Source organism: Hydrocarboniphaga sp. (genome assembly GCF_028291725.1).
Classification (GTDB): Bacteria; Pseudomonadota; Gammaproteobacteria; order Nevskiales; family Nevskiaceae; genus Hydrocarboniphaga.
Genome location: NZ_JAQGNT010000078.1, coordinates 1 through 48,997 on the forward strand (window position 1 = coordinate 1; position 48,997 = coordinate 48,997).

The window sequence follows — 48,997 nt, forward strand, 5'->3', positions numbered from 1 at the left end:
AGGTGGCTTCGAGCGGCGACCTGGCCAACTGGATGGTGCCGGGCAAGATGATCAAGGGCATGGGCGGGGCGATGGACCTGGTTGCCGGCGTCAAGCGCGTGGTGGTGGTGATGGAGCACAACGAGAAAACCGGCGCGCCGAAGTTCAAGCGCGAGTGCTCGCTGCCGCTGACCGGCAAGGGCGTGGTCGATCTGCTGATCACCGAACTCGGCGTGTTCGAGATCGATCGCAAGGGTGGCGGCGCCAGGCTGATCGAGCTGGCCAAGGACGTTACGCTGGCCGAGCTGCGCAGCAAGACCGAAGCGCAGTTCGCGGTTGCCGAGGGCCTGGCATGAGCCTGCTCAAATCGCTGTTCGGCGCCAAGCAGCCGAAGCTCGTCGAGGTTGCGCCTTTCGGAATCAGCTTCGAAATGGAGACCAATCAGACCCTGCTGGAGGCGGCGCTGAAAGCCGGCATCCCGTTCCCGCACAATTGCACGGTCGGCACCTGCGGCTCCTGCAAAAGCAAGCTCAAGGAAGGCCGCGTCAACGCGCTCAGCGATTTCGGCTATACGTTGTCGCAGCAGGAGATCGCGGCGGGCTATATCCTGGCCTGTCAGGCGATCCCGAAAGACCCAATGACGCGCATCACGGTGGAGCCTCTGGTCAGCGACGCGCCGCCGCCGGAAAAGTACACGGCCAAACTCACCGGCACCGAAGCGCTGACGCACGACATCCTGCGCGTAACGCTGGAGCTCGATCGCCCGATCCGCTTCGTCGCCGGCCAATACGCGAATCTGCGCCTGCCCGGCCTGGATCGCGAACGCAATTATTCCTACGCCGACGCGCCCGAACGCGAAGGCCGCAAGACGATCAACTTCTTCATCCGCAAGATTCCTGGCGGCGCTTTTACCGAGGCACTGTTCAGCGGCCAGCTTGTGAACGCAGCGCTCGAAGTCGAAGGCCCCCACGGCCATTTCTATCTGCGCCCGAACGCAAGTCCGATGGTCTGCATCGCTGGCGGCAGCGGCCTGGCGCCGCTGCTGAGCCTGCTCGAACACGCCAAGCACACGCGCGTGAAGCGCCCTTGCGCGATGCTGTTCGGGGCACGCACCCAGGCCGATCTGTACATGGTCGAGCAGATCCAGGCGATTGCCGACGGCTGGGCCGACAAGTTCGTGTTCCTGCCGGTGCTGTCGCACGAGCCGGCCGACAGCTCGTGGAAAGGCGCACGTGGCCTGGTCACGCAGTTCATCACCGATGCGCTGCCCGGCATCGACTGGAACAGCGCCGAGGGTTACATGTGTGGCCCGCCGGGCATGATCGACGCCGGCATCTCGTCGATGACCGAACAGGGCATGAGCCTGGAATCGATCTACTACGACAAGTTCACCGACGCGAGTCATTCGTCGAAGATGCCTTAGACGAGCAGCGACGGCGCCGTAGGTCGGCATGCCTTTGCCGACGTGCTCGGACTAACGAGGCCTCATGTCGGCAAGGGATTGCCGACATGCATCCATACAAAACAAGAACCCGGCTACCCCTGATCGATCAGCACAGCCGCCCGGTTCGCGGCACTGTAGGAGCGGACCTTGTCCGCGATGGACGCTGCACCGGCACAATCGCGGGTATGACCCGCTCCTACAGTTCCAGCCGGCAACGGCGGTTTGATTTGCGAAAACCCTGCACCCACAAAAAAAGGCCCGACTGAGTCGGGCCTTTTTTACATCACGTCGAAGCCTAGGGCGTCGCGTTCGAGAGCGGATTCTCCGCTTCCGGCGCCGGAGCATCAGCCGGCGCCGGGTCGGCCGGTGCCTTCACCGGGACCGCCATCGAACCATCCGCACTGGCACCGACGATCTTCAGCTCGACGCGCCGGTTCAACTCGCGACCTTCGTCGGTGTCATTGTCCGCAACCGGCTGAGTCTCGCCATAACCCACTGCCGTCATGCGGCTGCTGTCGACACCACGGCCAACCAGGTACTGCACCACCGAGTTCGCACGCTTGTCCGACAACACCTGGTTGTACTCGTCGGATCCCTTCGAATCGGTGTGACCACCGAGTTCGACGTTGATCTGCGGATTGGCAACCAGCTCGTCACCGACACTGTCCAGAATGAGCTTCGCGTTCGGCGTCAGGCGCGCCTTGTCGAACTCGAAGTTCACGCCACGCAACACAATCACGTCACCGGTACCGCAACCGGCAAGCGACACGCGCTCACCCGCCTGTGGCGCCTTGCACGGCGGCGGCGGCGGCGGCAAGGGGCAGCCCTTGTCGTCGACTGGCGTACCCAGCGGCGTGCCCGGGCATTTGTCGAGATCGTCGATCACGCCGTCGCCGTCGGTATCCGGCGGTGGCGGCGCAACCGCGACCACGGCCGGAGCCGGCGGTGCAACCGGGGCGGGTTTCTTGTGGAAGTACCAATCCACCGACAGGAACACCGACTGCGCCTGGTAGTCAGCGTCGAAATGCGTTTCCGGCTGCAGGCGATAGACGTAGAACTGGCCGGTACCGCCCTTGACGTAGCGATAGTCGAGGCCGATGGTCAGCTGCTCGTTGAAGTCGTAGCGAATGCCGGCGCCGCCCTGATACGCAAACGTCGCATCATCCGAGCGGCGCGTGTCTTCGAGCACCGGCGTGATGACCGAGATCACCGTTCCGTCGGTGTGGCGTCCGGTGGCCACTACGTTCTCGCGGAAATGGTTCATCGTGTAGCGAATCACACCACCGCCGCCACCCAGGTAGGGATGGAAGCTGGACGACGGAAAGAAGTCGTACCAGAGGTTGATGAATGCCGAAGTGCTGTCCAGCGCAACGTGCTGGGTGCTGTCGTTGTTGCTGTTGATCGCGCCGGCTGTCAGGAAGTCGATGCTCTTGGGTTTGTCCTGGCGGAAGTCGATCTCGAATTCCGGGCGCAGGCCGTTGGCAAACGAATAGCCGCCGACGTAGCCGAATACGAGACCCGTCTTGTACTTGTAGTCGGCGATGGATTCGCCGGTGTTGTCCATCAGCTGATCTTCTACCGGGATCGGTTGCTGCGGAACCGGCAGGATGGTCTGACGACCATTCCAGTCGTATGTCTGGGTGCCGGCCTTGTTGGCGCCCACGCGAGCGCCGATGTACGGGCCTTCGGTCGCGAACACCGGCACAGAAACCAGCCCCCCCACGATCGCAGCCAGCGCTGCGGTGTAATAAGCTTTCTTGCGATTCATTGTCTCTCCCACAACTCGATTTATATCGTCGACACGGACCGATTGGCTTTTCATGTGAGCTTTAGGATCCGTAGTTCCACGTGACGGTCAGGCCATAGGTGCGGGCCGCGCCGTAGATGCCGGTGTCGCCAAAGTCCTGCCGATACTTCTGCGTAAAGAACACTTCGTCGGTCAGGTTCTTGCCGAACAGACTCACGCGGACGTTATGCGCCGGATCGTTGACGCCGAGACGGGCGTTGAGGATGTAGTAGGACTTCTGGGTCAGGGTATTGAGCGGGTCGTAATAGAAGCCGTCGTTGTAGTACACATCGCTGCCGACGTCGCCCTCGAGACCCCAGAAACCGAGCGGGAAGCTGTAGCTGCCGGCCAGGGTACCGGACCATTTCGGCGTTCTGACCGTATCGTTGCCCTTGAAATCATGCTGCGTGTACAGATACAGCGTGTCGTCGAAGCCCTTGCCGATGAACTCGTCGTAACGGCCATGCAGGTAGACGCCGGTCGCCGAGAACACCAGCGACTCGGTCGCGAACCAGTTCAGTTCGACTTCCGTGCCGCGGACGGTGTACTTGCCGGCGTTGACCAGGTTGGTCACGCCGCCGCTGGTCAGAGCCAGCGTCTGCACCTGCGCGTTCTCGACCTGAGTCTGAAAGAACGCGCCGTTGAACTTCAACGAGCGGTCGTCGAACAACTCGGTCTTGTAGCCGATTTCGTGAGACTTGGCCGTTTCCGGCTCGACGCGAGTCGGCGGATTATTGATGTTCAGGCCATTGTAGTTGCCCGACTTGAAGGCTTCCGAGTACTTGTAGTACAGCAGGATGTCGTCGGTGAGCTTGTAATTCACGCCCAGGTTCGGCGTCAGGCTGTTCCAGGTGTGCTGCTGCGGGTTGTAGACGATGGCATCAATCGTCCCGATATCGATCGGTGCATCGTCGATCTGCGCCTGCACGCCCGAGTACTTCAGGTCGCGCTCTTCGGTGGTGATACGCGTACCGGCAATGGCCGACAGGTCATCGTTCAGCTTGAACGTCAGCTGGCCGTAGGCCGAGTACGAGTAGGTCTGGATGCCGCTGATGATCGGCAGTACCACCAGCGGATTCTGGTTGGTGTTCGGATTGGCGTTGCAATCCAGGCCCAGACCTTCCAGGAAGCCGCACAGCGGCGACTTGCCGCCGAACTGCGCGGAGCCGATCAGGCCCAATGTCGTCGCCAGCGGATCGACCGTCGCGGGGTAGCGGCCGGTCTTGTACGAGTTCTCGTAGTACAGGCCGCCCACCCACTCCAGCCAGTCCGGTGCCGTTGCCGGGTTGGAGGTAAAGATCAACTCGGCGGAATCGGCGCGAGCAGTGTTCGGCAGCGCGCTGATATCGAGCACAGGCTCCGGAGCGGAGTCGTAGTCGAACGCGATGTTGCTGAGCGCGTTGGTGTGGCCGTAGACCAGCTTCATGTCGAACCAGTCGATCAGGTGCGACTCGGCCGACAGCGTCGCGACGCGGGTCAGCGCATGCACGCCGACGTTGGGTTCGTTGCCGGACTTGTGCGCTTCGGTGTTGTCGGTCAGCAGCGCGGCGAACAGCGGGGCGGTCTTCAGCAGCGTCGTCGCCACCGAGTCCGCATCCTGGTTCTTCAGCCAGTAGTAGGATGCCGTCACCTTCAGGTCATCCATCGGCTCCCACTTGATTGCGCCACGAAACCCGATGTTGCGATACGGCAGGTAGTTGCTCGACGGTGTGACGAAGTTGCTGGTGAACGCGTCGCGGTTCTCGTAGAGGCCGGACAGGCTGTAGGTCAACGACTCGACGCCGGGGACCGGGCCGGAAACCGCGGCCTTGGTCTTGAAGTCGCCGTAGTTGCCGAACTGCTCCAGCACATCCGCACGGAAGGTGTTGCTCGGCTCCTTGAGCTTGATCAGGATCGCGCCGGCGATGGCGTTGCGGCCGTACAGCGTACCCTGCGGGCCCTTCAGCACTTCGACCTGAGCGACGTCGCCAAGGGCCTGGGCGGCCGAGAACGTGAACGGCAGATAGAGGCCGTCGATGTACGTCGCGACGCTGGAATCGACGGCGGCCTGGAAGGCGTCGCCGCCGATACCGCGGATGAAGATGATCGAGTAGCTCGCCATCGAGTCGTAGGTCAGCCCGGGCGTGACCAGCTGCATGTCCTTGATGTCGGAAATGCCCTGCGCTTCGAGCTGAGTGCCGCTGAATGCGGTCACCGAGCTCGCCACTTCCTGCAGGTTCTGCTCACGCTTCTGCGCGGTGACGACCACTTCTTCGATCATGCGGTTTTTGACGCCGCTGCCGCCGGCCGTCGCTTCAGCTTCGGGCTCCGCTTCGGTGGGTGCCGCCGCATCGACGGCCGCTTCGCTGCTCGCCTCGGGCACCGTGGCGGGCACGCCGTCAGCGCTGCCTTCCTGGGCGCCGCCCGCAGCCGTCGAAGTCTCTAGCTGCTGCGTATCCGACGGCGTGGGCGCCGCGGCACCCACTGCGGTTGGGTCGGATGTTTGCGCCGGAGCATCGCTGCTGGAAGACTCCATTTGTGCAAGACCCGGAGGTGAAAATGCAAGCACCAGCCAGCCGAGCCCATTCCGCCATATCTTCTTGTTCACTACTCTCCCTCCAGTTACCGATGTCAAAGTCGCTGAACACGCACGTGGCGCCGTGGCGCCTGTTCTAAGATTCTTGCTGTACCTGATCGCGTGCGCCCTATGTTGTGTTTGCGCTACGCGGCCGCTATTTTGCGGCGCTCTTCGTATGCAACCATATCATCTGGTTTCGGCCCATGCAACACGATTCACGTATCGGGATTGAACCGATGGAAACTGATATTCCTGACCAGGCGACCAGCGACGTGAGCACCACCAAAAACTTACTGTTGTGCACTATTAAGTGCGATCGGGCCCCGTCATTACTGCGTTTTGCTTTCCTTCCATCCAGCGCTCGCATCGCTGCCCGGCGGCAAATGCGGCGCGCCTTTCATGTCCGCGATTGCCGCCTTTCCGGCGATAGTATGGACTGATACGATATAACAATGCATCATTTGCCAGATACCGCTTTTTGATGCGCCGCAACAGGCGCGCTGCCGTTCCAGTGAACGGAAAGCAGACACCCTATCAATGAGCTGCAGCCACGCGATCAACCGGAGGGGAGAACCATGAGCAGCCAAACGGCAGATGCCACGCGGCCCGCGAATCTGTTGAGGCCGGCGCTGAACTCGGCCGCGGATATAGCCGGCGCCGAACAGTCGACACCGGACGATGTACTGAGCAGCAATACCATCTACGAGTGCATCGCGGCATCCGCCGCCGCCGCGCCGGGCAAGATCGCACTGAGCCATCTGTTGTCAGCCGACCCGGAGGTTGCACCGCGCAACATCACCTACTCGGATTTGCTCATCCAGATCCAGCGTGCGGCGAACCTGTTCAAACAGCTTGCAGGCAACGCCCACAGCTCGGTGTCGATCATCCTGCCGATGCTGCCGGAGGCGCTGATTGCCTCATGGGCCGGCTCGACCGCCGGTATTTCGAATCCGATCAATCCGTATCTCGAAGTCAAGCAGATCGTATCGATCCTGAACGCGTCGAAAGCGACGGTGCTGGTCACGACAACGCGCCGCCATGGCGCCGGCGCATGGGACAAGCTCGATCAGATCACGGGCGCCGTGCCGACACTGCAGCGCGTATTGATCGTCGACTCCGAGAATCCGGAAGACGACTTCGCCGCTGCGGTCGGCGCCAGTCCGGCCGGATTGACGTTCGAGCCGGGTAGAGATCCGCATGCCGAGGCGGTCTACCTGCCGACCGGCGGCACCACCGCTGCGCCGAAGCTGGTCCGCATGTCGCACCGCGGGCAACTGTTGAACGCCTGGACCATGGGTGGACTCGCCGGCTCCGAACCGGAGTGCGTGGTCGGCCATGCGATGCCGAACTTCCACGTCGGCGGCTCGGTATTGCTGGCCCTGCGGGCGATGCTGTTCGGCCAGACGCTGCTGACACTGACCACCGACGGCTTCCGCAACGCTGGCGTGGTGAGGAATTTCTGGGACCTTGCGCGTCGCCACAAGATGAGTTCGCTGATCGCGACTCCCGCAACGGCTTCCGCGATTCTCGCACTGCCCGACACCTCTTCCGAGGGCCACAGCATCCGCTGCTTTCAGTGCGGAGGCAGCACCATACCGGTGGAGTTGCTGCGCGGTTTCCACAGCCGCTTCGGTATCTGGCTGCGCGAGCTCTGGGGCATGTCCGAGATCCACGGCGCGGTTTCCAGCCACCCTGACGACAGTACCCAGCCGGTGTCGGGTTCGGTCGGCGTGCACCTGCCCTGGCATCCGGTCAAGGTGGTCGAAGTCGACGGCGATAATCGCCTCGTCCGCGAATGCGCGCCGGGCGAACGCGGCTTGCTGGCGGTCGGCGGTCCGGGCGTCACGATGGGCTATGTCGACAGCCGCCTCGACAAGGAATTCTTCATCACCGGCATGCAGGATGATTGGCGCTGGGCCAACACCGGCGATCTCGGCACCATCGACGAAAACGGCTATATCTGGATGTTCGGCCGCGCCAAGGACGTGATCGTCCGCGGTGGCCACAACATCGATCCGAAGATGATCGAAGAAGTGCTGGTCTGCCATCCGTCGGTGCAGGTCGCCGCCGCGATCGGCCGCCCCGACGCTGCCAAAGGCGAGATGCCGATCGCCTACGTGCAGTTCAAGGAGGGCGCGGTCCCGCCGTCGATGCAGGAGCTGCTCGAACTGTGCAAGCGCGACGTGCAGGAACGCGCCGCGGTTCCGGTCGAAATCATCGCGATCAACGCGATGCCGATGACCGCCGTCGGCAAGATCAACAAGCCGGCCCTGCGCTTTGATTCGATGCGCCGCGTCGCCACTGGCGTCGCCGCTGCGCTGCTCGGCGATAGTGGCAGCTGCGAAGTGGTGGTTGATGAAACCGGCCTGCGTCCGCGCGTGACGGTGCGGACGCAGCTCAGCAAGGGCGACGCCAACGCGATCAGGGAACAGTTGACGGAGGCGTTCCGGACCTACGAGTTCCTGACGGTCATTGAAGTCAACGAAGCTCCGTAAAGTACCCTGGCCTGTAGGAGCGGTCCTTGACCGCGATTGTGCTCTTGAAGGCTTCAATCGCGGTCAAGGACCGCTCCTACAGTTCGGGTATCCGAATCGTCATCCGCGACGAGAGGCCAGCCGATCCAGAATCGCCGCCGCTTCCGCCGCCATCTCCGGAACGAACTCGGCTACGCGGATCAGGCTGTTGATCGCCGATGCGACCTGCCCGGTCAGCACCAGGCCGTTGACGACATCTCCGTCGCTCTGCGCCCGCTGCATCGACTCGATTTTCTTTCGCGTGGTTTCGACCACATCATCCGACTCGCGCTGTGATCCGAGCAGTTCCAGCGAGGCCGCATTCCTGAGCCCGCGACACGGACCATAGACGCCGTCGAATGCGACATCGTCGCCCTCCTGCGCATTCAGCAGCGCCTGCAGATACGCAGGATGCCAGTCGCTGTTGTCCTGGCTCAGGATAAATCGCGTCCCCATCTCGAAACCCGCGGCGATCACCACGTCGACACCGGCCTGCTCGGCCTTGATCGCCTGGCGAGTGAGGAATCCTCGCGCCGCATCGCCAGTACCAGGCGGATATAGGTATCGGTAAACGGTAGTACCTCGCCACTGCCGTCGACACCGACCGGGATGTTGACCGCGAACGGCTGCGAAGTCAGCGCGGCGCATTCTTCGATATGCGCACGGAAGGTTCGCGCTCCGGCCGCAAGATCCACCGGCATGCCGGGCATGCTGACCGTGCCGAGTCCGCCGGCGTTGGAAACCGCGGCGGCGAGCCGCCGCGTCTTGAACGGGCCGAGCCCCTCCTGAATGATCGGATGCGCGATACCAACAAGACGCGTGTAGCGATTGCCCAGAGGATGGTTCGGCAGCGCCATGTCGGCTCCTGTTCAACAGCCAAAAAAAAGCCCCTCTGACGGCGAGGGGCCGAATGACTCTCGAACGGAAGGGTAACCGTCACGAGAGAGCGGAGAAGAAGAAAGAAATCAGGTCGAGACGGCGTATGGCGCTCGGCTTGCAGCCACCCGGCGATTCAGCCGCCGGGCAGGTAGATCGACTTGAGCTGCTGGTAAGCGGCAAGGGCCTCGGGGCCGAACTCCCGCCCGAGGCCGCTGGATTTGACGCCGCCGAAGGGCGCGTTCAGATCGATCACGTAGCCGTTGACGCCGATGGTGCCGGTCGCGACACGGCGCGCGAGCTTGATCGCCCGCTCGCTGTCGGTAGACCAGACCGTGCCACCGAGGCCGAACTCGGAATCGTTGGCGATCTTCACCGCGTCGTCCTCGTCGCCGTAAGCAATCACGGCCAGCACCGGCCCGAAGATTTCCTGCTGCGCGATCGCCGCGTTGTTGTCGACGTCGGCGAAGATCGTCGGCTCGACGAACCAGCCGCGCGTCGCGTGATTCTTGGGGCGGCCGCCGCCGGCGACCACGCGAGCTTCGCTCTTGCCCTTGGCGATGTAGCCCTCGACACGGGCGCGATGCTCGGACGAGGCCAGCGGGCCGACCTGGGTCGCCAGATCCAGCGGATCGCCGACGACCAGGCTTGATGCCATCGCCGCGAGCGCGTCGACGACTTCCTGGTAGCGGCTCTTCGGCGCCAGGATGCGCGTGCAGGCCGCGCAGGTCTGGCCGTTGTTGGCCAGCGCCGCAAAATGCAGGCCCTGCATCACCGCATCGAGTTGGGCGTCGTCGAGGATGATCGCGGCCGACTTGCCGCCGAGTTCCAGGCTGACCGGGCGCAGCAGGCTGCCGCAGACCTGGGCGATTGAGCGGCCTGCGGCGGTCGATCCGGTGAACGCGACCTTGGTGATGCCCGGGTGCGAAACCAGATAGGCGCCGAGTTCACGGCCGCCCGGCACCCAGTTGATGACACCGGCCGGCAATCCGGCTTCCGCCGCGCATTCGGCCAGGATGAAGCTGTCGAGCACGGTGCCGGGGGAAGGCTTGATCACCAGCGTGCAACCTGCGGCCAGCGCCGGCGCGATCTTGGTCAGCGCCAGCACCACCGGGTAGTTCCACGGCACGATCGCGCCGACGACGCCGATCGGATCGTGCCGCACCAGCGTGTCGAAGCCCAGCGGCGACGCGCGGCGCTCTTCCTGCTTCATGCCGCTCGCCAGGCCGGCGTAGTAGCGCGCCAGCGCAACGCCGTAGCCGCCCTCGAACTGCTGGCTCAGCGCCAGCGGCATGCCGTTCTGCATGCTCACCGCGCGGGTGATGCGCTCGGCGCGCTTTTCCATCGCGTCGGCGAAACGGTTGATTACCGCGGCGCGATCGGCCGGAGGTGTCTGCGACCAGCCGCCGTCGAAAGCACGGCGCGCGGCGGCGACGGCGCTGTCGACATCGGCTTGGCTGGCTTCCGGGACGCTGCCGATGACTTCTTCGGTGGTCGCGCTGATCACCTCGATGCGCTGCGTCGAGATGGGCTTCGCCCACCGGCCATCGATGTAGAGGGATTCGTGGTGAGATTCGTGATGCTGAGTCATGTCCCGGCTCCTCCGCCGTTGATACTTATATGGAGATCGTATGGAGATCGACGTCCCGCTCAAGCGGCGCTTCGCGGTGCCGTCCCTATAATGTATTGTGCCATACTAGTTAGCATGATCCACTACGGTCAACACCTGCGCATCATTCGGCGGCGGACCGCAGGATCCGAAGCCGCGACTAGCCGCGACGGCCGAGCCCATTCCGAGGAGAGAAAACAGCATGTCCGACAAGTCGAAAACCGTCCGCCCTTATAGCGACAGCTCGGTGCTCATCACCGGCGGCACTTCAGGCGTCGGCCTTGCCACCGCGCTGCAGCTGGTCGATGCCGGCGTTACCCGGATCGCGCTGCTCGGCCGCAACCAGGATCGCGGCGAGATCGCGCGCAAAACGGTGCTGGCGCGCGCATCGGAAGCGAACATCCCGGAAGCAAACATCGTTTTCATCAGCGCAGACGCCAGCAAGATCGACCAGGCCGCGCGCGCGGTGCACGAGGCCAAGAGCCGGCTCGGCAGCATCGACGTGCTGATCAACTCGACGATCGGCCTCTACACTCCGGAGCCGCTGCAGAAAATCGCGCTGGAAGACATCGAGCCGATCCTGCTGGCGACGATGCTCGCCCCGATGCTGATGAGCCGCCTGGTGCTGGAATCGATGCGCGAACGCGGCGGCGGCGTGATCCTGAACATGGCCTCCGACGCGGCCAAGGTGCCGACACCGGGCGAGACCATTCTCGGCGCCGGCATGGCGGGAATTGTAGTGTTTTCACGCACGCTGGCGATGGAGGCCAAGCGCTTCGGCATCCGCGTCAATGCGATCACGCCGTCGCTGATCGAAGGCACGCCGACCGCAGCGCGCGTGCAGAAGGAAGGCTTCAGCGCGAAGCTGTTCGAGCGCGTCGCCGCGCTGGCCGATCTGGGCGTCGCGACACCGGAAGACCTGGCCGCGCTGCTGGTGTTCCTGTGCGGCCCCGGTGCCGCCAGGCTCACCGGCCAGACCATCAGCGTCAATGGCGGCATTTCGGCTGCCTAGTCTGCGCGCGCGGATGTTGGGGTTCGCTGCGCTCACCCCAACCTACCAGAGCCAGTCGTAGGTCGGCAATCCCTTGCCGACGTGAAAGCCCGATACGCAATCGAGGCCTCACGTCGGCAAGGGATTGCCGACCTACGTTTTCTTCAGCAGCGCCTGGGTGACCTGCTCGAGTCTCCCGGTGATTTCATCGAGCCTGTCGGCACTCGAGGCGGCAGCCGGGGCCGCCAGCATGCCGCGATAAATCACCTTGGCGACGCCGTCGGCGACTTCGTCGATCGAGAATTCGCCCTCGCCGCGCAGGAACGCCCAGGTGCGGTGCTCGATGCAGCCGAACAGCATGTCGCGCAGCATCGGCGCCGACACGTCGTCGTGGAATTCACCACTGGCGATGGCCTGCTTGCAGACGCGCAGCGCATCCGACGTGAAGCGCTGGTTCAGATCGAAGAACGGCGATCCGCGGTAACTCGGATCGGGCCGCAATTCCATCAGCATGAAGCGCGCAAGCACCGGCTCGCGACGGATGATCGACAAGGTGCGCCAGGCCAGATGGCGCAGCTTGTTCATCGTGCCGTCGATCGAATCGATCCTGGAATCCTCGGACAAGGCCCCGCCAAACCAGGCTTCGGCGACCTTCACCAGCAGGTCGCGCTTGTTCTCGAAGTAGCGGTAGATCGTGCCCTCGACCACGCCGGCGCGCTCGGCGATATCCGAAATCAAGACTTTCTCGTAGCCCTTTTCGGTCACGGCGGCGCGGGCCGCGGCCATGATGTCGCTGATGCGGTCATCCGATGAAAGCCGGTTCACCGTCCTGCGCGTCGCCACGCGTTCCACTTTACGCATTCAATACCCCTTCAAGGCGATTTGATAAATGTTACTCATTAGTAAGTTTTATTCTCAACGTCATGATTTCATTATTTTAATAAAAAGAACTCGTCCGGCCATCGAGATACGTCTCTTGACTTTAATGAAATAGCTTCATTAGTATTCGTCCATTAGAGGAGAACCCTACACCATGAGCATCGAAAGCATTCTGGGCACGCTGGAATGGACCGCGGAAAATTCGCTCGCGGCAGCCAGCCAGTGGAAGCAAGCCAGCGGCCGCCGCATCGTCGGCTCGTTCCCGATGCACTTTCCCGGCGAGATGGCGCACGCCGCCGGCTGCACGCCGGTGATCCTGCAGGAAAGCCACGAGCCGATCACCGTCGGCCACGGCATGATCTACCCGTTCTACTGCGGTTTCACCCGCAGCATCGTCGACCAGGCCTGCAAGGGCGACTACGACTTTCTCGACGCGATCATGTTCGGCGATCACTGCGTGCAGGTACTCGGTGCCGCCGACGTGGTCCGCGCCAAGCTGCCGAATACGCGCGTGCATTTCTACCAGCTGATCTCGTCGATGAGCGATCCCTGGAGCCTGGGCCGCGCTCGCGAGACGTTCCTGAATCTGAAGGAAGGCCTCGAGGAAATGATCGGCCATAGCATCGACGACGAGGCGATGCGCGCCAGCATCCGCCTGTTCAACCGGAACCGTCAGATGCTGCGCAAGCTCTACGAAATGCGCCGCGCCGGCGATGCGCGGCTGACCGCCAGGCAGATGCAGATCCTGGTCAAGAGCAGCATGATCATGGACAAGGCCGAGCACAATCGCCTGCTCGAAGAACTGCTCGCCGAGTTCGACAAGACCCGGGCGACCGCGCAGCGCGGTGTGCGCGTGTACCTGTCCGGGCACTTCTGCCAGGCACCGAAAACCGGCGTGCTCGACATGATCGAGGAGTGCGGCGGCATCGTCGTCGATGACGATCTGTACCACGGCCAGCGCTTCATATCGACCGACGTCGACGACAGCATCGACCCGCTCGACGCGCTCGCCAAGTGGTATCTGGAGCGCAATCTGAAAGTGCCCTGCCCGACTCGCGTCGACCAGAACGCCGACTGGGAAAATTACCTGCTCGATGCGATGGAACGCTCGCGCGCCGACGGCATGATCGTGCTGATGGCCAAGTTCTGCGAACCGCACATGTACTACTACCCCGAAATCAAAGAAGCCTTCGAGAAGCGCGGCGTACCGCATCTGCTGATCGAGACCGAGCACGAACTGAACTCGTTCGAGGCCTTAAGAACCCGCGTCGAAACTTTCCTCGAAGTCGTCAAACGCCAGACCGCCGCCCGGAGAATCGCAGCATGAACGACCTGATCCTGCCGCAGGGAAAGAAGGCCAATCGACTGAAGACCTCGTCGATGAACAACAAGATGGTCAACGACTATTGGACAGACGTGTTCAATGCGAAAGCCGAAGGCAAGCTGGTCTGCTGGTATGAAGGCGTCGCGATCAATCCGCTGATGCAGGCCGCCGACATCCGCTGGGTGCATGGCGAAGCCTGGTCGGCGCTGCTGGCCGCCCGCAACAACGAACAACCCGCGCAAACCGCCGCCGAACATCGCGGCTACATGAAGGAGCTATGCTCTTACGCGCGCACCCACATCGGCTGCGGCGTGCTCGCGCAGAACCGCGGCGTCGAGGCCAGCGGATCAAGCTTCTCCGACGCGCTCGGCGCCGGCCTGCTCGGCGAGCGCATCCCGGCGCCGGACATGTTCATCAGCGCCTACCCGTATTGCAGCACCGGCCAGCAGTGGGACGAGATGCTGTTCCGGCTGTTCGGCAAGAAGATCCCGATCTTCAACATCTCGGTGCCCTGGGTCTGGGGCAACAAGCCCGACGCGATGTACCTGGGCGGCTCCGAATTCAACGAGGCCAAGCAGTACATGGTCAAGCAGATCCGCGCCTGCACCGACTGGATCGCGCAGCAGACCGGCAAGAAGTACAACTGGGACAAGCTGTCCGAGATCATGAGCTACACCAAGACCGCCGGCCGCCTGCGCGTCGAGGCGATGGAACTCTGCAAGGCCAAGCCGGCACCGGCGAGCTTCTTCGACTGGACCACGAGCCTGGCGCCGGTGAACTTCATCCCGGGCGGCCCGGCGATCGTCGACTACTTCGAGAAGACCAAGGCCGAAATCGTGCAGCGCATCGCCGACAACGAAGGCGGCATTCCCCAGGAGAAATACCGTCTGTTCTGGGACGGCATCATGAACTGGAACAAGATCGGCTGGCTTGCGAACAAGTTCGCCGCCTACGACGCCAACATGGTCGCCGGCCGTTATACACACATGGGTTTCTGGCACGAGTTCGAGTCGATCGACGTCGAGAATCCGCTGGAAGGCATGGCGGTGAATTACCTGGTGTGCCCGATCAACCTGTCGGCACCGTTGATGATCGAGCAGATCATCAAGCTGTGTAAGCACTACGAAATCGAGGGCGTGGTGCTACATGCGGCGCGCACCTGCCGCGCGTTCAGCAACCCGCAGTTCCTGATCGCCGACGCGGTGCAGAAGCGCCTCGGCCTGCCGGTGGCGATGATCGAGGGCGATATGGTCGACGAGTCGTTCTACAAGGACGAAATCGTCAATAGTCGTGTCGAAGCGATGCTGGAATCGATCGAAGCGCGCAAGCGCGTCGGCATCGCCGCGTAGGCGTGCAATCAAGGCGATGCAAGAGACTCCGGCAAGGAGAAACGCGATGAAGTCCTATGTGATGGGTATCGACTTCGGCTCCACGACCACCAAGACGGTGATTCTGGATCTGAAGGGCAAGATGGTGGCGTCCTGCGTGGCGAGCAAGGGCTCGATCAGCGCCGAAGGCGTGCAGGTGTCAATGGACGGCGCGTTCGCGCAGGCCGGCATCGCGCAGAAAGACATCGCGCGCACCGTCAGCACCGGCTACGGCCGGCGCATGATCGACGTCGCCGACCAGAGCTATACCGAGATCACCTGCCACGCGCGCGGCGCGATCGCGATGTTCCCGGAAGCGCGGCTGGTGATCGACATCGGCGGCCAGGACAGCAAGGTGATCGCGGTCAGCGGCGACGGCCTGGTGCAGCAGTTCGCGATGAATGATCGCTGCGCGGCCGGCACCGGCAAGTTCCTGGAAGCGCTGGCTCGCGCGGTGCAGGTGCCGGTGGAAGCAATGGGCGCGCTGGCGATGTCGTCGACCGAGAAGCTGACGGTCTCCAACATGTGCGCGACTTTTGCCGAGACCGAAGTGATCTCCCTGCTGGCCGAAGGCAAGTCCAAGCCCGACGTGCTCGGCGCCGTACATGCCGCGATCGCCAGCCGCACCGCGGGCTTGGTCGCGCGCGTCGGCAATCGCAACCCGATCGTGATGACCGGCGGCGTCGCCAAGAACCACGCGGCGGTGCATTACATCGAACAGGCTTTGAGCGCGAAGATGCTGATCGCGCCGGACCCGCAGATTGCCGGTGCGCTCGGCGCGGCCCTGTTCGCACTCGACGAAGTCGCCAAGCCCAGCGCTGCCATGATGGACGAGGAAGATGGGGCCGACGAGGCGATGTCGAGCGCTCGCGGCTGCGCGACCCAGCCATGCAAGACAGCCGCCAAACTGCCGGCCAACGAACGCCCGCTGCTCGGGCCGATGTGATGCGGATGCAGAAGCTACCGCAGCACGGCAAGCTTGACAGGCCGCAACCAGATCGTATGATCCCATACAATCTAAAGCGACCTGGATCAACCTCACCTGGCTTCCGTCGCCCAATAGTTGTGCTTAAGTCCGACCAAAATATACCGTTTGTTTAATTTAAAGAATGTCGCAGCAGCGAGGAGCAGGTCCATGATTGATTATCTGAAATATTACACAGCGACTTTATTGCTGGCGGCCGGTTTCGCCGGCTTTGCGCTCGGCGGCGATTGGGTGTGGCTGGGTTTCAGCACCTTCTTCGTCGTCACCTTCCTGGATTTCGTTCTGCCGCGCGATTTCAGCATGCGCAAAATGAACTCCTCATTCTGGGCCGCAATCCCGGTGTGGATCGGCTCGCTGGGCCCGGTCGCGATGTTCCTGGCCTTTGGCTGGCGCATGCATGTCGAAGAACTCAGCGGCCTGCAACTGCTCGGCGGCACCTTGAGCTGCGGCTGGCTCGCGCTGGTGCCCGGCATCGCGGCGCAGCACGAGATGTTCCATGCGCGCGGCACCATCACCCGCACCGTCGGCCGCTATGCGCAGTTCACGCTGCTCGACGGCATGCGCGACATCGAACACGTGGTCTATCACCACATCGACGTGTCGACACCTCACGATCTGAGTACCGCGCCGCGCGGCACCTCGATCTACAAGTTCACGCCGCGCGCCGTCTGGGGCACGATCAGCTACGCGCTGAAGGCCGAGAGCGAGGCGCTGCGCAAGCGCGGCCTGTCGGGCTGGAACTGGCGCCACCGCGTCTGGAAGATCGTCGCGCTTCAAATCATTTTCCAGAGCCTCATCTTCGCGATGGCCGGCTGGACGGGTGTGTTCTGCGTGATGTCGGCCATGGCGATCGCGAAAGTCTGGACCGAGTCCTTCAGCTACTTCCAGCACTATGGTCAGACCCGCGTGCCGGGCACCTCGGTCGGCCGCCGCCATGTCTGGAATCACCTGGGTGCGATCACGCGCCTGGTCGGCTTCGAGCTGACCAATCACGCCGACCACCACATGAACTCCTACCAGCCCTACTACAAGCTGGTGCCGCATCGCGAAGGCATCGAAATGCCGAGCGTGTTCGTGTGCTTCCTGGCCGCTTTGATTCCGCCGGTCTGGAACGAGTTCATCATCAAGCCGGCGCTGAAGCGCTGGGACATGGAATACGCAACGCCGGGCGAGCGCAAGCTGGCCCGGGAACAGAACATCGCAGCCGGTTGGGACGACTGGTTCGATACCGCAGAGTCCTGGCCCAAGCAGGGCGCGCGTATCGGCATCTGAGTTGTCGCAAGAGTTAGCCTTGTAGCTGTGAGCACGAAGGCCCCGGAAACGGGGCCTTTTTTATGGTTTGGCAAAGTGGTCAATTCCGGAACTGCGGGAGCGGGTCATACCCCGCGGCTGAGACCTTGCAGTGCACGGTCGCGGGCATGAGCCGCTCCTACAGCTTGGCTTCGTCTGCCGCCAACTGATCCCGTAGCACTCGCTTCAGAAGCTTGCCGGCCGGCGACATCGGCAGCGCGTCGCGGAACACGATGGTCTTCGGCAGCTTGTAACCGGCGATGCGCTCACGGCAGTGCGCGACCAGATCGGCAGCGGCGATATCCATGCCGGAAGCAAGCACGACCACCGCAGTCACCTTCTCGCCCCAGCGCAGATCGGGCAGCCCGATCACCGCGCACTGCAGCACCGCCGGATGCGTTTGCAGCGCCTGCTCGACTTCGGTCGAATACACATTCTCGCCGCCGGTGACGATCATGTCCTTCACCCGGTCGACGATGTAGATCAGGCCCTCGTCGTCCCGATAGGCGACGTCGCCGCTGCGATACCAGCCGTTCTGAAAAGCGGCCGCGGACGCTTCCGGCTGATTCCAGTAGCCCATGGCGGAGCCCGGCGTGCGCACCAGCATTTCGCCGATGCGGCCGGTCGGCAGATCCGCACCCGACTCGTCGACGATGCGCACGTCGATCAGCGGCAGTGGCGTGCCGCAGGATTTGAGCTTCTGCGGATCGTCGATGCGATGCTGCTCGGGCCGCAGCAGGGTCGCCGCACCGCCGGTTTCGGTAGCGCCGTAGAACTGCATGAAGCGGCACTTCATTTCGGTGATCGCGCGCTGCAGCAGGCGGGCGCTGATCGGCGATCCGGCATACATCACCAGCCGTAACGAAGACAGATCGGTATTCGCACAATCCGGATGATCGAGCAGCATCTGGATCGCAGTCGGCACCATCGCGCAAACCGTCGGCCGGTCGCGCGCGATGCAGCGCAGCAGTTCGCCGATCTCCAGCATCGGCAGTACCGACAAAGTCGAGCCGTTGTACAGGCACTGCAGCGACAGCCCGGTGCCGACCAGATGGAAGTTCGGCATCACCGTCAGCATCACGTCGGCGGCCGTCCACAGCAGCGCCGGCTCCAGGTGCTCGCTGAGGCGCATCAGGTTCAACGCCTGGTGCTGGATCTGCGCGCCCTTGGGTCTCCCGGTCGTGCCCGAGGTGTACATCAGCAGCGCGGTCTGGCGCGGATCGATCTCGACTTGCGGATCGCCGGCATCGAAGGCCGAGAACCAGACATCGAAAGGACTGCCGTCGCGCTTGCCCGGATCGAGCTCGATGAAGTTGACGGTGTTGGCGCAGCGCGGCGTGACCTGCCCGATCAGGGCTGCGAACTCGCGGTCATAGAACACCAGCGGCGCCTGCGAATCGTCGATGACCTGCGCCAGTTCCGACGGCGCCAGGCGCCAGTTCAGCGGCGACAGCGCATGGCCGCTCTTGCTGACGCCGAACAGGATTTCGAAATAGCGCGCGGAATTCTTGCCGAGAAATCCAACGTGTGAGCGCAGCGGCAGATCCAGATCGAGCAGGCCGTTGGCGATACGGTTGCTGTTCTCGTCCAGAACCTTGAACGAGATCGACACCGAGGCGTCGTTGATCGCGATCTTGTCAGGCAAGGCGCGCGCCTGATAGCGCGGTATGTCGCCAAGCGCCTTGATATCAGCGTAGAGCCACATGCTGCCCCCTGCTATTGGACAACCGCCAGGTGACCGCGGCGAACGACGCGGAAGCCCGCGCCGCCCGCCGATGAAGCATCAGCTATTGACCTGCAGCTTGCCTTCCGGAAGTTTGGCGACGACCAGCGACTCGGTCTTGTTGCGGCTGTTCACGTCGCGAAACAGCGAGCGGCCGATGATGTGCTTCATGATCTCGATCGAACCGCCAGCGATCTTGACGATACGGGCATCCGCGAACGCGCGCGCGATCGGGTATTCCCACATGTAGCCCCAGCCGCCGAACAGCTGCAGGCACTCATCGGTGACCTTGCAGTGCAGGTTCGACAGCCACATCTTCGCCATCGCGGCGTCGACTTCGTCGAGCTTCCCTTCCATGAATTTCTTGATGCAGTGATCGGTGAAGACGCGGCCGATCACCGCCTCGGTCGCAAGCTCGGCGAGCTTGAACTGGGTATTCTGGAATTCACCGATGGTGCGGCCGAAAGCCTTGCGATTACCGGTGTATTCGACGGTCAGATCGACCAGATGCTCAGACACCGTCGCCGACCGGATCGCCTGCGCGAGACGCTCCTGCGCCAGCTTGGTCATCATCAGCTGGAAGCCTTCGCCTTCCTTGCCGAGCATGCAGTTGGCGGGCACGCGCATGTTGTCGAAGAACAGCTCCGAGGTGTCCTGCGCCTTCAGGCCGAGCTTCGCCAGGTTCTTGCCGCGCTTGAAGCCCGGCGTCGAGGTGTCGACCAGGAACAGGGTGATGCCCTTGCCGCCGGTGACGCTGTCGGTCTTGGTTGCCAGCACCAGCACGTCGCAGAGCTGGCCGTTGGATATGAAGACCTTCTGGCCGCTGATGACGTAGTCGTCACCGTCGCGTACCGCGCGCGTGCGGATGTTGCGCAGATCCGAGCCGGCATGCGGCTCGGTCATGCCGAGCGAGCCGATCGCGGTGCCGTCGACCATCTTCGGCAACCAGTGCTTTTTCTGCTCTTCGGTGCCGAAGGACTTCACGTACGTGGACACCAGATCGCAATGGATCAGGAAACCCGGGCCGGTGAAGCCGCTGCGCGCCATCTCCTCGAACACGACGACGTCAAACAGGTAGTCGAGACCCAGACCGCCGTATTCCTCGGGAATCGTGCAGCACAGCAATCCCGCTGCGCCGGCTTTCAGCCACAGCTCGCGCGGCACGATGCCGTCTTCTTCCCACTGCGCGTGATAAGGGGCGATTTCCTTATCGATGAACTTGCGCACGGAATCACGAAACATCTCGTGATCTTCCTGAAACAAATTGCGTTCGAACATCAGCGACTCCAGCTGCTGGGCGGCTGTTCGCCACCATTTATTTTGTATGAAGCCATATTACTTTAATCACGCCGCTTCAATGGACTTTTCCCCATCCAGCCACGCTTTCCGGCGCAGCTGCACTACAAGACTCAGTACGACTTCGGCTGGTCCAGTACCTTCTCCGCGATAAAACTCATGATCATCTGCTCGGTCACCGGCGCGATCCGGGTAACGGTGACTTCGCGCAGCAGGCGTTCGACGTGATACTCCTTGGCGTAACCAAAACCGCCCAGGGTCAGCACCGCCTGCAGGCAGGCGTCGTAACCGGCACGCGCGCCGAGGAACTTGCCGGCGTTGGCTTCGGCGCCGCAGGGCTGATGCTGGTCGTACAGCCAGGCCGCCTTCGACACCATCAGATAAGCCGCCTCCAGATTCATCCACTTCTCCGCGAGCGGATGCTGGATGCCCTGATTCATGCCGATCGGGCGATCGAATACGATGCGCTCACGCGCGTACTTGGAGGCACGGCGCAAGGCATCCTGGCCGATGCCGACGGCCTCGACGCCGATCAGCACCCGCTCGGGATTCAGGCTGTGCAGGATGTAGCTGAAACCCTTGCCCTCTTCGCCGATCAGGTCCGAGTCGGGGATGAACAGGCCGTCGATGAAGATCGAATTCGAATCGACCGCCTTGCGGCCCATCTTCGGAATCTTCTTGACCTCGATCTTGGAGCGATCCAGATCCGTATAGAAAATGCTGATGCCGTCGGTGGGCTTCTTGCAGTCTTCGATCTTGGTAGTGCGCGTCAGCAACATGATCTTGTTGGCGACCTGCGCGGTGGACGTCCACACCTTCTGGCCGTGCACGATGTAGCCGCCTGGCACTTTCTGCGCGAATGTCTTGATCGCGGTCGTGTTCAGACCGGCGTTGGGCTCGGTGACGCCGAAGCAGCACTGGTCCTGTCCGGCGACCAGGCGCGGAATCCAGCGCGCCTTCTGATCGGGTGTGCCGAACACCACGATCGGATGCGGGCCGAACAGGTTGATGTGCACGGTCGAGGTGGCGGCCATGCCGCCGCCGTGGCTGGCGACCTCGTGCATCATCACCATCGCCTCGGTCACGCCGAGGCCGGAGCCGCCGTATTCCTCGGGCATGGTCAGGCCGAGCCAGCCTCCATCGGCCATCGCACGATGGAACTCTCGTGGGAATACGCCGTCGTCGTCACGTGCCAGCCAGTAATCGTCGGTAAACGAGCGCACCACGCTGCCGACACCTTCGCGAATCGCCTGGTGATCGGGATTAACTGAAAAGTCCATCAATGACTCCAAGCACGCACAAAAAAGACAATCGGTCCGGAGCTTTTCCATCTCTCCGCGGCTCTGGCCGCGACTCTGGCCATGCACGGTCGCCGCGTCAGCCTGTGTGTTGTCCGGCAGCTGATCGCGGCGCCCCGCTCCTCCCAGAACAGCAGGTCTTTAGTAAGTTACCATACTTTATGTTGGCGTCACACTCCGTTTTGCGACTTTCTGCCTGCGGATCGGGATATGCGTTTCCAGCCATTCCCGCAGGTCTTGCAGCACACGTGCACGGTCGGCCGGCAGTTCGTTGAAGATCTCGTGGTAGAGGCCTTCGTAGATCAGCAGGGTTTTGTCCGCCGAGCCGAGTTTGGCGATCACCTTGCGGCTGCCGGACAGACCGGCCAGCTTGTCGGCGCTGCCGTGCTGGATCAGCAGTGGCAGCTTCAGTTTCTTCAGGTGCCTGGGCAGGTACTCGACGAGTCGAACGATCTCGGCGAGCGTGCCAGCCGGCACCTTGCCGTGTGCCGTCAGCGGATCGGCCTCGTAAGCGGCGGCGGCCTGCGGATCGCGGCTGACGATACTCGGATCGATGGCGAACAGGCCGAGGCGCGGCGCCACGCGCGCCAGCAGCTTGGCGATCGGCCCGATCAGCGGTGGCGCACCGTCGAGCGCGACTGCCGGCGCCGACAGCATCAGGCCGTCGAGCTTGTTCTGGTGGCCGAGCGCATACGCCAGCGACAGCGTGCCGCCCATGCTGTGGCCGAGCAGGAACAGTGGCTTGCCGCGCTGCTGGCTACGTGCGAGTTCGACGACGGAATCCATGTCGGCGACCGCGTTCTGCCAGCGGTCGACCAAGGCGCGAGATCCGCCGGAGCGGCCGTGCCCGCGATGATCCAGCGCGTAGACCGCGCAACCGGCCTTGACCAGCATCGCGGCGACATGCTCATAGCGGCCGCTGTGTTCACCGAGCCCGTGCACCATCACCACGGCCGCATTCGCAGCCCCGGCCGGCAGCCAGCTTTGCTGAAAGATTTCGACACGGCCGCGGCCGACGAACATGCCCTCGCGGTGCTTCATGCTACGGCCTTCCTGCGGCTTTTTTTCGCGGCGACTTTCTTCACTGTGGCGGCGGCGGCGGGCTCGGTGACGCCGGCCAGCGCGACCATTTCTAGCAGACCCTCGCGCAGGCACTGGGTCAGCAACTCCGGCTCCGTCACCGCGGCGCGGTCGCTGTTGATGCCGATGCAGGCGCGGCCGCTATGGGTAATCATCGTGATCATCATTCCGCAGCCCGGGACTGGCGCGAACGGCCAGAAATGCGTGACCTGGGCGCCGGCCATGTATACCGGCTCGGCGATGCCGGGGATGTTGCTGATCTGCGCGTCCTGCGCCATGAACATGTCGGCGGTGAGCTTGACCAGGGTGCCGATCGGCAGCCGCACCAGCACCGGCATCAAGCGCACCATGATGTCGAGCGCCGGCTCCTTGCGAATCTCGCCGACGAAGGCCTGGATGTGGCGCACTCGCGCGATCGGATCGAGTTCGCCGACCGGCGCCGCATATTGCGAGCCGGCAAATTTATTGCCGCCGGGCGGATCGCCCTCTTTGCGCAGGCTGATCGGAAAGCCGATCGGAACCTGCCGCAGGTTCACGCCCATGGCTTCGTGATACCGGCGGAAGCCACCGATCAGGCCGGCCAGGAACACGTCGTTGATCGAGCCGGCGGCGGCGCGCGCGGCCCGCTTCAGATCCTGAACCGGCAGTTCGATCGCGTCGAAACGCCACGACAGGCTGCGGCGCTTGAACAGCGGCGAGCCGGCGACCGGGCGCGCGGTCAACATGCGTCTGGCCGAGTCCGCATATTCGGCCGCCTTCTGCGACGCGCCCGGTGCGCGCGCCCAGCGGCTCAGCGACTGCAGCACCGAACCGACGCCGCCGGCGGCCTCCTGCGGCAACGCCAGCACGCGATTGCGCGCGAGTTCGCCGGCGGTCAACGCGTGGCGGCGACGTCCGGTCGGCGCGCGCTCCGCGGCCGGCGGCGGCGCGCGATCACGCCGCAATACGCGGCTCAGCAACTGGATCACGCCCATGCCATCGGAGGTCGCGTGATGCAGCTTCAGCACATAGGCGGCGCGGCCGCCGTCCATGCCTTCGATCAAGGTGCCTTCCCAGGGCGAGCGAGCGCGATCGAACGGCGTCATCGCCAGTGTCTGCGCCAGATCGAACATCTGCCGCTCGCTGCCCGGCTCGGGCAGACGCACGCGGCGCAGGTGATAGTCGAGATGGAAATCGGCATCGTCGACCCAGGTCGGAGCGCCGAGACCGAAGGCCGGCTCGACCACACGCTGACGGAAACGCGGCACCGTATTGATCAGCCATTGATGGCCCTGGTAGAAACGATCCCAGTCCGGCGCATGATCCAGAAAGAACACCGACGTCGTCGTCGAGCGCAGCCGCGGATCGACTTCGGCACGCCACATCAGCGACTCGAAGGCGCTCATCTGATTCGGGCCGCCCCAGCGACTCAGTTCATCCAGGACTTCGGGTTCTAGATCCAGACGATTCATCTGACGGCCTCGGGTAACTTCGATAAAGGGAGATGGATACTGCCGCTCATGCGGCTTCGCCTTCGGAGCCCGGCGAGATGCGCCGCAGCCCGGCGAAGGCTTCGATAGCCGTATGCCGTCCACGAATCACCGCGTCGACTTCTTCGGCGATCGGCATCGACACGCGGTACTGCGCGGCCAGTTCCATGACCACGGCGCTGGTCTTGATGCCTTCGGCGACCATGCGCATCGACGCGACGATGTCGGCCGTGCTCTCGCCGCGCGCGAGCCGCTCGCCGACCTGACGATTGCGCGACAGCGGGCTGGTGCAAGTGGTCAGCAGGTCGCCGAGCCCGGTGAGGCCGGCGAAAGTCTCGGGCCGACCGCCGAGCGCAGTGCCCAGCCGCATCATTTCGGCAAGGCCGCGCGTGATCACCAGCGAGCGGGTGTTGTGGCCGACGCCGAGTCCGTCGGCCATGCCGGCGGAAATCGCGATCACGTTCTTCAGCGGCCCGCCGAGTTCGCAGCCGATCACGTCGGTATTGGTATAGGCACGGAATACACGCGCGCCGAACAAGGGCTGCAGCGAGCGCGCGATCTGCTCGTCGGGCATCGCGATCACCGCCGCGGCCGCCAGGCCCTGCAGCACTTCTTTCGCGATGTTCGGGCCGGCGAGCAGGCCGGCCGGATGGCCGGGCATTTCTTCGTGGATGATCTGCGTCATCCGCCGATGGGTGTTCTGCTCCAGGCCTTTTGCGAGGCTGATGACCGGCACCCAGGGACGAATGTCTGGCACCGCGTCGCGCAAGGTCTGGCGGAAACAATGCGAGGGCACGCCCATCACCAGCACATCGCAGTTGGCGACCGCTTCGGCCAGCGAACTGGTCGCGCGCAGGGCCGGATGCAGCGGCAGGTCGCCGAGATACCGATGGCAGCGATGCTCGCGATTGATCTCGTCGGCAACGTCCTCGCGCCGCGCCCAGATCAGCGCCTGGGTGTTCGCCGCCGCCAGCGACGCCACCGTCGTGCCCCAGGAACCGGCACCGAGCACGCAGACCCGCACCGGCCGGCTCACGCCGCGGTCTCCGGCCAATGTTCCAGGGTGTCCACGAACTGCTGTCGCACCTCCGCGATCTTCTGCTCCATCTCGGCCGGCTTCCAGCCGCTGACGTCGATCGCCGGCAGCACCGCGACCTGGATCTTGCCGGGGCGGAAAGCCTGCGCACTGCGCGCCATCAGCTCACCGGCGTTGCGTATCACCACCGGCACCACCGGTACGCCGGCCTGTATGGCGATATGGAATGCACCTTTCTTGAACGCGCCGACTTTCGGCGAATAGGAACGTGTGCCTTCGGGCGCGATCGCCAGACACAGGCCGCCGCGGATTTTCGCGATCACCGGCGCCAGCGACTCGCGGGCGCGGCGGCTGTTGCTGCGGTCGATGAAGGCCATGTCGGCCATGCGCATGAACGCGCCGAAGCCCGGCGTATTCGCTGCTTCCATCTTGGCGACGCCGGTGAAACCGCGGCGCACGATGTACATCATCACGAAGAAATCGAGCTTGCTCTGGTGATTGAGGATGAACACCGCCGGCCGATGCGACCACAGGTTGTGCTCGCCGATCACCTCGACATCGATGCCGGCGACGGCGAGCCCCCACTCGCTGGCGACCGAGGCGATCATGTCGACCGCACGGCGTGTTTCGCCAGTGGCTTTGGCGTAACCGAGGCCGGCCGCGAAGCTCAGCGCCATCGCGCCGTAGGCGCCTACGGTGCGCGCGATCGCGGCTTTGGGTGCGCGCTTGCGCGGCACGAAGTTGACGATCGGCCAGGCACTTTCGCGGGCGAGCACTTCCAGTTGCGCCTTCGGATTCACCGCAGTCGCAATTCCGACAGCTTTCAGGAACGCGATGTCCTCGCTGCCGTTGGCGTAGCCATAACTCTCGGCCAGTTTCAGTCGGCGCTCCTTGGCGAACTGTCGCACCGCCGCCGCTTTCCCCTCGCCCCAGGCGGGCTCGCCGACCAGGCCGCCGGTGAGCCGGCCGTTACGCACCATCGGCTGCGTGCACAGCAGATGTTCTATGCCCCATTCCGCGGCCAGCGGCATCAGCTGATACGGCGTCGCCGAGGACGCGATCGCGACGGTATGGCCCATGCGCAGATGCGCCTGCACCAGCTGCCAGGCTTCCGGAAACTGCGTGTCGGCAATGCTTTTCCTGAACAGGCGCAACCACAGCTCGCGCATCTGTTCTTCGGTTTCTCCGGCCCAGTCGTACACACCCTTGCGGATGATTTCGCCGAACTCGGCATCGCTCAGATCGCCCTTCTTCAGCAGCTTCAGCATATCGACGATTTCACGCCAGCCGGCCTGGCGCGATTTCACCCGGTCGGTGAAATAGGCTGCCGCGGAATAACCGTCGATCAGGGTTCCGTCGAAGTCGAAGAACGCGCCGATCCTGGGCCCGCTGGCGCCGTCGATGATCACGGCAATCCGCTGTTCGATTGTGCTGTTCATTCTGCGAGTTCCTCGGCCAGGCGGTTCTGCTCGAATTCGTCGATCGCCGCCACGGCTTTGACCGCCGCTGCGAGTTCCTGCGCGAAAGCGCGGCGGCGCTGCAGCAATTTGCTGTCTCCCGAGGGTTTCAGCAGGTCGCGGTTGGCGGCCAGCAGCAGGGCATTGCCGTATAGCTCGCGCGATACCGCTTCGGGGCTGCGCAGCCGGTGCTGCAATAGGTATTGACGGCCGACCTGGCAGCAATGCTCGACGAATTTCGCCTTGTCGATCGGCTGATCCACCGGCTGTGCCACCAGACGATCGGCGACCACGTAGTAGGCTTCGAGGAACGCGGTCAGCACCCGATGCGCGATCAGGAACGGCGCTCGGCGCAATACCGCGCGGCGTTCCTTCGCAGTGCCTACGTGCTCTCGGAACTTCGAATCGAGCAGCAGCGATTCGGCCTTGATCTCTTCGCGGAACGTCTGGCGATCACTGAAGAAGAAATCGAACTTCAGCAGATCGCGCAGCGCAAACGTTTTGTCCCAGGCGCGCGGCAATGGATCGGCGCCATTGTCGTCGGCCACTTCCAGCAGCGTGATTTCCATCAGCGCTCGATTGACGAACCAGTGGATCGCGCTGTTGCGGTAATACGCAGCGACCGTGTGCTGGCCCGGATTGATGCCGTAAACCGTCTCGGTGCCGCGCTCGTAGCACAGCACGACACCGGACTTGACCAGCACCGCCAGCACCTGCTCCAGCTGCTCGGCGTCGTCCAGATAACTGATCTGCGCCAGCGGCAGTCCGCGCTGCTCGGCGTAGTCGATCAGCGGCCGCACCAGCGTGCTGACTTCGGCCAGGGTCAGCGCGCGGTCGCGTACGCCGAGCAGCGCCAGGGTGACCAGCGCCGGCGCGGTCACCGGCGTCGCGCGATTGATGCGCTGAAACACTTCGAACGCGATTTTCTCGACCGTCCATTGCCGGCCGGAAGTCTCGCTGTCGGCACGTTCCAGCGCATCGCGCAGCGACAGCGGTTCGCCGAAGCGCACGAACGCGGTGCCGATCCATTTCTGCTGCATGCGCGCGTAACCGGCGAGCCAGCGCAGGCCCTCCTTGGGTTTGGCGCCGCCGGATTCCTCGGCCGCCATCGACGCGATTTCGTGCAGCTGGTCGTAGGTGATCGAAGTGGGCACCAACAACATGTCGTCGGCGACTTCGCTGTTGATCGCGTCGACCAGATACCTCAGCAACCCGTATTTCGGCGGCCGCATCTTGCCGGTGCGCGAGCGCCCGCCCTCCATGTACCACTCGAGGTTGTGGCCCTGCGCGACCAGATAGCCGAGGTATTCGCGGACCACGAACTTATAGACCTCGTCGTCCTGAAAGCTGCGCCGGACCAGCACGCCACCGGAGCGGCGGATGATGGTTCCCAGCGGGAAAAAGCCGAGATTGTTGCCGCCAAGGATGTGGTTGCGTGGCAGCCCGTTCTCGCGCAGCGTCTGCGTCAGGATGAACGCATCCGCATAGCTGCGGTGCGTCGGCAGGAATACCAGCGGATTGTCGCGATTGAGCGCGCGCAGATTGCGCAGCGCCGCCAGGTCCGGCTCGATGGTCCACGCGCGCGTATGCAGCGGGCCCAGCCCGTAGTCGAACATCGCGGTGAACATCGGGTTCTGCATGGTCGCGATTTCTTCCATGCCCTCGCGCGCCGCGGCACCGACTTCAGGCAAGGGACGATTCAGGCGCGCGGCCAGCAATTCCAGCTGCTGCACGAAGCGCGGGCTTTTCAGAACCTCGTGCGCGTAGTGCTTGCGCGAGCGTAGCAGCGCCGACAGATCCATGGCCGTCATCCGGCAGCTCCGGTCACTTCGAGTATGCAGGCCGCGACCGCTTCGGGATCGTCGTACATCGGCACATGGCCGACGCCGGCGAGCATCACCAGCTCGGCCTGCGGAACACGTTCCAGCATCGCGGTGCCATAGCGCTGATATGGAATCACACGATCACAGGCCGACCAGGCGATGCGTATCGGCACGCCGGGAGCGCTCAGGTATTGGAAGGGGCCGTCGCGCCCCATGCTGCCAAGCAGCGGCAGCAGCACCGCGGTCCTGATGAAGGCGAACAACGACGCCAGCAGTTCGGCTGCCGGAATGCGGTCGCCGCGTTCCATCGTCTGCCGGACCAGCGCGCGACGCAGACCGGCGAAAACCGTGAATGCGCCCAGCAGGATCAGCAGCAGCGGCATCAGGTAGTGAAACATCCGGAACGGCCGCGAGACGTCACGATAGTCTTCGGCAGACCGCCAGCCGCCGGCCGGCGAAAGCGCGGTTACCGATAGTGCAAAACCACGCCGCGCCAATTCCAGCGCCAGCCAGCCGCCGATGGAATTCCCGGCGATATGCGCAGAATCGACACCACGCGCCCTGAGATCGGCGATCACCGCGTCGGCCATGCTGGCGATGCTCGCCTCCGAGCCTGACGGCAGGCTCGGCCCGCCGCTATGGCCGGGCAAAGTTATGGCGATCACGCGGTGATGCTGCTCGAGCAATCCGAGCACGGGCTTCCATATATGCCAGGTACCGGTGAGGCCATGCAGCAGTACGAGCGGACTGCCCCGCCCGCCTTCATAGGCATCACCCAGCCCTGCCCCGTCATGGCGGTGCTGATGCAAGGTGTCTCTCCTCCCACACGTCGAGCCGCTATACCACTGCATAACCCGCAGCGGATGTTGGTGCCGCCGAACCGGCCGCTCGACGGGTGCCGGGCGGCAGTGCATAATAGTATTAAACCATACTATATTTGCATACTATATTTGTAGGGCGTGCACTTCAATACGAAGCGCAGCCTCTGTCTACCTGGAATATGGAGAGTTCTCTTGCGCGGTCTAAAAGATAAAGTCGCCCTGGTTACGGGCGCAGCAAGTGGTATCGGCCTGGCCATCGCGACGCGTCTTGCCGAGGAAGGCATGATCGTCGGCGTGCTCGACATCAATGCAGAAGCTGCCGCCAAGGCCGTGGAGCAGATCAGGGCGGCCGGCGGCCGCGCCGATTCGCAGGCCTGCGATATCACCGACTACGAGGCGGTGAAGGCCGGCGTGGCGGCGATCGAAAGCCGCATCGGCCCGACCTGGGCACTGGTCAACAACGCCGGCTGGGACAAACCGATGCCGTTTTTGAAGACCACGCCGGACTTCTGGAAGAAAGTGGTCGACATCAATTACATGGGCCCGCTGCATATGACCCATGCGGTTGTGCAGGGCATGGTGCAGCGCGGCGGCGGCCGCGTGATCTTCATCGCCAGCGACGCCGGCCGGGTCGGCAGCAGCGGCGAAGTGGTCTACTCCGGCACCAAGGGCGCAACGATCGCGTTCGCCAAGGCCCTGGCGCGCGAAGTGGCGCGCAAGAACGTGACGCTGAACTGCGTCGCGCCGGGCCCGACCAATACGCCGGCGATGGACGCCTTCGTCGGCACCGGCGAAGAGGGGGCCAAGATCCGTGACGCGATGGTCCGCGGCGTACCACTGGGCCGGATCGGCGAACCGGGCGACTATCCGGGCCTGGTCGCGTTCCTGGCCAGCGACGACGCGGCTTTCATGACCGGCCAGACGATCAGCGTCTCGGGCGGACTAAACATGGTCTGACACATCGTAGGGCGGGTCATGACCCGCCTTGGCAACACCAGAAACGGCGGGTCGCGACCCGCCCTACGTACTGCACAACAGTTTCGGGAGAAAACCTAATGAGCGAATTCAAAGACATCATCTACGAAGTCGGCGCCAACGCCGTCCGCATCACCATCAACCGCCCGGAAGTGTTCAATGCCTTCCGCACGCAGACAGTCGAGGAACTGATTGTCGCGTTCCGCCGCGCGGACGAGGAGAAGTCGGTCAACACGGTGATTTTCGGCGGTGCCGGCGACAAGGCCTTCTGCACCGGCGGCGACCAGAAAGTGCATCTGTCCGAAGACGGCCTGTACGGCCCGCGCGGCATGGTTGGCCTGCCGATCGAGGAATTGCAGACCGCGATCCGCGATTGCCGCAAGGTCGTCATCGCCCGCGTGCAGGGCTTCGCGATCGGCGGCGGCAACGTGTTCGCGACGATCTGCGATCTGACCATCGCCTCCGAAAAGGCGCAGTTCGGCCAGGTCGGCCCCAAGGTAGGCTCAGTCGACCCGGGCTTCGGCACTGCGTACCTGTCGCGCATGGTCGGCGAGAAGAAAGCGCGTGAAATCTGGTTCCTGTGCCGCCGCTACAAGGCCCAGGAAGCGCTTGAAATGGGCCTGGTCAACAAGGTCGTGCCGCACGACGATCTCGACGCCGAGTGCGAAACCTGGGCAGCGGAAATCAACATGATGAGCCCGACCGCGATCGCGATCGCCAAGCGCTCGTTCAATGCCGACAGCGAGAACATCCGCGGCATCAGCTTCATGGGCGTGGCCGCGGTGAAAGGCTACTACCAGGGCGAAGAGTCCAAGGAAGGTGTTCGCGCCTTCAACGAGAAGCGCAAGCCGGACTTCAAGAAGTTCGTTTGAGGGTTTGGGAAGCGCGCAGCGCTTTTCCTCTCTCCTGGGAGAGAGTGTCGCGTAGCGACGAGAGAGGGCCCTCTCCCGGCCCTTCGGGCCACCCTCTCCCAGGAGAGGGAAAGCCCAACATATCCTCCAGATTCGGACTTCGTGATGACCGACCCCAACATTCGCAGCGACGTCGACGCCGACGGCATTCTGCTCGCCACCATCGACATGCCGGGCCGCACGATGAACGTGTTCTCGGCCGGGATGATGGCTTCGCTGGAAGCGCTGATGCAGCATGTCGAGCAGGACTCCGCCATCCAGGGTGTGGTACTGACCTCGGGCAAGCCGGCCTTCATCGCCGGCGCGGATCTGGACATGATCCGCATGTTTGCCGAACGCGCGCGTAGCGGCGCCAGCGACGAGCTACATCAACTGTTCGGCCACCTCGGCCGCCTGTTTCGCCGGCTCGAACTGAGCAGGAAGCCCTACGTCGCCGCGATCAACGGCCTGGCGCTGGGCGGCGGCCTGGAAGTCTCGCTGGCCTGCCACGAGCGCGTCGCCGCAAATGACCAGGGCGTGCAGCTCGGCCTGCCCGAAATCAAGCTCGGCCTGTTGCCCGGCGCCGGCGGCACGCAGCGTCTGCCGCGCCTGATCGGCATCGCTAAAGGCCTGGACATGCTGCTGACCGGCGAGGCTGTCGGGGCGCAGCAGGCTTTGGAGTTGGGGCTGGTCGACGAAGTCGTCGCGGCCGATCAGCTGATCGCCGCGGCCAAGCGCCGCGCGAAGGCGCTGAGCGCCCCGCTGGCGCGCTGGGATCGTGCAGGTGCGAGCTTCGATGCCAAGCCCTTCGATTTCAGCGACCGCAAAACCGCCTTCGCCAGCATCGCCCAAGCCATCGGAATCAGCGATTACCAGCTCAAATATTACCCCGCCTACAACGCGATCATCGACTGCGTGGTCGGCGGCTGGAACCTGCCGATGACCGACGCCAGCACTCGCGAGATGGATATCTTCGTCGAGCTGATGCGCAATCCGGTCGCCGGCAACATGGTGCGCACCCTGTTCCTGAATCGTCAGAAGGCCGCGAAAGCCGGCCTGCTCGCGGCGACCAGCGTCTACGCTGAAGGCGGCGATGCGCTGCTGGTGGTGATCAAGGCGGCGAAGGACAAGGCCAAGGCACTGAAGCTCGGCGAGGAAGAAACCGTGCTCGCGACCGCGCTGGCGGCGCTGCGCGCATCCGAAGCCGGCAGGGCCGGGCAGCCCGAACTCGCCGACGTCGCCGTAGTCACCGCCGGCCTCATGCCGGCCTATACGGGCGGGCCGTTTACCTACCTGCGCCAGCACGGTACGGCGCAGATCCGCGATCGCGCCCGCAAGGCATCCGCGGCCGACGAAGCGCTGTTCGACGTGCCGAGTGCGCTCGACACTCTGCTGGCAACGGCATAAGCGCCGCCGTCGACCATGCCCTCGCCGCCGATGTCATCGATCGACCAGGTTCTGGCAACGCTGAAACCCGGCATGACCGTCTATGTGCCGGGCGTGTCCGGCGAAAGCGCGGCGCTGTACGCCGCACTGAAGGCAAGACCGGATACGGCAGCCGGCCTGCGATTCGTCGGCGCGCATTTTCCCGGCATCAATCGCAGCGACTACCTGGGCCTACATGCGCAGGCACGGCAGCGCGGCTATTTCATGCAGCCCGGCTTGCGCGCGGGCCTGCTCGACGGACGCGTCGAACTGCTGCCGCTGGACTATCCCGGCATCTATCGCGATTTGCGCGAGCTGCAGATCGATGTCGCCTTCACCCAGATCACGCCGCCGGACGAAGACGGCCTGTGCTCGATCGGCGCCAGCTACGACTTCCTGCCCGCGGTCTGGAGCCGCGCCACCAAACGCATCGGCCTGATCAACCACAAGCTGCCGTGGACCAGCGGATCGTTCGCGGTGCGCGCCGACGAATGCCAGGCGCTGTGCGAGGCCGACGGCGAGGTGCTGGCGTTCGACGGCGGCACGCCGAGCGAGGCGATGGGCGCGCATGCGCATCGGGTCGCGAGCCTGGTGCGCGATGGCGACACGCTGGAGTTCGGCGTCGGCAAGCTGCAGGCCGCGATACTTGCTGCGCTGTCGAATCATCGCAGCCTGAAAGTCTATTCCGGCATGGTGTCGCCGCCGGTTCTGCCCTTGCTCGACCGCCGCGTGATCGACGGACGCAATGCGATCCAGGCCGGTGTCGCACTTGGCGATGCGGCGTTCTATCAGCGCATCGCACAGGACGAGCGCTTTTTCTTCCGGCCGGTCAGCGAGACGCACGACCTGCGCCGGCTCGCGGCGATTCCACAGTTCTGTGCGATCAACTCGGCGGTCGAGGTCGACCTGTTCGGCCAGGTCAACGCCGACTCCGTCGGCGGCAAGCTGATCGCCGGCGTCGGCGGCCTGCCGGCCTTCGTCAGCGGCGCGCGCCTGTCGCCGGGCGGACGCTCGATCGTCGCGCTGTCGGCCGCGACCGAAGACGGCAGCATCAGCCGCATCGTGCCGTCGATGAGCCCGAACACCGCGGTCGCGCTGCCGCGACACGACGCCGACTATGTCGTGACCGAATACGGTATCGCCGAACTGCGCGGCGTCTCGCTGCAAGAGCGCGCCCGGCGCCTGATCGCGGTCGCGGCGCCGCAGTTTCACAACACGCTGAGCCAAGCCTGGGCGCTGATTCTCAAGCGCCTGTAGCCTGGGTGAAACCCGGGTTCTCATTAAAAGCCCACGAAACAGCCCATGAAACAACCCACGCAGAAAACCCCGGGTTTCACCCGGGCCACAAAGAGGAACGAAACATGAGCGACTCTCCCACTCCGCTGCTCGCCGGCAAGGTCGCCCTGGTCACCGGCGCCGGGCGCGGCATCGGCCGCGGCATTGCGCTGGAGTTGGCCAAGGCCGGCGCGCGCGTCGTCGTCAACGATCTCGGCGTGTCGCTGACCGGCGACGGCACCGGCGAATCGCCGGCCGACAGCGTCGTGGCGGAGATCAAGGCACTCGGCAGCGACGCGGTCGCCGACACTCACTCCGTTGCCAGCTTCGAAGGCGCGCAGGCGATGATCGATACCGCGCGCTCCAGGTTCGGGCGCATCGACATGGTGGTCAACAACGCCGGCAATCTGCGCGACGTGATCTTTCACAAGATGAGCGAGGAAGAGTTCGACGCCGTAATCGCGGTGCATCTGAAGGGCAGCTTCAACACCAGCCGCGCGGCCGCGCCGTTCTTCAAGGAACAGGGCGGCGGCTCGTTCGTCCACATGACCTCAACTTCAGGCCTGGTCGGCAACTTCGGCCAGGCGAACTACTGCGCCGCCAAGCTCGGCATCGTCGGCCTGTCGAAAGCCATCGCGCTCGACATGCAGCGCTTCGGCGTGCGCTCCAACGCGGTCGCGCCCTTCGCCTGGACGCGCATGGTCAGCTCGATCCCGGACGAAACGCCCGAGCAGAAGAAGCGCGTCGAAGGCCTGAAGAAACTGATCCCGGAAAAGATCGCGCCTTTCGTCGCCGCGCTAGGCTCGGACGCCGCCAAGCACGTCACCGGCCAGATCTTCGGCGTGCGCAACAACGAGATCTACCTGTTCAGCCAGCCGCGCCCGATCCGCACCGCGCATACCGCTGAGGGCTGGACACCGGACAGCATCGTCGAGCGCGTGTTCCCGCAATTTCAGAACGACTTCTACCCGCTGCACAAATCGGGCGATGTGTTCACCTGGGACCCGGTGTAGCGGACACCGTGGCAACCTGCTGCGGGCTTAGAAATCGGACGCGGCACAACGCGCTCCCAACGACATCAGAAGTTGAAGCGCACTTCTGTCCCGTAACTGCGCGTGGGTCCGCGATAGTTGACCGTGAAGTAGCCCAGCAGTGGCACCACTTCCTGGAAATACTTCTCGTTGGTGAGGTTGTCGCCGTAGGCAGAAATCTCCCAGCGATTGCCGCCGCCTTTCAGGGTCAGGCGGGCGTCCAGCAGCGTCAGCGGATCGCGCCGAGTGCCCGGCGTGTTGGCGACATCCCACCAGATCGGCCCGTAGCGGTTGAGTTCGACGCGAGGCACCAGCATCATGTCGTGGGCCAGTTCGAAGCTCTGGGTCGCACCTACCGACATCGTGTACTTGAAGGCGCCTGGTGAGACATTGCCGTTGAACTGCGGATTGCCGGAAAAATTCTTGACCTCGCCATCGGTGTAGCCGTAACCGCCAAACACGCGCAACCCAAACGGCAGCAGCGCGTCGAAGTCGGCATCGAAGCCGCGGAGTTCGACCTCGTCGATGCTGATGGTGGTCTGCAGGCCCACACTGGGATAGAACTCGAACTGCTGGGCGCCCTCGATCTTGGTCTGGAAAGCTGCGAGGTTCAGCGACAGCGCGCGATCGAAGAATCGGGCCTTGGTGCCGATTTCATAGGAGGTGGACACTTCCTTGTCGAAGCCATCCTGCACGTAGACCGAACTGGCGGGCAGTCCCGCGGCTTCCGCGGCCCCGATCAGCGCCTGGCGCGATCCGATCGGATTGAAGCCTCCTGACTTGAAGCCCTTGCCGTAGCTCGCGTAGGTGCTCGCGTTGGAGCTCAGGTCGTACGACACGCTGGCCTTGGGCTCGAACTGCTCGAACGTACGCGAATCGTGGCACTGGTCGATGGTCGATCCGGTCAGTGCCACGCAGTTGTTGTAGTTGAGCCCGGTGATCGGATTGATCACGTCAGGAGCAGTTTCGCGCACCGAGCGATCTTCCACGTCGTAGCGTCCCGCCGCGTTGAGATGCAGCTTCTCGGTCAGGTCGTACTGCAGGCTGGCGAACGGAGCGTAGCTCGTCGTCTTGTAGAGCGGATGGCTGTACGCCACGGTCGGCTGATCCGAGCCCGCGTAGTCGACGTCGAGGCCACGCGGCGCGAGGCCGACATTGTCCTGGTTGATCTTGCTGGTCTGGTCACGCAGGAAGCGCAGCGCGTAGACGCCCAGTTGCCAGCGCAGCGACTGATCGGCCGGCGAGGTCAGGCGAAACTCCTGCGAATAGTTTTTGTCGCGATACGAATACTGCTGCACCGTGTCGCCGGTTCCGGTGTCGGACAGATAGGGCGGCGAATCGCTGCCGTAGATCTGCTTGAGATAACTGTAGGCGCTGATCGACGTGAACTTCGCGAAGCCCAGATCGTAGTCGACCTTCAGCGGTACGTCGGTAAACACTTCGTAGTTGTAAGTCTGGATGTTGCTGACGAACGGAATGTCGGCGTTGTTGGCATCGAGTTCCGTGCCCGGGAACCCGCCCAGCGGCAGTCCCACGATCTGCGCGTTGTAGGCGGTCGAGGCGCCCGTGGCCTTGTGCGATCCGACCTGCAGATCCACCTTGAGATTTTCGTCCGGCTCGTAGATGAGCCGGGCGCGGCCGCTGTCGGTTCTCGAAGCGCCGACTTTCTGCCCGCTGGTTTCGCTGGTGAACGGGCCGTCGGTATCGCGCAGCGAACCCGAGACGCCGAACTTGAGCGTGTCGCTGATCGGGCCACCCGCGCCGAGCGCGACGCGCGTGCTGTTGAAGTTGCCGTGCGAGGCCACGACGTGTCCGGCGAACTCGTCGCCCGGCTCCTTGGTGGTCACCACGATGGCGCCCGCAGCTGCGTTGCGTCCATACAGCGCGCTCTGTGGCCCCTTGAGCACTTCGATCTGCTTGAGGTCGAACAGATCGCTGTTGAACGGCTTGGTGCTCGACAGCGTGACGCCGTCGATGACGATCGCGACGTTGGGGTCTGAATTGCGTACCGAGGTCTGGCCGCGGATGTTGATGTACGACTCTCCCGCATTGTCCTCGATGAAGGTGACGTTCGGCGTGCTGGACAGAAAGTCGGCGGGACGCGTAATGCCCGCGTCCGTGATCGACTGCTCGGTGAAGACCGTCATCGCGATCGGAACCTTGATCAGATTCTCGGAGCGCTTGGTCGCGGTGACGACGATCTCTTCGATTCCTGTCGAGGCCTCGCCCTCGATGCCCGCCGACGCTGCCGGTTCGACGGCATCGGGCGATTTTTCAGCTTCGGCTTCCCTGGTCTCGGCTGCCTTCTCGGCTTCGGGCGCTTCCACCGCCTGCGCCAGCACCGGCGCAGACGTCATGCTGGTGCACAGAACCGCAACGGACACACTCCACAACTCATGCTTGCGCATCGTTCTCTCTCCCCGCTGATGCGGCTGATATGCCGCCTGGACTTATTGGCGCCGTGCGGCGCTCTATTGACGAGCATTCTTGCCGAGGCCGGTCCTGGTTATGAATGCCGCGGCGTGCCAATGCGACGCTGATCGTGCCACTTCAGGCCATGCGCTAAGCCCAGCGCATCGCGTGTTCTCAGCGCGGCAGACCCAGTGCCGCCGCGCCGTAGAGGCAGCGCAACACCGTCTCGTCCTTTTGGTTGTCCGCACCGGCTGCTTCGATGGTGCGCAGCACGTCGAAGCCGCGCAGGCCCAGGTGCGTGGGTCTACCGCCGATGACCATCTCGTAACGCGCCTTGACTCGATAGCACTGCAGGTAGCGCAGTACCGTGTCCGGTTTCGCTCGCAAGGCCGCGATCGCTTTGTCCGCACTCGCAAGACTGTCCCAAGACACCTGCAAGGCGACGCTGTTGACCGCGCCTCGCTGACGGTTGTCGACGCCGGATACCGTGCTCCAGCGCGTCGGATCACCCGATGTCAGCAGATGCAGGCGCAGCACCAATAAGCCCTCCGATGCGCGCAGCGGCGACACCAGTTCGCGCTCCACCGCAGCCGCTATTTCGGCTGCGCTCGAATCGGCGAACGATTGCAGGATCAGCACGAAGCTGGCCGCCGGCGACTGCGCCACCGCTGCGATATCGCCGACCAGTGTGCGCGTGCCACCGGGCTCCAGGTTGTAGAGCAGCGTCCGGCTGAAGACCCTGGATTCATCGCGCAGGATCAGCGGCGTGACATCGCCGGTCACCAACCCCTGGCGATCGGCCTCGTTGCGATAGCTCACCTCGGCGAAGCCGTCGAGTACGATCGGCGCCTCACCATCCGCACCCGGTGCGGCGTCGGGCGCCGAGCCGTAGCGTTCGGTGTGGTTCTGTACATAGCTTAGAAAGCCCGGAATGCGCGTTGCGAGCATGCCGTGCACGTCGCGCCAATAGGCCGTGAACAACTCGTCGGACATACCCTGACGGCGCTGCAGCAGCGCAATCGTCGTGACTTCTGCTGATACGGCGTGAGACACGCTCATCGGCACTCTCCTGGTTGCAGCGTGAACGAAACTCAGGCCGACCAGAGCCCGCCCTCGAGTGGCACGATGGCGCCGGACAGGTAGGCCCCCGCGCGCGAACACAGCGCGATCGCCATGCCGCCGATATCGCTGGCCGCGCCCAGGCGCCGCGCCGGCACCATCGCGATCGTCGCCTCCTTCGATCCGGGATTCGCGTCGAACAGGCCGGCGCTCATGTCGGTCGGAAAGAATCCCGGCGCGATGGCGTTGACGTGAATACCGCTGGACGTCAGATCCGATGCCAGCGTGCGCGTCAGCTGATGCAGTGCCGCTTTGCTGGCGCCGTAAGCGTAAGCGCCGCTGCTCTTCGGCCACAGCGCCGCGATCGAACCGATGTTCAGCACACGCGCCGGATCGCCATCCTTCGCTGCAGCTTTCAACTGCGGCATCAGGTTCTGCACCAGAAAGAACGGCGCACGTACATTCAGCGCCATTTCCGAATCCCAGCGCTGCGGATCGACCGAGGTGATGTCGCCGGCGCTGAAGGCGCCCGCATTGTTGACCAGAATGTCGAGCTTCGGCGCGAGTTCGGTGATCTGCGCGGCGGCGCTGCGCAGATCACCGATATCGCTCAGATCGGCGGTGATACAGCAGCAGTTGGCCTCGCTCAAACCTGCGCCGATATCCGCGGGCCTGGCCGGCGTTCGCGACACCACGATGATCCTGGCGCCGGCACCGGCCAGCGCGATGCTGATCATCGCACCCAGGCCCTTGGCGCCGCCGGTGACGACCGCCGTCTTGCCGTTCAGCGAGAACAGTTCTTCCAGCAGCGCGTTGCTCATGGCTCAGGCCTTGTTGATGTTGACGACTTTCAGCGCAGTGTATTCCAGCAGGCCGCTGCGGCCGGATTCGCAGCCGATGCCGGAGTTCTTCATCGTCGGGAACGGCACTGCCGGGTCGAGCGCGCAATGCTGGTTGACCCAGACCGTGCCGCTGTCGATCTGACTCGCCACCCTGCTGGCGGCTGCAACATCGCGCGACCACACCGACGCGCCGAGCCCGTACGGCGAGCGATTGACGCGCTCGATGAGCTCGTCGATATCGCGGTACTTGATGATCGGCAGCACGGGCCCGAACGGCTCCTCGTCGACCAGTGCGGTGCCGTCGGCGATGTCCCGGACCACGGTCAGCGGCACGAAATAGCCGGGGCGCCTCAAAGCCTGTCCACCGGCGATGATGCGGCCGTCGCGGCGCGCGCCGTCGATATAGCCCAGCACTTTCTCGTACTGCGCACGGTTCTGCACCGGGCCGAACTGCGAGGACGCGTCCAGGCCATCGCCGAGAACCGCGCCGTTGGCCATCGCCGCCATCTGCTCGCAGACCGCGTCGTACAGATCGGCGTGCACGTACAGCCGCTTGATCACCGCGCAGACCTGGCCGCTGTTGAAGAACGACATGCCAAACAGCATTGGCGCAATCGCGGCTGGATCGGCATCGGGCAGCACGATTGCGGCGTCGTTGCCGCCGAGTTCAAGCGTGATGCGCTTCAGCGTGTCGGCGGCGCTGGCCATGATCAGCTTGCCGGTCGCCGTCGAGCCGGTGAACGAGACCTTGGCGATCTGCGGATGCGTAGTCAGCCGCGCGCCGACATCGCTGCCGCCGGTGACGATGTTGACGACGCCGGCCGGCACTACGTCGGCAATCAGCTCGCCGAGGCGCAGCGTGGTCAGCGGCGTCGTCGGCGCCGGCTTGATGACGATGGTGTTGCCGGTCATCAGCGCCGGCGCGATCTTGGCGATCGCCAGATGGATCGGCGCATTCCAGGGCACGATGCCAGCGACCACGCCCAGTGGCGTGTGATGAATCTCGACGCGTCGCGCCGGCTCGTCGATCTGCACTTCCACGTCGACACTCTGCTCGGCGTACCAAGCCAGAAACTGCATCGCCAGCTGCATCTCGAACTGCGCCAGCGGTAGCGGACGGCCCTGCTCTTTCACCAGCAGCGTCGACAGCTCGTCGCTGTTGTCGGCGATCACCTTGGAGATCGCCAGCAGCACCGCGCGGCGCTCGGGCTGCGTGGTTTTGCGCCAGCGCTTGAACGCGGTCGCGGCGCCTTCGACCGCTGCGTCGACCTGTGCAGCGTCGGCCAGCGGCGACTGCGCGACCACGCTTTCGTCGGAGGGATTGATCACCGGCTCCAAGCGCTTGCCTGCGACGAGCCTGCCGTTGATCAGCATCGAGTAAGGGGTATTCATTTGTCTTTCTCTCCTCCAGCTGGCTATCGCGCCATTGCCGGTTTTGTGCCGGTTTTGATCAGGCCGCTGCGGCTGCAGGACGCGCGAGTCCCCGCTTCGGCACCGCGGGCGGCGGGTTGTGAAACTGCGCGAGCAGATTGGCCTGCACCAGCGCCGCTTTATGCACGCCCGCTTCCTTGACATGGCCGTAGCCGCGAATCTGCGCCGGCAGTGAGGCCAACGCGACTGCCGATGCAAAGTTGTCCGGCGTCAGTGCTGGCAGCAGCTCGCCGATCAGGCGCTCGTAGTCCTCGATCAGCCGGCGCTCCATGCGGCGTTCGGCGGTGTAGCCGAAAATATCCAGCGGCGTACCGCGCAGGAACTTGAAGTGCTGCAGTACCGCAAACGCGCCGCCCATCCACGCGCCGAACTCGCGCTTGATCAGCTGGCCGGTGGTCGCGTCGCGCCTTGAGAACAGTGGCGGCGCCAGGTTGTACTTGATCTTGACGTCGCCGTCGAACGCCGCCTTCAGCTCGGCCTTCATGCTCGGCAGGCTGTGCAGCCGCGCAACTTCGTACTCGTCCTTGTAGCTCATCAGCTTGGCGAAGTTGCGCGCGACCGCCTTGCTGAGCTCCTCGCTGCCTGGCTTCAGCCGCGCCTCGGCCTGGCGCGCCGTCTCGACCAGACGCCGGTAGCGCTGGCTGTAAGCGGCGCTCTGGTACCGAGTCAGCAATTGCGCTCGATGCGCGATGATCTCTTCAAGATCCTGCAGCGGCGTGAATACCTTGACCGCCTGGCTGTCGGCCACCGCCTTGGCGATGCGCTGCGGATCCACCGCCTGCAGGCGGCCGAAGCGGAAAGCCTCCTGGTTGAATTTCACCGACACCGCATTGATCTCGATCGCGCGATCGATCGCCGCCGCACTGACCGGCAGCAGGCCGAGCTGCGAGGCATAGCCGAGCAGGAACAGGTTCGCACCGATCGTGTCACCGAGTAGCGCCAGCGCGAGGTTGGTCGCATCGACGGTATACAGATGACCGTCACCGACTGCGGCGCGGAAACGGTTGATCAGCAAGCTGGCATCGATCTTCAGATCGGGATTGCGCGCGAACGCCGGTGTCGGCGTGACCCGAGAATTGACCACCGCACGGGTGCGCTGCGGTGTCAGCGTGATCGCCGGCTCCTTGGACAGCGCGCCGACCGCATCGAAAGCCAGCGCGACGTCGGCTTCACCGACGCCGATGCGTTGCGCGCCGAGCTTGTCGCTGCTGTGCGCCACGCGCAGATGGCTGAACACCGCGCCGTTCTTCTGCGACAGCCCGGTCATGTCGAACACCGAACAGGCCTTGCCCTCCAGGTGCGCGGCCATCGTGATCAGCGCACCGACCGTGACTACGCCGGTGCCGCCGATGCCGGACACCATCAGGTTGTAGCTGGACTCACCGATCCCGGCGATCGCTGGCTCCGGCAGCGACAATCCGCCGCCGCCGATATCGACTTTCTGCGGCTTGCGCAGATCGCCGCCGAGTACGGTGACGAAGCTCGGGCAGAAGCCTTTCTGGCAGCTGTAATCCTTGTTGCAGGCGCTCTGGTCAATCTGTCGCTTACGGCCCTGCTCGGTCTCGCGCGGCCACAGGCTGACGCAGTTGCTTTGCGCGGAGCAGTCGCCACAGCCTTCGCAGACTTCGGTGTTGATGAACAGCCGCCTCAAAGGATCGGGAAACTTGCCGCGCTTGCGGCGCCGGCGCTTCTCGGCCGCGCAGGTCTGCTCATAGATCACGACGGTGACACCGGCAAGCTCGCGCAGCTCGCGCTGCACGCGGTCGTATTCGCTGCGGTGTTCGACCCGCACGCCGGGCGCGAGCTTGCTCGCTTCGTTATAGAGCTCGGGGCGGTCGCTGACGACGATGCATTTCACGGCGCCTTCGCTGAGCACCTGCTGGCTGATCGCGCCGACCGAGATCGGCCCGTCCAGCGGCTGGCCGCCGGTCATCGCCACCGCGTCGTTGTACAGGATGCGGAACGTGATATTGATCCTGGCCGCGACCGCGCCGCGGATCGCCAGCGTGCCGGAGTGGTAGTAAGTGCCGTCGCCCATGTTCTGAAAGATGTGCGGCATCTTCACGAACTTGGCCAGGCTGTACCAGTGCGCGCCTTCGCCGCCCATCTGCGTGTTGGCGAGCACGCGCTCGTCGCTGTACATCGCCATCGAATGGCAGCCGATGCCGCCGCCGACATAGCTGCCTTCCGGCTTGGGCATGCTGGAATTGTGCGGGCAGCCGGAACAAAAATATGGCGAGCGCACGACCTCGCCGGCGCTGATGCCGGCCACGGCGGCCAGCTGCTGCGCCAGCGTGGCGACGCGCTCGCGCAGCGAGGCCGGCACCGGCACGGCCAGCTTGTCGAGACGCCCGGCGATCACCAGCGCCAGTTCGATCGGCTTGAGCTGCACGTCGGACGGCAGCAGCGGCTGCTGATCCTCGTCGTACTTGCCGACGATACGTGGCGCATCCGCCTGGCCGTACAGGATGGTCTTGGCCTGGTTCTCGGTGATTGCCTCCTTCTCCTCGACGAATAGCAGCTCGCCCTGGCCGGCGGCGAATTCGCGTAGGCCTTTCCGCGACACCGGATACACGCAGCCCAGCTTGTACAACGAGATGCCGAGATTCGCCGCGCCGCGCTCGTCCAGGCCGAGCATCTTCAGCGCCTGGATCACGTCCTGCACGGCCTTGCCGGCGCTGACGATGCCAAGCCGGCGCAACGGCGCGGCGATCAGCACGCGGTTGACCGGGTTGGCGTCGACGAACTTCTCGACCAGCGGCCAGCGATAGCGCTTGTAGACGATGCCGGAGCGCTCGCGGTCGATGTGCGTGGCGATGTTGTGTATGCCTTCCGGCGGCAGCTCGCCACGATCCGGCAGCACGATCATACGGTCGAGCCGGTCCAGGCTCACCGTCATCGTCTGCTCCAGCACCTCGTTAGTCGTGGTGAAGCCGACCCATAGGCCGCAGTAGCGCGACAGCGCGAAGCCGAGCAGGCCAAGATCGAGCACGTCTTCGGCGTTGGAGCAGGCGAGCACCGGCATACCGCAGTGCATGAACGCGGTCTCGCTCTGATGCGCCAGCGTCGAGGACTTGCCGGCGTGATCGTCGCCGGCCACCGCGAGCACACCGCCGTTCGGATGCACGCCGGCGATGTTGCCATGACGGAACGCATCGTTGGAGCGGTCCACGCCCGGGCCCTTTCCGTACCAGATGCCGAACACGCCGTCGACGGTGGGATCGGGTACGTGTTGCAGCGTCTGCGCGCCCCAGATCGCGGTCGCGGCCAGGTCTTCGTTCAGGCCTGGCTGAAAGTGGATCTGATGCGCTTCGAGGTGCTTTTTTGCGCGCCACAACTCCTGGTCGTAGCCGCCGATCGGCGAGCCGCGATAGCCGGAGATATAGCCGGCGGTGTTGAGTCCTGCCTTGCGATCGGCCTCGCGTTGCAGCATCGGCAGGCGCACCAACGCCTGCGTGCCGGAGATCATCACCGTGCCGGATTCGAGGGTGTACTTGTCGTCGAGTTCGACGTTACGCAGTGCCAGGTTGCGACCAACATTCATGTCTTGAGCCCGATGATGTTCAGGCGGCTGCCGCAGTTGGCAACCGCGGCGGCGGCGCGAAGATGCCGCCGCCCTGTTCCTGCCGATACGGCGCGCACTTGTCGGCCAGGTAGTTCTGGAATTCGGCGACGAACTCGGCGGCGACCACCTGGGTGCTCTCGCGCTGCTGCATCAGCCGCGCCCAGTCACGCATCCCGTCGATGCGCTCGATCAGCGACCAGCCATAGGCGCAGCGGGTGACGCGGTCTCCGACATCGACGATGTACAAGGCCAGCAGGTCGACGCAGCTCAGCGTGTCGCCGAGCAGATAGGGCTTGAACACGAGCAGCCGCCGCAGCGCCTCGATCGTGACCTCGAGCTGGGCCGCGACCGCCTGCAGGGTTTCAGCCGAGTTCAGGGCCGCGTTTGAGAACACGCCGGGATACAGCCGCCGCATCGGCACGTCGAGATACAGCTGGATGATGTTCATCGTCTGCCGCGTGCGGCCGCGCCGCAGCGGCGCGTTCGGATACAGCGGCGCGCCGGACTCGGTTTCCTCCAGATATTCGAGGATCGGCAGCGTCTCGCTGAGCGTGCCCTCCGGCGTCTGCAGGTACGGGATCTTGCCCATCGGGCTGCGCGACAAAAAAGCTTCGTCGCGCCCCGCGCGCAGGCGCACGATGTCGAACAGCGCCTCTTTTTCCAGCAGTGCCTGGCGCAGCGTGTTGAAGTAGTTGCTGACGGCGTAGCCGTGCAGCAGCAGCGGCACGGCCAGCGGTCGGACCTGGGCGTTCATGCTCAGGCCGCCTGCTTGGAGTGTGCTTCGAAGCCGCCGAAAATCTTGCCCGGATTCAGGATGCCGACCGGATCGAGCAGGCCCTTCAGCCCCAGCATCAGATCGATCTCGCTCTGGCTGCGGCTGATGCCGAGATACGGGCGTTTTTCGATACCGATGCCGTGCTCCGCCGACACCGAACCGGAGAACGGAATCAGCGGCTCGTACACGCAGCTCTCGACGGCCTCGCGGTCCTGCGCACCGCCGGCGCCGATCGCGATGTGTAGATTGCCGTCGCCGACATGGCCGAGGAAGGCGATCGCGCCCTCGGGCCAGCGCGCATGCAGATGCTGTTTGACCTTGCTCATGTAGTCCGCCATCTCGCCGACCGGCAGGCTGACGTCGAAGGCATAGAACGGCTGGAAGTCACGGATGATGTGCTGCAGGTCTTCGCGCACCGCCCAGATGTCGGCGCGCTGTTTCTCCGATGATGCCAGCGTCGCGTCGGCGAACAGGCTGTTTTCGCCGGCCGCGCTCAGTGCGTTCTCGAACAGTTCGGCATCGCGCTGCTGGTCCGAGCCCAGCGCCTCGATGATCGCGTAGTACGGATAGTCCTGGCCCAGCGGCGGCGCATGCCGGCCGCTGCCGGTGTTGACGTTGTAGAAGCGGTTGTCGATCAGCTCGAACGCGCTGAGCATGCCGCCGAGCGAGGCATCCATATGCCGCAGCAGGCCGACGATCTGGTCGAAGCTGTTGGCCGCGACCAGCGCGGTGTTGTTGCTGCGCGGCTGCTCACGCAGACGCAGCACCAGCCGCGTGATCACGCCCAGCGTGCCCTCGCTGCCAATGAACAGCTGCTTGAGATCATAGCCGGTGTTGTTCTTGATCATCCGGTTCAGCGAGGACACCACGGTGCCGTTGGCGAGCACCGCCTCGATACCCAGCACCTGCTCGCGCATCATGCCGTAGCGGATCACGCGCATGCCGCCGGCATTGGTCGCCGCGTTGCCGCCGACATGGCAGGAGCCGCGGCCGCCGAGATCCAGCGGGAACGTCAGGCGGTAAGGCTCCAGATAGTCCTGCAGGGTCTGCAGCACGACGCCGGCCTGCAGCGTGACGGTACGGTTCACGGTGTCGACCGTCTCGATCTGGTTGAGCCGCTCCAGCGACAACGCCAGATCGCCGGCCTGGGTTTGCGTCGCACGCACCCAGCCCGACATGCCGCCCTGCACCACCACGGACTGGCCATGCTGATTGCACAAGGCCAGCACCCGCGACACCTGCTCGGTCGTGGCCGGCCGCACCAGCGCGTCGGCCCCGATCTGGCTCATGAAATATCCGGGATAGCGTGCCTTGACCGCATCGCCGGTCAGCACGCCGTCGCAGCCGACGATCTCTCGCAGGGCAGCCAGCAAAAAGTCGTTCATAGCAGGCCTCAGCTGGACGCGGTTTCTTGCAGCAGCACGTAGATGTCGTCGCCCTGCACGCGCACCTCGTAGCGCGGCAGCACCAGGTCGTCGGTCTCGTCGCATTCGCCGGTGCGCAGGTTCCAGGTCCAGCCGTGCCAGGGGCAGCTGACCTTGCCGTCGCAGACCGTGCCCTTGTGCAGAAAGCCGTTCGCATGCGGGCAGCGGCCGGCGGTTGCCAGCACTTCGCCGTTCTCGAGGAACAATGCGATTTCGACACCGTCGATCTTCACCGCGAGCCCGCGCTGCTGCTGTAGTTGCGAACACTGGCCGACGATGTGTTCGCCCTTAGCCATGGGCGAGCTCGGGTTCACGCACCTTGAACCGCACCGGCAGCGTCTTCGGCCCGCGCGCGAAGTACGAATCCATCCACTTCACCTTGCCGTCGACGGCCTGCAGCTGCTCGAAGCGATCCAGCAGCACCTCGACGGCGATCTTGGCTTCCATCTTCGACAGGAAAGTGCCCAGGCAGAAATGCGCGCCGTTGCCGAAGGACATGGTCTGCCCCGGCTGGCGATCGATGTTGAAGGTATCCGGATCGGCGAACTGGTCGGCGTCGCGGTTGGCCGAGCCCAGCAGCGGCAGCACCAGCGAGCCCTGCGGAATCTCGACGCCGTTGAGCACGGCCGGCTTCAGCGTGTGGCGGAACAGCATCTGTACCGGCGTGTCGTAGCGCAGCACTTCCTCGATCAGGTTCGGGATCAGCGCGTTGTTGTCGCGCACGCGCTGCATGACCTCGGGCCGGCTGCGCAGATGAACCAGCGTGATACCGAGCAGATTGGTCGTGGTCTCGACGCCGCCGATCAGCAGCAGGATCGCCAGGTTCATTACCTCGGCCTTGGTCAGGCGCTGGCCTTCGACTTCGGCATGCGTGAACGCGCTGACCAGATCGTCTTTGGGATCGAGCTTGCGCTGCTCGTACAGATCGTCGAAATACTGGCGCAGCTCCATGGAGCTTTTCGCGATCTGCGTGAGACGCTCGGGGCCGTAGGCGGCGCGATTGCCGGCCGACAGCACGTCGTCCACCCAGTGCTTGAATTCCGAACGGCGCTTGACGTCGACGCCGAGCACGTCGGCGACCACGGTGACCGGGAACAGCGCGGAGAACTCCCAGACGAAATCGAAGCTGCCGGCCTTGCCGTTGCGGGCGATGATGTCGTCGACCAGATCATTGGCGATGCCGCGGATCTTCGGCGGAAAGCTGGCGATCTTCTTCGGCACGAACGCGGCGTTCGCGAGCTTGCGGATGCGCACATGGCCCGGCGGATCCAGCGAGATCATCGGCGCGACTTCGGGCACCGGATCGTATTCCCCTAGCAGGGCCGGCCAGAATTGCGAGGACGAGTAGGTGTCCGAATTCTGCAGCACAGTCAGGACGTCGCCGTACTTGGCGACCGCAAACGCCTGCATGGAAGCTATCCATTTAACCGGCGTTTTCTCGCGCAGTTCGGCGTAGTGCGGGTAAGGGTGTTCGGTGACCGAGGAATCCAGCGGATCGTAGGTCACGGCTCAGCCTCCCTTGCTCTGCTTGATGCCGTCGAGCTGCTGCAGTACTGCCCATGCGTCCCAGATGCTGCGCTCCAACGTGATCTTGCCCTGCTCGTCCCAGCCCATCACGGTGACGCCCTTGGTCTTGGTGACCTTGCCCGCGGCCGGCACGCCGAAGAAATCGCCGGCGTGCTTGGTCTCCCAGGTCCACTGGAACGAGCCCAGGCGTCGATCGCCGACGTAGTCGAAGACGTCGAACCTGTTGTAGCTGATTTCCGGGTTGGCAACGATGAAGCCTTCCTGGAACTTTTGCATCGCCGCGAGATCGTTCTCGATGCGCAAGCCCATGTTGATGTCTTCGAAGAGGAACGTCGGGGAATACAGCGAAATCAGCTCGTCCGGCTTTTTGGCAAACAGGCCGATCCAGTACTGGGACCATTCAAGGTTCATCCAAGTCTCCTCTTCTTCTCTCGTGCACGAACGCGGTCTGTATTTATTTTCGCTTGAGTCCCGGCAGGGCTCTGCGACGTTGAGGCCATGCTAGCCGCGTAGCGAGCCGGGCCGCGATAGCCGCATGGGACAGCGTTGCGCCATGCGTGCCACTAGTGCGATGACTCATAAGTTTGGAAACATTGACGGCAGCGCTGGTCTCCTTCCCCCGCCTGCGGGGGGAAAGCCGGGATGGGGGCGCGGGCGCGGAAGAAAGCTCGGTTCTGCCATCACGCCCCCTCCCGCGGTTGGCTTGGGCCGGGAGTGACTCAATGTCACTCCCGGCTAGGCCAACCGCCCTCCCCCGCACGCG

General features: G+C 64.1%; 38 protein-coding genes. 13 read left to right on the plus strand and 25 right to left on the minus strand.

Annotated elements, in window-relative coordinates:
• Positions 1–335: CoA-transferase (locus tag JWQ90_RS20860; protein ID WP_299696921.1), on the plus strand; the 335-nt coding region annotated here is incomplete at its 5' end.
• Positions 332–1,402 (plus strand): 2Fe-2S iron-sulfur cluster binding domain-containing protein, encoded by a 1,071-nt coding sequence (locus tag JWQ90_RS20865; RefSeq protein ID WP_299696922.1) that lies wholly within the window; start codon positions 332–334, stop codon positions 1,400–1,402. The genes JWQ90_RS20860 and JWQ90_RS20865, both read left to right, overlap by 4 nt.
• A gap of 316 nt (positions 1,403–1,718) precedes the next feature.
• On the opposite strand, the gene JWQ90_RS20870 is transcribed toward JWQ90_RS20865, so the two are convergent.
• Both JWQ90_RS20870 and JWQ90_RS20875 read right to left on the minus strand, forming a co-directional pair.
• Positions 1,719–3,191: an OmpA family protein gene (locus JWQ90_RS20870; protein ID WP_299696923.1), complete on the minus strand. Its 1,473-nt coding sequence runs from the start codon at positions 3,189–3,191 to the stop codon at positions 1,719–1,721.
• Between the two features lie 61 nt (positions 3,192–3,252).
• Entirely contained in the window at positions 3,253–5,796 is a 2,544-nt protein-coding gene (locus JWQ90_RS20875; RefSeq protein ID WP_299696924.1) for a TonB-dependent receptor, read from the minus strand.
• A gap of 545 nt (positions 5,797–6,341) precedes the next feature.
• On the opposite strand from JWQ90_RS20875, the gene JWQ90_RS20880 reads away from it, so the two are divergent.
• Positions 6,342–8,261 (plus strand): AMP-binding protein, encoded by a 1,920-nt coding sequence (locus JWQ90_RS20880; RefSeq protein ID WP_299696925.1) that lies wholly within the window; start codon positions 6,342–6,344, stop codon positions 8,259–8,261.
• 99 nt (positions 8,262–8,360) lie between these two features.
• On the opposite strand, the gene JWQ90_RS20885 is transcribed toward JWQ90_RS20880, so the two are convergent.
• The 3 genes from JWQ90_RS20885 to JWQ90_RS20895 form a co-directional block, all read right to left on the minus strand.
• A complete protein-coding gene (locus JWQ90_RS20885; protein WP_299696926.1) occupies positions 8,361–8,759 on the minus strand; it encodes a nitronate monooxygenase in 399 nt (132 codons plus the stop codon).
• Complete coding sequence (locus tag JWQ90_RS20890) at positions 8,753–9,136, minus strand: nitronate monooxygenase (RefSeq protein WP_299696927.1); 384 nt, start codon at positions 9,134–9,136, stop codon at positions 8,753–8,755. Before JWQ90_RS20890 ends, JWQ90_RS20885 begins: the two co-directional genes overlap by 7 nt.
• Positions 9,137–9,291: 155 nt before the next feature.
• Positions 9,292–10,746 carry an aldehyde dehydrogenase gene (locus JWQ90_RS20895; RefSeq protein WP_299696928.1) on the minus strand — a complete coding sequence of 485 codons (1,455 nt, stop codon included), beginning with the start codon at positions 10,744–10,746 and terminating at the stop codon, positions 9,292–9,294.
• Positions 10,747–10,966: 220 nt separating this feature from the next.
• Here JWQ90_RS20895 and JWQ90_RS20900 point away from each other — a divergent pair, with 220 nt between their 5' ends.
• On the plus strand, positions 10,967–11,776 hold the full coding sequence (locus JWQ90_RS20900) for an SDR family oxidoreductase (protein ID WP_299696929.1): 810 nt from the start codon (positions 10,967–10,969) through the stop codon (positions 11,774–11,776).
• A gap of 132 nt (positions 11,777–11,908) precedes the next feature.
• On the opposite strand, the gene JWQ90_RS20905 is transcribed toward JWQ90_RS20900, so the two are convergent.
• Complete coding sequence (locus JWQ90_RS20905) at positions 11,909–12,616, minus strand: TetR/AcrR family transcriptional regulator (RefSeq protein WP_299696930.1); 708 nt, start codon at positions 12,614–12,616, stop codon at positions 11,909–11,911.
• 172 nt (positions 12,617–12,788) lie between these two features.
• Between JWQ90_RS20905 and JWQ90_RS20910 the strand changes: the two genes are divergently transcribed.
• The 4 genes from JWQ90_RS20910 to JWQ90_RS20925 all read left to right on the plus strand — a co-directional run bounded on the left by JWQ90_RS20910 (position 12,789) and on the right by JWQ90_RS20925 (position 17,582).
• Positions 12,789–13,961, plus strand: coding sequence for a 2-hydroxyacyl-CoA dehydratase subunit D (locus JWQ90_RS20910; protein ID WP_299696931.1), 1,173 nt, complete (start codon positions 12,789–12,791; stop codon positions 13,959–13,961).
• A complete protein-coding gene (locus JWQ90_RS20915; protein ID WP_299696932.1) occupies positions 13,958–15,307 on the plus strand; it encodes a 2-hydroxyacyl-CoA dehydratase subunit D in 1,350 nt (449 codons plus the stop codon). The genes JWQ90_RS20910 and JWQ90_RS20915 overlap by 4 nt, the downstream gene beginning before the upstream one ends.
• 46 nt (positions 15,308–15,353) lie before the next feature.
• On the plus strand, positions 15,354–16,271 hold the full coding sequence (locus JWQ90_RS20920; protein ID WP_299696933.1) for an acyl-CoA dehydratase activase: 918 nt from the start codon (positions 15,354–15,356) through the stop codon (positions 16,269–16,271).
• 189 nt (positions 16,272–16,460) lie between these two features.
• A complete protein-coding gene (locus tag JWQ90_RS20925) occupies positions 16,461–17,582 on the plus strand; it encodes an alkane 1-monooxygenase (RefSeq protein WP_299696934.1) in 1,122 nt (373 codons plus the stop codon).
• A gap of 157 nt (positions 17,583–17,739) precedes the next feature.
• On the opposite strand, the gene JWQ90_RS20930 is transcribed toward JWQ90_RS20925, so the two are convergent.
• The 9 genes from JWQ90_RS20930 to JWQ90_RS20970 form a co-directional block, all read right to left on the minus strand.
• Complete coding sequence (locus JWQ90_RS20930) at positions 17,740–19,305, minus strand: long-chain-fatty-acid--CoA ligase (RefSeq protein WP_299696935.1); 1,566 nt, start codon at positions 19,303–19,305, stop codon at positions 17,740–17,742.
• 78 nt (positions 19,306–19,383) lie between these two features.
• Positions 19,384–20,601 carry an acyl-CoA dehydrogenase family protein gene (locus JWQ90_RS20935; protein WP_299696936.1) on the minus strand — a complete coding sequence of 406 codons (1,218 nt, stop codon included), beginning with the start codon at positions 20,599–20,601 and terminating at the stop codon, positions 19,384–19,386.
• Between the two features lie 131 nt (positions 20,602–20,732).
• Positions 20,733–21,899, minus strand: a complete 1,167-nt coding sequence (locus tag JWQ90_RS20940) for an acyl-CoA dehydrogenase family protein (RefSeq protein WP_299696937.1) — start codon at positions 21,897–21,899, stop codon at positions 20,733–20,735.
• 177 nt (positions 21,900–22,076) lie between these two features.
• On the minus strand, positions 22,077–22,958 hold the full coding sequence (locus tag JWQ90_RS20945) for an alpha/beta hydrolase (RefSeq protein ID WP_299696938.1): 882 nt from the start codon (positions 22,956–22,958) through the stop codon (positions 22,077–22,079).
• The gene (locus JWQ90_RS20950) at positions 22,955–24,448 is read right to left on the minus strand and encodes a wax ester/triacylglycerol synthase domain-containing protein (RefSeq protein WP_299696939.1); all 1,494 of its coding nucleotides are present in this window, start codon (positions 24,446–24,448) and stop codon (positions 22,955–22,957) included. The genes JWQ90_RS20945 and JWQ90_RS20950 overlap by 4 nt, the downstream gene beginning before the upstream one ends.
• Before the next feature lie 46 nt (positions 24,449–24,494).
• Complete coding sequence (locus JWQ90_RS20955) at positions 24,495–25,502, minus strand: NAD(P)H-dependent glycerol-3-phosphate dehydrogenase (protein ID WP_299696940.1); 1,008 nt, start codon at positions 25,500–25,502, stop codon at positions 24,495–24,497.
• On the minus strand, positions 25,499–26,941 hold the full coding sequence (locus JWQ90_RS20960; RefSeq protein ID WP_299696941.1) for an HAD-IB family hydrolase: 1,443 nt from the start codon (positions 26,939–26,941) through the stop codon (positions 25,499–25,501). The genes JWQ90_RS20955 and JWQ90_RS20960 overlap by 4 nt, the downstream gene beginning before the upstream one ends.
• Complete coding sequence (locus tag JWQ90_RS20965) at positions 26,938–28,770, minus strand: 1-acyl-sn-glycerol-3-phosphate acyltransferase (RefSeq protein ID WP_299696942.1); 1,833 nt, start codon at positions 28,768–28,770, stop codon at positions 26,938–26,940. The genes JWQ90_RS20960 and JWQ90_RS20965 overlap by 4 nt, the downstream gene beginning before the upstream one ends.
• The gene (locus JWQ90_RS20970; protein WP_299696943.1) at positions 28,767–29,591 is read right to left on the minus strand and encodes an alpha/beta fold hydrolase; all 825 of its coding nucleotides are present in this window, start codon (positions 29,589–29,591) and stop codon (positions 28,767–28,769) included. The genes JWQ90_RS20965 and JWQ90_RS20970 overlap by 4 nt, the downstream gene beginning before the upstream one ends.
• Before the next feature lie 204 nt (positions 29,592–29,795).
• Between JWQ90_RS20970 and JWQ90_RS20975 the strand changes: the two genes are divergently transcribed.
• The 5 genes from JWQ90_RS20975 to JWQ90_RS20995 all read left to right on the plus strand — a co-directional run bounded on the left by JWQ90_RS20975 (position 29,796) and on the right by JWQ90_RS20995 (position 35,181).
• Complete coding sequence (locus tag JWQ90_RS20975; protein WP_299696944.1) at positions 29,796–30,560, plus strand: SDR family NAD(P)-dependent oxidoreductase; 765 nt, start codon at positions 29,796–29,798, stop codon at positions 30,558–30,560.
• A gap of 98 nt (positions 30,561–30,658) precedes the next feature.
• Complete coding sequence (locus JWQ90_RS20980) at positions 30,659–31,450, plus strand: enoyl-CoA hydratase-related protein (RefSeq protein WP_299696945.1); 792 nt, start codon at positions 30,659–30,661, stop codon at positions 31,448–31,450.
• A gap of 144 nt (positions 31,451–31,594) precedes the next feature.
• Complete coding sequence (locus tag JWQ90_RS20985; protein WP_299696946.1) at positions 31,595–32,875, plus strand: enoyl-CoA hydratase-related protein; 1,281 nt, start codon at positions 31,595–31,597, stop codon at positions 32,873–32,875.
• 15 nt (positions 32,876–32,890) lie between these two features.
• On the plus strand, positions 32,891–34,150 hold the full coding sequence (locus JWQ90_RS20990; protein WP_299696947.1) for an acetyl-CoA hydrolase/transferase C-terminal domain-containing protein: 1,260 nt from the start codon (positions 32,891–32,893) through the stop codon (positions 34,148–34,150).
• Between the two features lie 104 nt (positions 34,151–34,254).
• Positions 34,255–35,181 (plus strand): SDR family NAD(P)-dependent oxidoreductase, encoded by a 927-nt coding sequence (locus tag JWQ90_RS20995; RefSeq protein ID WP_299696948.1) that lies wholly within the window; start codon positions 34,255–34,257, stop codon positions 35,179–35,181.
• Positions 35,182–35,246: 65 nt separating this feature from the next.
• On the opposite strand, the gene JWQ90_RS21000 is transcribed toward JWQ90_RS20995, so the two are convergent.
• The 10 genes from JWQ90_RS21000 to JWQ90_RS21045 form a co-directional block, all read right to left on the minus strand.
• Entirely contained in the window at positions 35,247–37,607 is a 2,361-nt protein-coding gene (locus JWQ90_RS21000; RefSeq protein WP_299696949.1) for a TonB-dependent receptor, read from the minus strand.
• A gap of 178 nt (positions 37,608–37,785) precedes the next feature.
• Entirely contained in the window at positions 37,786–38,670 is an 885-nt protein-coding gene (locus tag JWQ90_RS21005; RefSeq protein WP_299696950.1) for an EthD domain-containing protein, read from the minus strand.
• Between the two features lie 32 nt (positions 38,671–38,702).
• Positions 38,703–39,491 (minus strand): SDR family NAD(P)-dependent oxidoreductase, encoded by a 789-nt coding sequence (locus JWQ90_RS21010; RefSeq protein WP_299696951.1) that lies wholly within the window; start codon positions 39,489–39,491, stop codon positions 38,703–38,705.
• A 3-nt stretch (positions 39,492–39,494) separates the two neighbouring features.
• Positions 39,495–40,904 carry an aldehyde dehydrogenase family protein gene (locus tag JWQ90_RS21015; RefSeq protein ID WP_299696952.1) on the minus strand — a complete coding sequence of 470 codons (1,410 nt, stop codon included), beginning with the start codon at positions 40,902–40,904 and terminating at the stop codon, positions 39,495–39,497.
• A 58-nt stretch (positions 40,905–40,962) separates the two neighbouring features.
• Positions 40,963–44,487 (minus strand): indolepyruvate ferredoxin oxidoreductase family protein, encoded by a 3,525-nt coding sequence (locus JWQ90_RS21020; RefSeq protein WP_299696953.1) that lies wholly within the window; start codon positions 44,485–44,487, stop codon positions 40,963–40,965.
• Positions 44,488–44,506: 19 nt separating this feature from the next.
• Positions 44,507–45,262, minus strand: a complete 756-nt coding sequence (locus tag JWQ90_RS21025) for a glutathione S-transferase family protein (RefSeq protein WP_299696954.1) — start codon at positions 45,260–45,262, stop codon at positions 44,507–44,509.
• Positions 45,263–45,264: 2 nt separating this feature from the next.
• A complete protein-coding gene (locus JWQ90_RS21030; protein ID WP_299696955.1) occupies positions 45,265–46,668 on the minus strand; it encodes an FAD-binding oxidoreductase in 1,404 nt (467 codons plus the stop codon).
• Between the two features lie 8 nt (positions 46,669–46,676).
• Positions 46,677–47,003, minus strand: coding sequence for a Rieske 2Fe-2S domain-containing protein (locus JWQ90_RS21035; protein ID WP_299696956.1), 327 nt, complete (start codon positions 47,001–47,003; stop codon positions 46,677–46,679).
• Positions 46,996–48,213, minus strand: a complete 1,218-nt coding sequence (locus tag JWQ90_RS21040; protein ID WP_299696957.1) for a cytochrome P450 — start codon at positions 48,211–48,213, stop codon at positions 46,996–46,998. The genes JWQ90_RS21035 and JWQ90_RS21040 overlap by 8 nt, the downstream gene beginning before the upstream one ends.
• Before the next feature lie 3 nt (positions 48,214–48,216).
• Entirely contained in the window at positions 48,217–48,645 is a 429-nt protein-coding gene (locus tag JWQ90_RS21045; protein WP_299696958.1) for an ester cyclase, read from the minus strand.
• Between the last annotated feature and the right edge of the window lie 352 nt (positions 48,646–48,997).

Bases quoted from the DNA above. Each gene is read 5' to 3' on its own strand.
- JWQ90_RS21020 (WP_299696953.1), bottom strand. From the start codon at position 44,487: ATGAATGTTGGTCGCAACCTGGCACTGCGTAACGTCGAACTCGACGAC.
- JWQ90_RS20905 (WP_299696930.1), bottom strand. From the start codon at position 12,616: ATGCGTAAAGTGGAACGCGTGGCGACGCGCAGGACGGTGAACCGGCTT.
- JWQ90_RS20995 (WP_299696948.1), top strand. From the start codon at position 34,255: ATGAGCGACTCTCCCACTCCGCTGCTCGCCGGCAAGGTCGCCCTGGTC.
- JWQ90_RS20980 (WP_299696945.1), top strand. From the start codon at position 30,659: ATGAGCGAATTCAAAGACATCATCTACGAAGTCGGCGCCAACGCCGTC.
- JWQ90_RS21015 (WP_299696952.1), bottom strand. From the start codon at position 40,904: ATGAATACCCCTTACTCGATGCTGATCAACGGCAGGCTCGTCGCAGGC.
- JWQ90_RS20910 (WP_299696931.1), top strand. From the start codon at position 12,789: ATGAGCATCGAAAGCATTCTGGGCACGCTGGAATGGACCGCGGAAAAT.
- JWQ90_RS21000 (WP_299696949.1), bottom strand. From the start codon at position 37,607: ATGCGCAAGCATGAGTTGTGGAGTGTGTCCGTTGCGGTTCTGTGCACC.
- JWQ90_RS20865 (WP_299696922.1), top strand. From the start codon at position 332: ATGAGCCTGCTCAAATCGCTGTTCGGCGCCAAGCAGCCGAAGCTCGTC.
- JWQ90_RS20930 (WP_299696935.1), bottom strand. From the start codon at position 19,305: ATGTGGCTCTACGCTGATATCAAGGCGCTTGGCGACATACCGCGCTAT.
- JWQ90_RS21005 (WP_299696950.1), bottom strand. From the start codon at position 38,670: ATGAGCGTGTCTCACGCCGTATCAGCAGAAGTCACGACGATTGCGCTG.
- JWQ90_RS20895 (WP_299696928.1), bottom strand. From the start codon at position 10,746: ATGACTCAGCATCACGAATCTCACCACGAATCCCTCTACATCGATGGC.
- JWQ90_RS20990 (WP_299696947.1), top strand. From the start codon at position 32,891: ATGCCCTCGCCGCCGATGTCATCGATCGACCAGGTTCTGGCAACGCTG.
- JWQ90_RS21025 (WP_299696954.1), bottom strand. From the start codon at position 45,262: ATGAACGCCCAGGTCCGACCGCTGGCCGTGCCGCTGCTGCTGCACGGC.
- JWQ90_RS20945 (WP_299696938.1), bottom strand. From the start codon at position 22,958: ATGAAGCACCGCGAGGGCATGTTCGTCGGCCGCGGCCGTGTCGAAATC.
- JWQ90_RS20870 (WP_299696923.1), bottom strand. From the start codon at position 3,191: ATGAATCGCAAGAAAGCTTATTACACCGCAGCGCTGGCTGCGATCGTG.
- JWQ90_RS20985 (WP_299696946.1), top strand. From the start codon at position 31,595: ATGACCGACCCCAACATTCGCAGCGACGTCGACGCCGACGGCATTCTG.
- JWQ90_RS20935 (WP_299696936.1), bottom strand. From the start codon at position 20,601: ATGTTCGAACGCAATTTGTTTCAGGAAGATCACGAGATGTTTCGTGAT.
- JWQ90_RS20960 (WP_299696941.1), bottom strand. From the start codon at position 26,941: ATGAACAGCACAATCGAACAGCGGATTGCCGTGATCATCGACGGCGCC.
- JWQ90_RS20900 (WP_299696929.1), top strand. From the start codon at position 10,967: ATGTCCGACAAGTCGAAAACCGTCCGCCCTTATAGCGACAGCTCGGTG.
- JWQ90_RS20950 (WP_299696939.1), bottom strand. From the start codon at position 24,448: ATGAATCGTCTGGATCTAGAACCCGAAGTCCTGGATGAACTGAGTCGC.
- JWQ90_RS20925 (WP_299696934.1), top strand. From the start codon at position 16,461: ATGATTGATTATCTGAAATATTACACAGCGACTTTATTGCTGGCGGCC.
- JWQ90_RS21035 (WP_299696956.1), bottom strand. From the start codon at position 47,003: ATGGCTAAGGGCGAACACATCGTCGGCCAGTGTTCGCAACTACAGCAG.
- JWQ90_RS21045 (WP_299696958.1), bottom strand. From the start codon at position 48,645: ATGAACCTTGAATGGTCCCAGTACTGGATCGGCCTGTTTGCCAAAAAG.
- JWQ90_RS20890 (WP_299696927.1), bottom strand. From the start codon at position 9,136: ATGGCGCTGCCGAACCATCCTCTGGGCAATCGCTACACGCGTCTTGTT.
- JWQ90_RS21030 (WP_299696955.1), bottom strand. From the start codon at position 46,668: ATGAACGACTTTTTGCTGGCTGCCCTGCGAGAGATCGTCGGCTGCGAC.
- JWQ90_RS20915 (WP_299696932.1), top strand. From the start codon at position 13,958: ATGAACGACCTGATCCTGCCGCAGGGAAAGAAGGCCAATCGACTGAAG.
- JWQ90_RS20880 (WP_299696925.1), top strand. From the start codon at position 6,342: ATGAGCAGCCAAACGGCAGATGCCACGCGGCCCGCGAATCTGTTGAGG.
- JWQ90_RS20920 (WP_299696933.1), top strand. From the start codon at position 15,354: ATGAAGTCCTATGTGATGGGTATCGACTTCGGCTCCACGACCACCAAG.
- JWQ90_RS20940 (WP_299696937.1), bottom strand. From the start codon at position 21,899: ATGGACTTTTCAGTTAATCCCGATCACCAGGCGATTCGCGAAGGTGTC.
- JWQ90_RS20965 (WP_299696942.1), bottom strand. From the start codon at position 28,770: ATGACGGCCATGGATCTGTCGGCGCTGCTACGCTCGCGCAAGCACTAC.
- JWQ90_RS21010 (WP_299696951.1), bottom strand. From the start codon at position 39,491: ATGAGCAACGCGCTGCTGGAAGAACTGTTCTCGCTGAACGGCAAGACG.